Below are 57671 nucleotides of genomic sequence, written 5' to 3' on the forward strand. Positions count from 1 at the left end.
TATAACGAGGTGCCGCCTGCCAATATCACGCAGCGTCTCGACAAGGCGCCGGTCGGTCGCGAGTTGCGGCTGGTCTTCTCGGGGCCCGATTACACAACGGGCGATCCGAAGGACATGACGGTGCTGGTCAAGGTGCCCGAGGGCGCGACGGGTCAGGACCGGCTCGACAAGCTCGGCCTGAGCTTCACTGAGACGGACGGCAAGATGGTCGCGGACGAGCCGATGTTCGGCACGGAGCTGCAGACCAAACTGCAGGGCTTCGACTTCTACGGCGACAATCCCGTCACCCTGTCCAACGTGAAGGTGCCGAACGATCAGCTTCCGAAAGAGCTGATGTTCATCCCCGCCTTCGCCCTTCTCGCGCTCATCGCTTTCCTGCAAAATCGGCGCAAGGAAGACGATGACGCAGCCTTTGCTGAAGGAGAACCGGCATGACCAATACCATTCTCTGCGCGATCGACATGAACCGCCCCAAGACCGAGCGCAAAGTGCTCGAATGGGCGGCGCGGCTGGCCAAGATGGAAGGCGCACAGCTCGACGTGATCACCGTGGTGCCCGATTACGGCTCGGCGGTGGTCGGGGCCTTCTTCTCGGACGATCACACCGCGAAAGCGAAGGAGCATGCGCGCGAGCTGCTGCATGACTTCGTCGCCGAGGTGGTCGGGCCCGAGGTGAACGCCAAGGTGCGCCACATCGTGGGCGTCGGCACCGCCTATCACGAGATCCTTTCGCTGGCCGAAAAGGACGGCGCGGACATGATCGTGCTCGGGGCGCACCGCCCCGATCTCAGCGATTACCTGCTCGGGCCGAACGCCGCGCGGGTCGTGCGGCACTCGAATTGCTGCGTCTTCGTCGTGCGCTGAGCACGCGACCGACGCCAAAAGCTAAGGGCGCGCCCGGACGATGGGCGCGCCCTTTTTCTATCGGAGCCCGGATCAGGCGGCCCCGGAACAGGCTGCCCTAGATCAGGCGGCAGTATGCAACTGGCGCGGGGCCGACTGAGCTGCGATCACACAGGCTTCGGCCATTTCGCGACGCCGCTGCGTGGAGTATTCCGCAGGCATCCGCAGCGCCGCGTATTGGCGCCCATCCTCGTCGTTGCGATAGGTCGGGCCCATCCGGCTCACATCGTAGCCAAGCTGGCGCAGCGCGCGCATCAGGGCGAGCGAGGAGAGGCAGATCAACTCGTCCGCACCGCGTTCCCTGGCGCGCTCCACCAGCCCGTCGACGATGAGCCGCAGACAGGTCGAGCGTTCCGCCTGCGTGGTGAGCGCGTCGGAAATCACCAGCCGCGTGCATTCCCAGACCCTCTCGCTCGCGATTTCGGTCGGCAGGATTTCCGGCGGGATATGCGGCAACTTCCCCAGATGCGCGTCGCGCAGCATGTAGGTATTGCCGCCCCAGATCGCCGCGGTCGACATGACCCTTGCCCCGCCCACCACCTGCCCGTCTTTCAGCACGAGCGAGTAATGCGCCAAGGGCGTATCGTATTGGTCCATTTCTACTTCGTCATTATGCGGCACGTCCCAACCGAGCGTGTCGACGAAGACCTCCTTGCGCAGGCGCAGGAAGTCGTAAAAAGCGGTGCCGAAGCGGTGAAGTTGCGAAAATTCGAAAGTGCAGTTTTGCATTGGAGCCTCCTTCTGGATAGCTCCATCGAAACCACGAATTTGTGAAAAATTCACTCTTTTAGGTTGTATAAACCTAGATCAGTCGCCTTGAAGTCGCGATTGCGAGCATTTCAATCGCATTTCGCGCCCCCAGTTTTCGGCTCGCAGAAGACAGCCGCGCTTTCACGCCGCTTTCGGAAATTGCGAGTTCCGCGGCGATCTGTTTGATCAAGAGCCCGTCGGCGCGGAAGCGGATCGCCTCGATTTCGGCATCCGTGAGCGAGCGTTGCGAGGCGTCGACATGCAAGGCCTTGAGCATATCGAAAGCTTCATGAAGCTCGGCATCGGTGAAATCGCGATCCGACCGGAACAGGACCGCGTGGCTGCGGCGCCCGGCATCGCTCGGCGTGTTGTAAGAGATCGTGGCGGCGTAGGTCAGCCCCATCCGTCGAGCCATGCCGACGACGTCTCGGGGATCGTCCTTCAGGTCGACCCAGCGCACATACCCGACATTGTGGTAGACCCAGTGCATCGAAGGGTCCTGCACGACCAGACCGTGCTGGGTGTACATGTCGACCCAGTCACTGTTCAGACGGTTGAGTTCGGCTTCGGGAAATGCATATCCAACCCTGAGCGCGAGGTAAAACCCGGCCGGGGCGATTTCATTCAATCGCTTTTCGCAATCCCTCAGTTCCATATTCTGATGGTCAATTCACTTGCACTCACTGCGGTCGCAGCCTACCGTCGCACGCGTCGCTGCAGCCTTGTACCAACAACCTAAAGACGAATTCCCGTGATGGAAACAGCAAACCGCAAGGAAATCGCCAGCCTGCTAGAGGACCTCGGGCAAACCTGCGACACTGGTTTCGCATTTGCCCTGCATATCCGCTTCACTCGCCCGAACATCCTTTATCGCACATATCCCGAGCCATGGATCGACGAATATAGCGAAAAGGGCATGATGATGGACGACCCTGTCGTCCTGTGGGGCTTGCAGCATGTGGGTATCGTGCGGTGGGACGATCTCGATGACCCCAAGGGGGTTCTGAAAGGTGCGAAATCCCACGGACTTTATAATGGCCTGACCTGCGCAGTGCTGGAGAACGGCTCGCGCTCGATTTCGGGGTTCACACGATCCAGCGCCCCCTTCTCCGAGGACGAAGCGCAAGACCTGCTTGAGAAGACCCGGCGCCTGCACAACCTGACGGCGGGCCTGTCGGACCTCTGAGAAAAGGCGCTTTTTCCCTTCTCTCGGCTCGATTGTCCAAGTCGAATCAAGGGATAGGCGCGAAGACGAGAAGTCGAACCGGCAGCGCCCCACTCAACCTTAGCGTGCAAACTTCATCTATCGGAAGGTCGATTTTTTTCGGCCTTCCGAATTTCGGTCGAAATGCTTTGCTTTCGCTTGATCGGCCCGAAAATCGCCCCCTACCCTTTTGAAATATCTGTAATCGGGATCGACAGGCCTGGTCCGGCCCAGAGCGATTAAGTTGACCTCAAACCGGACTGGGCAGTCGTTGCCGTTCTTCTGTGGGGGGGAGAACATGACGCATCTGCCACGTTTCGAGACGCAAGATATCTCTTGGGCGCCGCCGCGCCGGCATAAGGGGCAGTTGCGCTGTCTCGTTGCCGGAGGGGCTGGTTTTCTGGGATCGCATCTGTGCGACCGGCTGATCGAGGCCGGTCACTCGGTGATCTGCATCGACAACCTGCTGACCGGGCGGACAAAGAATATCGCCCATCTCATGGAACATCCCGATTTCACCTTCCTCAGGCATGACGTCATCGCGCCGCTGCAGATGCATGGCGAGCTCGACCGGATCTACAATCTCGCCTGCGCGGCCTCGCCGCCGAAATATCAGCTCGATCCGCTGCACACGTTCCAGACCTGCGTCGCGGGGTCGATGAACCTTCTCAGCCTGGCCGAGCGGACCGGCGCACGCATCCTGCAGGCCTCGACCTCCGAGGTCTATGGCGACCCGGACATCTCGCCCCAGCGCGAAGATTATCGCGGTCGGGTGAACACCACCGGCCCCCGCGCCTGCTACGACGAGGGCAAGCGCGCGGCGGAGACGCTTTTCCACGACCTTCAGGCCATTCGCGGCATCGACACCCGCATCGCACGGATTTTCAACACCTACGGGCCCCGTATGGACCCCGAGGATGGGCGCGTGATCTCGAATTTCGTCACGCGGGCGATCCGTGGCGCGCCGCTCCAACTCTACGGCGGTGGCACGCAGACGCGCTCGCTGTGCTATGTCGATGATCTGATCAGCGGGCTGGTCGCGCTGATGGAAAGCGAGACGGTCGGCCACGATCCGGTCAATCTGGGCAATCCGGGCGAATATACCGTCGCCGAGCTGGCCCATATCGTGCGCGACATGTGCGAGAGCCACGCGCCGCTCGTCGTCTCGGATCTGCCGCTCGACGATCCGATGCAACGCTGCCCCGACATCACCCGCGCCGAGACCCGGCTGGGCTGGCGTCCGGAGATCGCGCTGCGCAGCGGCCTCGTGCCGACCATCGCCTATTTCCGGGCGGAGATAGCGGGCGTTGAAACCGCAACCGCCCCGATAACCGCAACGGCCGCCGAATGATCCAGCGCCCCGACATACGCGCTGCGATCGAGGCCGGACACCTCGCGCCCATCCTCACACCGAGGCAGGCACTGCGCTATCGGGTGCTGTTTGCGCTGTGGATGCTCGCGACGGTCTATTTCTGGAGCTGGTGGCTGACACCGTCGCATATCCTTGCGACGGTTCCTTACCTAATACTCACGGGTGTGCTGATCTGGCTTCTGGCAATGCAGATCTACTTCTTCGTGATCTTCCTGCAGGCGGTCCGCCCCTCCTCGCCCCTTCCGGAGCCGGGTCGGTGGCGCGTCGCGATGATCACGACGAAAACTCCGTCCGAACCTTTTTCGGTCGTTCGTCGGACATTGGAGGCGATGCTCGCGCAGGACTATCCGCATGACACTTGGCTCGCCGACGAGGCGCCCTCGCCCGAGACGCGCGCATGGTGCAAGATCCACGGCGTGAAGATCTCCAGCCGCCACGGCATCGCGGACTACCATCGGCAGGAATGGCCGCGCCGGACGCGCTGCAAGGAAGGAAACCTCGCCTATTTCTACGACCATTGGGGCTATCGCGATTATGACATCGTAAGCCAGCTGGACGCCGACCACGTCCCGCAATCGGGATACCTGCGCGAGATGCTGCGCCCCTTCGCCGATGATGCGGTGGGCTATGTCAGTGCGCCGTCGATCTGTGCGTCCAATGCCAAGGAAAGCTGGGCCGCGCGCACGCGGCTTTATTTCGAAGCGGCCTTCCACGGAGTTTTTCAAGCGGGCTACACTGCAGTATTCGCGCCGATGTGCATCGGCTCTCATTACGCTGTGCGCACCTCCGCGCTGAAGGAAGCTGGCGGTCTTGGTCCCGAGCTTGCCGAGGATCACTCGACCACGCTCCTGATGAACGCGGCCGGCTGGCGGGGCGTTCACGCGATCGACGCGATTGCGATCGGCGACGGCCCGGCGACCGTGACCGATCTCATCACGCAGGAGTTCCAGTGGTCGCGCTCGCTGCTGAGCCTGCTGCTGCGCTACATGCCGGACTATGTCGGCAAGATGCCGTGGCGGCTGAAGTTCCTCTTCGTGCTCTGCCAAAGCTGGTATGTCTTCTTCGCGCTCTCGATGTCGATGATGTATGTCGCCCCGATCATCGCCATCAGCTTCGACATGCGCTTTGCCGACGTGACCTATCCCGCCTTTGTCGGACATGTGCTGCCCGCAGGCACGGTGACGCTGATATTCGCCTTCATGCTGCGGCGCGATCAGTTCTTCCGTCCGCGCGACGCCAAGATTATCGCGTGGGAGAAAGCACTGTTCGTGATGATGCAATGGCCTTGGGTGCTCTGGGGATGCGTCATGGCCGTCTATGACAGGCTGTCGGGAAAATTCGTCGATTTCCGGATCACGCCGAAAGGCGAAGCCGCCTCGACGATGCTGCCGGAGCGGATCATCGCCGTTTACGGTGGCCTGGCCCTCGGGGCCTTGCTGCCAGTTCTCTTGATCGACGACGTCATCGAGGCGCGCGGGTTTTACCTCCTCTCCATGTTCAACGCCGCGTTCTATTTCGTCTTGCTGAGTGTGATCTTCGGCGCGCGCGCGCGCCGCGTTCAGATCGATTGGCGCGGCTGGCCGCGCGATATGGCGGTTCAGATGGGCACACTGAGCGTCATCGTCTCGCTCAGCTTCGGAGCCCTTTGGCTCCGCGGCGGCGAAAGCGTCTACGCGCTCATGATCGGGCTGAAATCGGTTCAGCTCGCAAAGGTCGAATACATCGTCTCGGGGGCCGGCATGGGCGCTCCGGGACAAGCGAAGTTCCACGTCAAACCGAGCTGGAAGTGACGGGGTTTCGCACTGAAAAGGAGGAGACTGACATGGCTAATGATTTGATGACCCGTCGCGAGATGATGGCCGGTGCCGCGGCGTTGGGACTGACAGTATCGGCGCGGCCGGCGTTCGCTGCGGATGTCAGCGTGCCGCCCGGCTCCTTGCCGTTCGGGGTCTATGATCCCGATGGTGATTTTGCGGATCTTTCAGGCGTGGTGATCGAGCACCTGTTCCTGCCCTGGGAGGACGTTTTCCTTCCCTCGCTGAACGACGCCGACAGCTACGCGCTCGAACGAAACCGCGCGCTTCTGGTGACACTGGAGCCCTGGACATGGTCGCGCTCGGAGCGCAACACCGCGCAATATCTGCGCCGCGGCATCGAGCGGGGCGAATACGACGCAAACATGATCGCGGTAGCCGATGTGCTGGCGACGCTGCAAAGCCCGGTCACGCTACGCTTCGCCCATGAGATGGACGACAAATCCGGCCAGTTCATCTGGTCGGACTGGAACCCCGACGACTACATCGCGGCCTATCGCCGGATGACCGACGTCGCCCGCGACCGGGCGCCGAAGATCAACCTGATGTGGTCGCCGCTGGGCGACGAGAACATGGGCGACTATTACCCGGGTGACGATTACGCCGATATCGTGGGCCTCACGGTCTTCGGGCTGCAGGCTTGGGACCAGGCCAAGTTCGGGCGCGATCAGACCTTCGACGACATCTTCGCGCCCCGCTACGCGCGGGCTGCAACCTATGGCAAACCGGTGGCAGTGGCCGAGCTCGGCTATGTCGGAAACCAGTCCTATGTCTCGATGTGGCGCGAGCGCGTCCGTCAGGAATTGCCGGACTATCCGAGCCTCGTCGGTGTCAGCTACTTCAACCAGCGCGAGGTTTACCCGTGGCCCGAAGGCTTCGGCGCGCCGGATTGGCGAATCAAGAACCAAGTTCTGACCTGAGCCACCATAGGTAGTGGCGATTTTTCGCCTACAACACCACTGCTAGACAAGACATTGAAGCTGCGCGGGAATTTCTCTCGCGCAGCCTCTTTGCATTTCGCCACAAATCCGCCTGCTTCCCGCCACGTCACCTACCAACTTGACCCGTAGGCTGAGATCGACCAATCCTGCTGGCACGAGGACGCAATCGGCCCTCTTCCGCGCAGACGGGAGGGGTCAGACCGCAACGTGAGCAGACAGGATTACAGTTCCGATGACGTTTTTATCCGTGAAAGCGGCCCGCCTTGTCGTGGCCGGCCTGATCTTTGCAGCCCCGCTGAGCAGCGCCCATGCGCAACAAGCTGGCATGCTGGACCTCAAACCAATCCGTGTTTCCGCCAAAAGCACCGCCGGTCAGGGCGGCGCAAAATTTGACTGGCTCGCCGGTCGCACCAGCAAAGCGCAAGCCACGCCGCGCGTCGTGCAGACCCGGTTCATCGGCAAGGGCAAATGGATTTGCTCGCCCGCCGGTTTCGGCAAGAAAGCAAGCTGCTTCCAGCGCTGAACGCCGCCCCTGCGCTTTAAGTGATGGCCCTGCCGCGACCGGGCCACGTCACGCTCATTCGGCGGGGAAACCCACGGTGCAGTCGATCCCGGCGGGCAGCTTGCCCTCGGGATTGGGCAGCGCGAGGCGCACTCCGAACGTGTCCGACGCCGCATCGAAGACCTTGTCGACGACGCTCACCGTCGCGTCGTATTCGCCGCCCACGGGTGCTGCGGGATAGACCTTCAACACCTGATCCTTCTTGACGCGGTCATACATCGACGTCGGCAGGAAGACCTCGACATGCAGCGGGTCGATCTGCGCGAGCTGCGCGATCGGCGCTTGCGAATAGACATATTCGCCCGGCCCCATCATCCGCGTGATCACCAGCCCGTCGATCGGCGAGCGGATCTCACGCCGCGCCAGCTGCGCCTCCACCCTTTGCAGATCGAGCTTCGCCAAATGTTGGTCCATTTGGGCCGAGCGCAGCTCCAACTGGGCCACTTCGGCATTGGTCTGGGCCTCCTGCACCTGCGCATCGGCCATCACGTTGCGCTTACCCATCTCGGTCGCGCGGTCGGCGGCCTTTTGCAGCAGCGCCACTTTGGAACGCGCGATGTCGATCGGCCCCTCGTCCTGTGCACGCTCCTTGGCATAGGTCAGCTGCGCCTCTTCGGCCTTGGATTCCAGCTTCGCGATCGGGTCGCCCTTCTTCACGGTATCCCCGCGCGAGACGAAGACCTGATCGATCACCCCGTCCACCGCCGAGCCGATCTCGAGCACCTGCCCCGGGTCGATCAGGCAATCGAAGCGCTCCTGATCCTGCGCGAGCGCCGCGCCGGGACCGAGGGCGAGAAGGAGGGTGATGGAAGTAAGCCGCATGGGTGGTCCCTTTCAGTTGCCCCTGCCGCTGAAGGCGAGCAGGTCTTCGAGATTGTCGTCGGCGCGCAGAAGCGCCTTGCGCACGCCGGAATGGCGCGCTTCGGTCGCGCGCTGCGCGAGCCGGGTCACGGGCGCGCCGATCAACCACGGCACGCGTCCCTTCCCGTTTGAAAACATGCGGGTCAGACCGGAAAGCCGGGTGCCGTAGAAGACCCGCAGCAGATCGTCGTCGAGCGAGACGAAGGTGAGGAAACTCCCCGGATCGCCCTGCCGTCCGCAGCGCCCGAACAGCTGGCGGTCGATGCGGCGCGCGTCGTGGCGGCCGGTCGCGATGACATGCAGCCCCCCGAGGTCGCGCATCTGTTGGTCGATGCGGATATCGGTGCCGCGCCCGGCCATGTTGGTCGCGACAGTGATCCGCCCATGACCGCCCGCTTCGGCGATGATATGGGCCTCGTGCTCGGTCTCGCGCGCGTTGAGCACGCGATGCGTCAGCCCCTCTTCGGTCAGGAGCGCGCTGATCTCTTCCGAGGCGGCGATGGATTGCGTGCCGATCAGGATCGGACGGCCCGTCATATGGACGCGCTTGGCCTCGGCCAGCACGGCGCGCCATTTCTGATCGGCAGTCGCGTAATGGCGCTCACCGAGGTTCTTGCGGCGCAAGCGGCGGTTCGTCGGGATGCGCTTCGTGCGCAAACGGTAGACCGCGCGCAGCTCGCCTGACACCTCCGCCGCGGTCCCGGTCATGCCCGCCAGCGTCAGGTAGCGGCGGAAGAAGCGTTGGTAAGAAATCCGGATCAGCGTTTCTTGCCGCCCCGTGATCTCGCAGCCTTCCTTCACCTCGATCATCTGGTGCAGCCCGCGCTCCCACGAACGGTCGGACATCACGCGACCGGTATATTCGTCGACGATCTGCACGCCCGCCTCATCGACGATGTAATGCTTGTCGCGATGGTAAAGGTGCAGCGCCGAGAGCGCCTGCCGCGCCAGTTCCTCGCGGTGAATCTCGGTCGCCCAAACGCCACCGAAATGCGCGCTGAGCTGGCGCAGCCGCGCCTTGCCCAGATCGGTCAGCTCGACCTTCCATTCCTTCTCGCGCACCGTGAAATCGCGCGGCCGGGTCAGTTTGCGCCCGATCTCGACGGCGCGCTGATAGGTCTGCTCCAGCCCCGAATGATCGCCCGCGCGAGTGATGATCAGCGGCGTGCGCGCCTCGTCGACCAGCACGCTATCCGCCTCGTCCACGATCGCGTAGCACAGCCCGCGCATCAGCAGCCGCTGGCGCTTCGGATCGGTTTTCGAAAGCCCTTCCAGCGCCATATGCAGCGCGCGGGTCTCGCCCTCCAGCACCAGCCGGTCCTTGAGGTAATCGAAGGCCAACTGCTTGTTCGTGCAGTAACAAATATCGCAGGCATAGGCCGCCTGCCGTTCCTCGGGGTTCAGCCCTTCGATGATCACGCCGACACTGAGACCCAAAGCCCGATAGAGAGGCCCCATCCATTCCGCGTCGCGCGCGGCAAGGAAATCGTTCACCGTCACGATATGAACCGGCACGCCCGAGAGCGCCATGATCGCGGCAGGCAGCGTGGCGGTCAGGGTCTTGCCCTCGCCGGTATCCATCTCGGCAATCCGGCCCCGCAGCATCGCGCGCCCGCCCAGAAGCTGCACGTCGAAGGGGCTCATCTGCAGCGAGCGTTCGGACTGGATGCGCACCAGCGCGAAGGCGCGGGCCACCAGATCGGCGCGCAGCCCCTTCACCCGCAGCTTCTGCGCGACCTCGACGCGGGCCGCGTTGAAGGCATGCGCCTCCAGCTTCGCCAGCGCCTTCTCCTCCTTCGCGACATGGCGCAAAAAGCCCGCGCCTGCCACCGATTTGATCGAGAAAAATTGCGATACCCGCCCCACGGCGCTCGCCATCACCCGGTCGAGCGTGCCGAGGCGTTCATCCTCGCGCTCGGGATAGAAGGCGGTCAGCAGACCGGGGCGTTGGACGAGCACCTCAGACATCGTAGAGCCTCAGGAACAGCTGGCGCAGCGCGCGATAGGCCTGAAATCCGATCGGCAAAGTGCCATGTGAGAAGCGCACCTCGACGCGCCGCCCCAAAAGCGGCAGCGCCGCATCGGGGGCCATTTCCAGTTCGAACTCGAAGACCCGTTGCAGCGTGCGCAGCCCCTTGGTGTCGCCCGGATCGACCGGAACGGTGCCGCCGCCCTGCAGCCCCAGCGCGGGCGTCGGCAGGTCGCGGATCCCGCCGGGCACTTCGCGCACGATGGTCGCGGGATAGCTCTGCCCGCCATACTCGACCGGCATCACATCGACGCGGCCCGTCGCGTTGCGCACCAGATCGACATCGTCCTGACCGACCACGACGCGCAAGGCCGCCGTGTCTTCCTCGGTCAGAACGTAGGAGATCACCTGCCCGCGCTTGGCGAACCTTCCCTGCAGATCCTCGCCATTGGGCACCACGGCGAGCCCCGCGCGCGGCGCGCGGATCGACAATTCGTCAAGCTGCTGGGCGAGCCGGTTACGGTCCTCGCGGGTCGCGGAAATCTCCGCCGCGATCATCTCGGCCTCGACCCGGTCGGTGCGCACCGCCGCCTGACGCTGCAACTCCAGACCCGCCAGTTGCGAGTCCAGCACATCGAGCCGCGCGCTGAGCAGCGGATCTTCGAGCTTGATCATCACCTCGCCCGGCTGCACCGCGTCATAGGTCGCGACAGGCACCTCAGTCACGAAGCCGCTGGTGCCGACGCGCACCTGCGCCTGCTCGGAGGGCCATGTGACGCCGCTGACGACGGATCGATACGGCGCGGGCAGGACGAACAGGATCACGAAGAGCGCGGCAAGGATCGCGCTTGTCACAAGGACCGCACGCGGCCTGTTGGAGCGGAGTTTCGGGCTGGAAGACAGAAAGGACATGGATTTGCCTATGGGCACGAGGATCTGCGTCGTGATCGCCCAAGCCGCCAGCAGCACGCCGATGAAGAAGAAGCGGCCGGCGATATAGGTGATGATCGCGAACATGATGAAGAGGCGATAGATGAAGGCGGCGATCCCGTAGAACAGGAACCAGCGCTTCTCGGCGGGCAGCGAGGTGACGGGCTCCGCCTCCTTCATCCCGAAGAGGTATTTCTGCGCGAGATAGGCATAGTAGCGATTGGCGCGCTGCCCGAGATTGGGAATTTCCAGCCAATCGGCGAAGACGTAATAACCGTCGAAGCGCAAGAGCGGGTTGCCGTTGAACAAAAGCGTAGAGACGCCGCCGATCAGCATCACGTTATAGGCGACCGCATGGGCCGCGCCGGTCTCGGCATTGAGCCAGACGAAGAGCGCGATCGAAGCGAGGAACAACTCCACCATGATCCCGATGCCACCGACCAGCATCCGCTGATACTTGTCACGCAACGCCGAGGCCGCGGAGGCATCGACATAAGGCACCGGCACCAGAACCAGCAGCATGATCCCGATCTCATGGACTTCGCCGCCGTTCTTCTTCACCGCGTAGCCGTGGCCCAATTCGTGAAACGCCTTCACCACCGGATAGACCAGCCACAGCACGAAGAGGTTCTTCGGCGTCAGCACCCGGTCCGCGATATTGTCGGTGATCGCGCCGAAATTGATCGCGGCGAAGATGAAGCCCGCGAGCACGACCAGCACCCAGATCACCGCGAAGGTGCGGGTGAAGAAGGGCCGCACGAAGGGCATGGTACGGGTCAGGAAAGCGTCCGGGTCCCAGATCGGGATGCGGATCGCTAGCGGCGACCAGATCTTCTGCTTGATCTGCATCGACTGGTGGCGCTGATAGCGGCGGAACAGCTCGCGCCCGTCGGGCGGCACGTCGCAGATTAGCGCGTCGGCCGCGTGCAACTGCCCCATCAGCCGGATCGCCTCGTCCTGCGTGGGGGCCTTCTCGCCAAGCTGCTCGTTGGTGGTGTTCCACAGCTCGTCCATCGTGCGCTTGCCGTTCATCAGCCCGACCAGCCGCCACGCAGCCGGCGAGATGCGATGGAAGCGCCCCGTCGCGATGTCCTGAACCACGAACCAGACGCGCCCGCGATAATCGTGCCGATGGATCGCGACATGTCTACGCAGGCGCGGTTTGAGATCCTTCACCCGATACCAGGACGGAGAGAAGAGCGAGGTGGCCATGTCACGGCCACCAGGACCAGAGCGTCATGCGCACCCAGAGAACGATCCGCCGGGTCCAGATCCAGACGAGGCGGTGTTCCTCGACCTCGATCTTGGCGACCCCCTCCATGCCCGGACGCAGCGCATCGATCGGCCCGTCGGTGACGGAAGCTTCGACGAGGAACTTGTTCGCCCCCGCTTCGGCATTGGAGATCGGCGTGATCCGGTCGACCTGCACTTCGATCGGGGTGTCGGGCAGCGAGGCCAGAATGAGCGCGCCGCTCTCGCCCGCTTTCACATCCTTCACGTCGCGCTCGTCCACACGCAGCATCACGCGGTAGTCATCGAGCGGGGCGACCTGGAACAGCACGTCACCGCGCTCGATCGGCGCTCCCAGCGCCTGCGTCAGATCGCCCGAGACCACGACCCCGTCGAAGGGCGCCTTGATCACCATCCGCCCGATCTCCTGATCGAGCAGTTCGATCTGCGCATCCGCCTGTTCGATCTGACTTTGAAGGATCAGCGCCTTGGCGCGTTCGCGCTTGGCCATGGCTTGCGAATATTCGCGGGTCTGCTTGGACTTCTGGCTTTCCCATTTCAGCCGCTCGAGCCGCAGGTCGCGGTCGTCGAGCTTGGCCATCACCTCGCCCGCCTTCACGATATCGCCCGCGCGCGCATCGGCCTCGGCCAGATAGCCCTCAATGGGGGCCGAGATCGCGCGCTGGATGCGGCCTTCGACGGTCGCATCGGCGGTCACGCGATACATGCCCTTGGCGAACCAAGCGAAGGCCAGCAGAGCCACCAGCGCAATCGCGGCCAGTTTCAGCGCCGCATGATTGGGGCCGAACAGCGCCTTGAACGTATTGACGCTCGCATCCCATGTCTTTGCGGGCAGCCAGCGGTCCTCGCGCCGCTTGATCGCGAGAACGGGACCGAGCAGCACGCCCGCATATTCCGCCATCTGGATCGTGTCGCGCCCGAACGGCTCGCCCGCCGGGCGTTCCAGCACCAGCGCGCCGACCAGCTTCTTGTCCTCGGTCAGCGGCACCGTGCAGAGCGTCGCCCCACCTTCGGTTTCCGACAAGGCCGCATGGGCGCGCAGCACCCGTTCCGAGCCGTCCTCGGGCGGCGGATAGCTCAGCACCGCCTGCTGGTCGATCGCCTCGTCCATCGCGGCCTCGATGGCGCGCACGAGGTTGGACCGCTTACCGAAGCTTGCGGAATTCGACAGCGCCCGCACCCGCGCGTGACGCCCACGGGTCAGACCGATCGCGACCAGTTCGCAATTGAGAACGCCCGCAAGTTCAGAGGCCACCGCGGTCGCCGCTTCGGTGAAGCGATCGTAATGCAGGCTGGTCGCGAGCAGTTCGATCACCGAGGCGAGGCTGTCGCCCGAGCCGCCCTGCTTGCGGCGCAAAAACGCCTCGAGCCAGCCCGAGCCCCATTGCAGCTGATCGATCGCAAGGTCGGTGCGCGCCTCCGGATGCGAGCCGATCTGGATCGCCGCCGCACCGCGCAGATGGCCCTCCATGCGGATCGGCACCGCGATGGCCGCGCCGCCTTCGCTCAGCGTCTCGATCACCATGCGCTCGGCATGGATCGCGCCGTCGATGGCTGCCATGAGTTCGCGTTTCGGTTTCGCATTCTCTGGCCAGACCGCGGCAGGCTCGAACCGACTGCGCCCGATCCCGGCCAACACCACCAACCCTTGTTCCAGACCTGTCACCTGTCGGGCCATCGCGGCCAACCAAGCCTGCGATACCTGCGCGCGGTCTGTCCCTGCTTTCAGTCTGCCGAGCGTCTCGGAATCCAGAAATACCGAGCCCGTCGCCTCGCCAGACGTTGTCCCTGCATGTTGCTGCAAAATTGCTCCCTCGAGGGTGCTCCCCAGCACCCTTCCCGTGTCCGCTTATGTCCCTGAAAGTGCCGATTGAACGGCCAAACTTGCTCCCTTACGCAAAGTAAACGAGCAGTTCTGGATTCAATCAAGAAAAAACGTGGCAGTTGAACGCATTGGCCTCTGCGTCAGCCTTTTGCATTGCGCGATTGTTTACCCGTATTGCCTGAATTGCCCCGCGTCGGGGTCGTTGTTGCCGGTTCAGGCTCGGTGATCGGTGCAGCAGTCGGCGCTGCGGTGGTATCGCTGGGCGCAGTGTCCGGCGTGGCTGTGTCAGTCGCCGTCTCGGAAGCGGTATCATTCGGGGTGTCCGGCACAGGGTTGGCCGCGGGCGTGGCGTCCTCAGCCGCGAGGGTCGGGTCCATCCAGGTGGCCGCGTCGCTATCGTCAGCCAACCCGAGGATATGGCCGAACTCATGCTTGAGCGCATCGACGAGGTTCAGCCCTTCGCTGCCATCGAGCGACCAGCCATGCCCTGCCCCATCCGCATCGAGCGTGATCGCGCCCTCGGCGGTATAGCCCAGAAGCGTACCGTCGAGCGAGGCGATAGAAATCTGCACCGCTTCGAGCTTCGCGATCTCTTCGGCGGTCAGGCCCAGTTCCTGCGCGATCTCGTCGAGCGCCTGCGCACGCGCTGCGGCGAGAAGGTCTTCATCGAGCACCGCACCTTCCGGCGTTTCCGCGACCGAGACCGCATGAAGCGCCTGTGCCGCCTCGATCGTCAGCGACCAGCTTTCCAGCGTGCCGGTCTTGCGCTTTGCTCCGTCCACGATCTCCAGCGTCCAGACTCCGCCCGACATCTTGCCCTCGAGTGCCGCCAGATCGCCGACCGGGCGATAGGTCACTCCGTAAGGTGCCGTGGCGCCGGTGATGCTCTCGCCCGCCGCATCGTCGAAGCGCGTGTCGATCGCCGTGCCATCAAGCGCGGCGAACAGCTCGATCCGCGTGCCGTCCGGTGCGATCAGCGTCACGGTCAGGTCGCTCAGCCGCTCATGGGTCAGGCTCAGCGTCACGTCGAGATCGGCGATCACCACATCCGAGCCGACATAGAGGCTCTGGGTGGTCACGCCCTGATCGGCAATCGCGATGGGACCGGCGGAATTGTAGTCGTAGATCAGCGAACCGGTGTCGGGCGTGAAATAGGCCGGGTCGTTCGTCGCGAGGCGCACATCGTCGAATCTCGCCGCATCGAAGGCCATCAGACCGACCGCACCATCCGCGACCGGGGCGTAGAAGGCATGGCCCAGCACTTCATGGCCGTTGAGCGCGAGGCTGACCGTGCTGCGGGCGAGCGTGATCTCGAGCTTGTTGGACTGGCTGCCGTCTATGGCGATGGCGTAGCTCGCGGTTTCCACGAAGCCGTCGCGCTGCGTGTAATAGCCGATCGAGACGCGGTCATTGGCGGCATCGATCACGGCGTATTTGTAGCGCCCGTCGGTGTAGCTGTCGAAGACGAAGCCCGCGCGCCCATTCGTTTCAATCTGCGCCGCGATCCGCGTGACGGAAGTCTCCGCAATCACCAGATCGGACAGCGCGATAGCGGGCACACCTGCAGCGGGCTGGGCATCCAGGGCACCCGCATTGATCTGCCAAGCGGTATCGGTCGCGAAACGATCCGCGATCCCGTCCGAGAAGTCCTCGGTCTCATCGAGGGTGAATTCCGGCGGTAGCACCTGCACCGCGATATTGTCGAGCTTGGTCACCGAGTTCTGCGCGCCGATCCCGACATAGCCCGAGTTCAGCCCGTGGGTGACGCCGTATTGATCGACCCGCGCATCGAAGACATGGGTGAAGTACTCCTGCCCGTCGATCACCAGCGTCGCGGTCAGCCCGTTGATCGCGAGCAGCAGGTTATAGGGCGTGTCGGGCTTGGCCTGGACCGGGGTCTGCTCCAGCACGATCCAGCCATCGGCGGTGCGGATGCCCATCTCGAACTTGTCGGTCGAGATGTTCACACCGGCGAATTTGAAGTCGGTCGGCGACTGGTAGTCGAAGATCAGGTAGGCGTTCGACTTCAGGCCCGCCGTGGGTTTGCCGCCGACGATGGTCGCCTTCATCTCGAAATAGCTGGGCAGCGCGTCGCCGATATAGAAGACCGAGACCGCATCGCCGCCGAGCGTTTCCGGGCTCACCGCGAAGGCGCCGCCCTCGACCGTCCAGACCCCGCTATCGGCGGCGAAGCCCTGCGCATCCTTGCCGCCGCCATTGCCGTTGAAATCGGCCGAGCGCAGCACGTCACGGCGACCGCCCGGAATATTGCCCGGCTGCGGATCGTTCGGCGCGCCGGTCTGATCCTGCCACGCATCGTCCTTCTGCATCACCAGACCCAGCTCGCCCCACGGCTCGCCGTTGCGGTCGGCGTTGTAGTCACCGGTATCGGCGGCGCGGGTCGGATCGGCGCCGTCGGAGGCCGAGAGATCGTAGAGATACTCCTGGATCTGCGGGGCCAGCGCGCGGGAGATCGTGAAGGCCCCGAAGGGTGCGAAGGGCACGATGTAGCTGTTGAACTCGCCCACCCAGTCGATCAGGCGGTCGCCACCGGTATTGCCGATCATGATGTCGCGACCGGCACCGCCATAGACGATGTCCTCATAACTCGAGGACGTGTCGGGCGTATCGTTCGCCCCCAGGGCCGAGCCATCCGCGTCGCGGGTATGGTCGTCATCGACATCGATCAGATCGTCGCCCCATCCGCCATAGACATGGTCGCGCCCGGTGCCGCCGACGAGCCAGTCATTGCCCAGATCGCCGAAGATCACGTCGTTGCCGTCGCTATAGACCGGGCTGCCATCCTGCTCGAGCGTGCCGACCTGCGGCGCACCCGGATCGGCCGGATCGAAGCTCGCGAAGAAGGTCAGACCGTCGGTTGCCTCGGAGAGCGAGACGTAATGGCCAGCGGCGTCGATCACGATCACATCGCGCGGGTTGTATTCGTCATAGGCCGCGAACTCGCCCGCGTAGAAGGCGTTGTAGCCCAGCGCATTGCCCTGCGTGGCCGTGGGATCGGCGGACCAGAACGGCACCGTGTAATCCGAGCGCACCAGCACGCCCGCCACACCCGGCGCCAGCGCGTCGTTCGGATAGGCGAGATACCAGGCCTCGGCCAGCGCCTCGGCGCCCGAGACCAGATCGTCGCCCGCGCCGCCATGCAGGAAGTCGTCGCCCAGACCGCCATAGATGATGTCGTCGGCATAGGCCGGGTCCTGCAGCGGATCGTCGGTCTGGCCATCGGCGGTCAGGAAGAAGGGCGTCAGATTCACGGTCTTCTTCAGCGCGCCTTGGACGTTGATATCGGCCTGCTGGATCTTGCCCGGGGTCGAGATCGTCTGCGGGCTGACCGGCGCGACACCGTAGAGCGGCTCGCCATAGCCACGATCGTTGCGCGAGGTCCAGATGCGGCCATCGTCGCCCAGCACGCCGTCCTGATCGGTGCCGCCCGAGATCCAGTCATGGCCCCAGCCGCCGATCAGATCATCGTCCTGACCTTCGCCATAGAGCACGTCATTGCCGCGCATGCCGTAGATCGCGTCGTCGCCGCCCTCGCCGTGGATCTCATCCGCGCCGCCATTGTCGGCCAGCGCATCCGCGCCCCAGACATCCGGGCCGCCGGTGTGATAATCGAGCAGCTCGACCGCGCGCACCACCAACCAGGCGTCGGAATGATCCGCGCCGCCGATGGAAGTGCCCGAGGCCCGCGCCGGATCGAGCGTGTCGTAGTTGAAGCCGAGGAAGCCGATCGCACCCACCAGACGCAGGATGCGGCCATTGTCGCCAAGGATCACATCGGCGTCGCGGGCATGGGCATTGGCGCCGCTCTGACCGTAATCGTTGCGGCTCAGCGTCACCGGATCGCCCTGCCCGCCGAAGAGCATATCCGCGCCGTCGGGACGGAAGGTCTCGTCGACATTCGCCGTTGCCAGCAGATCGAGGCTGAAGCCCTCACCGGTCGCGCGCGCATCATGGATGTAGAGATCCGAGGAGCCGCCGATGACGTCGTCCTGCCCCAGCCCGCCGAAGACGATGTCGTCGCCACCATTGGCCTCGATATAGTCGTCGCCGTCGCGCGCCGCGTCGATGCTGCGGGTCGGGTTCACGCTGAGCGTGCCGTCGGAGAGGCGCGTGGCGTAGCCGTCATCGGTTGCGTCATAGGCGGTGGTGAGCGCAAGGCCGCGGAACGTGGCCGAGCCGTCGCCCTGGATCGCATCGTCGCCAAGCTGACCGAAGATCACATCGTCATCCGCGCCGCCTGCGAGGTAATCCGCGCCATAGAGGTCGGTCCGGGTCGCTTCGTTCGCGTCGGTGTGATCGAAGAGGGAGATCAGCCGCTCTTCCACGCCGGTCGGGTTGGTCTGTGCCGTGTTCCCTGCGTTCGAGCCGGTGCCGTCATCGGCAGCGTCATAGATCGTCAGCGTGCCATCGGCGAGCATCCGGAAGCGCAGGCTCTCGGCCGCATCAGTGCGGATCACGATGCCATTGTCGCCAAGGATCACGTCGTTATCGGTCGCATTCGGGTCGAGCGCCTGCGCGTCCAGATCGAACCAGGCGCTGATCACCGGGCGATCCTCGAACAGTACCGCACCATTGCCGTCGATACGGTCCGCGCCATCATCGCCGCCCGGACGGTTATGCCCCCCGATCAGATCATCGTCGCCGTTGCCGCCATAGATCACATCGGCGCCCTGCTGGCCCAGCACGATATCCGCGCCATCCTCGGCGAAGATCATGTCGCGCCCGCCGCCGTCGTTCTCGCTGCGCAGGATCGAGTAGAAGTCGAACTGCGTGGTCAGCTCGGTCAGGTTCAGCGGCAGCAGGTCGGCATCCACGCCACCGCCCGGCTGCGCCACGATCCGACCGTGATCGCCGAAGACCAGATCGTTGCCCGCGCCTGCGAAGATCGTGTCATCCGCCGTGCCGCCGATGATGAAGTCGCGGCCCGCGCCGGTGGCGATCAGATCGTTGCCGCCGATCATCGCACCGGTCGCCGCATAGCGGTCCTCGGTGGTCGCGATCTCGTCGATATCGGAGGCGTCATAGTCGAGGCCCACCCAGTCGATGAAGCCGGTATCGCCGATCACGATATTGCCCGCGTCATGCAACGTGGTCGCTGTGTCGGTCGCGGCATAGACCTCGTCGATCTTCACGTTGATCGCATCGCCGCCCGCCCCGCCGAGCACGATATCGTAGCCGATGCCCGCAAGGATCACGTCATCGCCGCCAACCTCGGGCGCGGTGGTCTCGATTCGGCCCAGCGTGATCGCTTGGGTGCCGAAGCGCGGCGCGTTGTCCGTCGCGGCCACGATCCGGCCGTTGTCGCCCAGCACGATATTGTCGCCCTGGCTCGCGTTCACGTAATCGCCCGAGATGACGGTCTCGCCATCGCCCCAATCGACGCTCAGAGCCCCGCCGTCGACGCCCGCGATGACGATATCGTCGCCGCCGCCGGTCACGATCCAGTCGGCCCCGCCGATCGCCTCGGCGGTCGAGGCGATCTCGTCGATGTCGGAGGCATCGCCATCCGCCTTGACCCAGTCGATATAGCCATTGTCGCCAAGGACGATATTGCCCGCATCGCGCAGGGTCGTATCGCCCAAGGCGACGTCATAGACCTCGCCCTCGGCCACGCGGATCACGTCACCCGCCGTGCCGCCCAGCACGATATCGAAGCCGATGCCCGCAAGGATCACGTCATCGCCGCCGATCTCGGGCGTGGTGGTCTCGATCCGGCCGAGCGTGATCGGCTGCGTGCCGAAGCGCGGCGCATCATCCGTGGCGGCCACGATCCGACCGTTGTCGCCCAGCACGATATTGTCGCCCTGGCCCGCATCGACATAGTCGCCCGCGATCTGCTGCCCTTCGGCAAGGATCGTCGCGGCGATGGTTTCGCGGTCGCGCGAGCGGGTGCCGTCGATCAGCGCGTCGAGGATCGTCTCGCCATCTTCACCGGCGAGCACGATATCGTCGCCTAGACCCGTCACGATCCGGTCGGAGCCGCCATAGGTCTCGGCGGTGGTGGCGATCTCGTCGATATCGGTGCGGTCGCCGTCAGCCGAGACGTAGTCGATGAAGCCGCTGTCGCCGATTACGATATCCATGCCGCTATCGGTCGCGCCGTCGGTGGTGATCGTGTCGCCGTTGACGCCGCCCAGCACGATATCGTCGCCGCCAAGCGTGGTGATCGTGTCCGCACCGCCGATGGTGGGGTCGATCGTGTAGATCAGCGTCGGCGCGACATCCGTGCCGTCATTGACGTGATCCGGGCCGCCCGAGCCGAGCTTGAGCGCATAGCCCGTGCCATCCGCGGTGAGGTAGTCGATCCGACCGCGATCGCCGAAGACGATGTCATTCGCGAGACCCGAGGTGATGCGGTCGTCGCCCTGCCCGCCGAAGATGATCAGCGGCAGCGTGCTGAGGGCTGCATCGACGATGTCGTCATCGGCGAATTCCAGATAGTCGCGGGCGTAGCCCCAGTCGGGCGCGTAATTCGCATCATGCGGGCCTTGGGTGTTGAGCACGAAGGCCCCGTCCTCACCCGCCTGCAGGTCGACGGTCACGTCGTCATTGCCCAGACCAGTGTTGAGAACCGTCAGCTCGCGGCCGCCTTCGATATCGCGCGCATGGGTGCCGTCGATGGCGATCGCATCCGCGCCGAAGCCGGTCCAGTAGGTGATGCCGCCGAGGAAGTTGCCCGCCGCATCCGCGCCATAGGTGATCGGCGCGGGCGCGATGCCGACGACGAAGATCTCGTTGACGCTCGACAGCTCGGTATCGTCGCCCCAGGCGGCGGCGGCTTCCAGCGCGGCATCGCGGTCATCGGTGATCTCAGCGCGGAGATCGGTGGTGCCGTCGCCCTGCACCGTCGCCTCATCCGAGATCATCAGCTTGTGGCGGCCGGTGCCCGCTTCGATGTTGAGCATGCCTTCGATGTTCAGCAGATGGCCGGTCAGGAAGGTCGTATCGGTGTCGAGCCCGAAGCCCGCCTCGGAGGAGACATAGATCCGCTCGTCGCCCGCGCCGAGGGTCAGCGTGGTATGGGCCGTGGTGCCGCGCACGTTGATCACGTCATTGCCCGCGCCCATCCCGATCTCGAGATATTCGACACGGTAGTAATCGACACCGTCCATCCGGGTCTCAAGCTTGGCCAGATCGGTCTGGATGCCCAGCGGGCCGAGCAGATAGTCGAGCGCCGGATCGCCGCCATTGACCACGACCGAGATCCGCTCGCCCGAGCGCGAGGTGATCACCAGCACCGTGCCCTCGACATGGGCGATGATGTTCGGGCCCTGGGCATCCATGATCTGAGCCGCCAGCGCCGCAGCCACATCCGCCGCCGTGTCGCCGGCCAGCGCGGTATAGGCGAAGCTCGACAGTGCGAAGTCGCCCAGGAACGCATCGTCGAAGAGCGGCGTCGCCAGATCGGTCAGATCGATCGTGAAGGTGTCGCCCGCGCTCGGCTCGGCGATATCGATGCGCGCCTCCAGCACATCGCCCGCCAGACCGCGCGTATCGACAGCCTCGACCGTGGTCTGGGCCAGCGCGCCCTGGAAGGTCAGGTAGATCGTGTCGCCGAAGCGGTCGACCGCGAAGTTCTTGGTGTAGGGCAGGAACGGACGGCTGTTATTCGGGTTCAGGATCGGCTCTATGATCGCGGCGATCTCTTCGGCCGTCGCGTCATAGGCGATCGGGTCGGAGATGCGCAGATCCATGTTGCCCAGCACATCCGGCACCATGAAGGCCAGCGTGAAGGTGCCGCCCTCGGCTGCGATGGTGATCGCCTGCATCTGGTTCAGGCCCGGATCGGTGGTGCCCTTGATGACTTCGGTGACCTCGATATTGGCGGAGGTGTTCGCATCGCTGGTGATGCCGCTCGCATCGACGATCAGGTCGGGCAGATCGACGCCGCCGGTCGGGCCGCCGAAGATGACGGTGTAGATATAGCCGCTATCGGTCGCCTCGACGCTCACCTCGGCATCGGTGCCGTAATCGGCAAAGACCGTGTCGATCGCGGCCTTCATCGCTGCCGCATCCGCGTCGAAGGCCACCGTGACCGGCGTGCCATCCGGCAGCGCCAGCGTGAAGCTGCCGCCGGTGCCGCGGGTCTCGATCTGGATACGCTCGGCCACCGAGGGCATATCGAGCCCGGCCACGCGCGCGCCGTCCAGCACGAGGACATTGTCGTTCAGATCGGCGCTGTCATCGAGGAACAGACGGTCGTTCTCGCCCGCGCCCATATCGACGATCAGCAGACCGGTGATCTGGTCGACCACGCCCTGATCGGAGCCGACATAGACCTGATCGTCACCGTTGCCGGTGCGGATGATCGTGTGACCGGCAGTGGTCTTCACATAGATCACGTCATTGCCGTCGGCGCTGTCGATGATGGTCTTGCCGCGATGGGTGCTCTCGACCGTGAAGGTATCCACGTTGCGGCCCAGACGGATGTCGACCACTTCGAGGCCGGTATAGCTGACGCCGCCCGCGATCAGCTCGCCGCCGATATAGGTGTCGCCGCCCATGCCCAGACCCGAGAGATGGTTCTCGGTCAGCACGCCGCTGTCGATGGCCGGGCTCTCGTTGTTGAAGACGGTGAGCGTGTCGATCTGCTCGGCCTCGTCCACGCGCAGGTTCGGATTGACCGGCGCATAGGTGATCAGCGCACCCGGATCGGTGTCGAACCCTTCCGGCGGCGTGCTTTCCAGCACCATCTGGCTGCCCGAGACGACCGGCGCATAGACCGAGGAGATCCGCGCCGCCAACCCTTGGGTGACCGAGGCGAAGCTGCCATCGGAGGTGACCGAAGCCGGGGTGGCCGCACCGTCGATCGTCAGAGCCCAGGTCGCGCCACTCACCGGCGGCTGGATGAGGTGGAACGCGGCCGCGGTCCAGTGGATATTCGCGTCGTTATAGAGGCTCTGCACCGGCGCGCCGCCGATGGTCGAGGTCAGGCCCGCATAGGTGGTCACCGCGATGTCGAAGGCGGCTGCATCTGCGCGCTTCACATGCAGGCGGGTCTCGCCCAGCAGGTTCACCGTCGCCACCGCTTCATATTCGGCTGAAGCGTCGATCAGCGCGGCCAGTTCGCGCAGCACGATCGAGCGGTAGGCGTGCTCGGTATCCGGCGTGTAGCTGAAGTCGGTGCCGTCGAGCGTCACGGTCACGGTCTCGAAGGCGGTCACATCGCCTGCCAGATCGACCGAAGCGGTCAGCCAGTCGATCAGCGACAGGTCGCTCTGATCGGGGGTGCCGAAGAACCAGACATAGCCCGCCTCGACCGCATCCTGCGCACCGACCATCAGCGTGAGCGTCATGCCCGCATCGTTGACGAGCGAGAGGATGTCTTCCGAGACGCTCGCGACATCGACACGGCCGCTCAGCGTGCCATCGGGGTCGATGGTCGCGATGTCGTAGATCGTGGCGGTGTCGTTGATGCGCGGATCGAAGCCCGGACGCTCGCCGTAATCGCCGTTCACATGGGTCAGCTCTTCGGGATCGATGGTGATCACGGTGCCGCCACCGGTCACCGTCCCGGTCACGCCATCAGCGAGCGGAATGTTCGTCTCGCCCGGCAGCAGCACCGGCACGCGCAGCGACACGTCGGTATCGCTCTCGCCGCCAATGATCGAGACCGGGCCGCGGATCGAGTTCACGCGGTCGTTGAAGGCGCCGAAGACCTGCGCGTCGCCACCATCCACGATCGTATCGTCGATCGCGATAACGGTGACCTGCTGCGGGGTCATCCAGTTGGTGTTATCGAACTCGACGAACTGACGCGCCGCGATCTCGCCCGCCTTCTGACCGCTGACCGAGGCCGAGGCTGCGTAATCCGCCGCCGGATCGGCCAGTTCGCGGATCGAGATCACGCGACCGTCGACGATCACCTCATAGGCGCGCGGATCGCCATTCGCGGTGGCCGCATCATTCGCGAGATTGATCTGGGCGCCCAGGGCCGCCGCGATATTCGACAGCGACTGACCGGCGCTCACGGTATGCGAGAAGCTCTGGTCGTCGAAGTTGACCGTCCAGACCTCACCCGCCGCAGGCACGCCCATCATCTCGAATTCGAGGACATTGGCGAAGTTGAAGTCCTGCACGGTGCGGGTGTCGATGCTGCCCTGGCTGTCGCCCGCGATGCCGACCTCGACGAAGAAGCGGGTGAAGCTCGCGCTGGCATCGACCGAGATTTCAATCGCACCATCGGCGGTCAGCGTGGCGTTATAGCCGGAGGCGCCATTGATCGCGTCGATCAGGCCTGCCGCCACCGCATCCAGATCGTCGCCCGCCTGCACGGTGTAGCTGACCGTCTGGGCACCCGCGCGGAGGTCCACATCGTTGAACAGGGTGACCTGCCAGGTCTCACCCGCGACCGCCTCGCCTGCCAGCGACAGGGCTGCAAGCGGCGCTGCGACCTGAACCTGCACGAGTTCGTTCTCGCCGAAGTTCGCATCGGCGTTGAACGCCTCTTGCGAATTGTAGGTGCGGGTCGGCAGCGGGGTTACATCGACGCGGACCGTGTTGTCGCCGCTCAGCGCACCGGTCAGCACAACCGAGAAGCTGTCCACGACCTGCACATCGCCCGGCGCACGCTCGGCCAGATCGGTCGAGCCGCCGGTCTGGATGATCTCCACCGTCGGCGCGTCGTCATCGAGCACGGTGACGTCGAGCGGCGCGGGCGCGAGATTGTCGCCGTTGCTGCCCACGACGTAGCTGTAGGGCGTGAATTGCTGCGCGAGTTCGGCATTGGTGATGTTGGTGCCGATCTCATAGGCGAGGCTCGTGCCCTCGGGGATGACGATCGGGGTCATCGGCGCCGCGAAGGCGATGCGGGCAAGTTGCCAATGGGTCTGCGACTTCACCGCATCCGCGCTGACATAGGCGCCGCCGGTCCGGGTGTTCGCCGCGTCGGGGCTCGTCTTGCGCAGCACTTCGATCGAGAAGGCCTCGATGCCGCCCGCGCCCGGGGTGCGGAAGATGAAGATCTCGCCCAGATCGTAGCTCGGCGGCGTCAGGCTCGCATCGCTCGCGATTGCGATCGAGGCGTCTTCGCTGTCGAGCGGCAGCAGCGAGAAGGCCGTGGCCGAGCTCAGCGTGATCGCGCCATTGGCATCGACCACCGCCGTGATCCCGAGATTGGCCGCGTTGATCTGCGCCGCGAGTTCTTCGGAGATGCCCGCGATCCCGCCCAGCTCGTCGCCCGATTGCGAGGTGTAGCTGATCAGCTGACCATCGACGAGAATGGTCCAGGTCTTCGCCCCCGCATTGGAGTAGATCGCACCTTCGACCGAGGGCAGCAGCGTCGCTTGCAGATAGCCCGCCGAGGCCGAGTAATCGGCGCCCGCGAACTGCGCGACCAGCTTGTTGACGATGTCGCTCATGGTGTCGCCGAACTCGGCGGTCGCCTGCACCTGCAGCCCGTCGAGCTTGATGATCCAGGTCGCGCCATCGACCAGAGTGCCATCTGCGGCCAGCGTGCCGTCGGCCAGCGACGCGCCGAGGCGGAAGGCCACGATGTCATAGGCGCGCTTGCTGGTGGCCGCATCGACGCTCAGCTCATCGCTCGAGAACTCGAACGCGTCGCCCGAGATCGAGACATAGATGTCGTCGGTGGGCGTGAAGAGATAGCCGGACGCGAGATCTCTGGTTTCAATGAGCAGCTTGAAGGAGACGCCCGCAGCAGCCGCGATGCTGCGCGTGGCACCCGTGCCCGTCATCGTTGCAGCCTGCTCGGCGTCGGCGTTTACCAGCGTCGCGAAGGCATCTGCGATATCCGTGGCCGTCGCGGTCTGATCGAGGCGTGCATCGACGACGATCGTGCCCTCGATCACGGTCGAGAGATCCGCCACCACTTCGCCGATCCCGACGCCGACCACATAGTCGATGCCGCCCAGCGTGAACGTGTAGATTTCGAACACATCCGTATTCGGGCGCAGGATCGTCAGATCGGCAGCGGTATAGAGCACCTCGGCGCTGCGCGGCTGGCTGATATCGCGGTTGATATTCGCCGCGACCCCGCCGGCCACATCCGCATAGGTCGCACCAAGGAAGGCATCGCGCGTGTCTTCGAAGATCGTGGGCTGGATACGGGCGTAATGCACGCCCTCGTCGGCGCTGTCGTTCACCGCGGTGATCGTCACGAATTTCGCGGCATTCCAGTTGGAGCCGTCGAAGTTCACGACATTCGAGGACAGCGTCACATTGCCATCGACCGCGAAGTTCACTTGCACCGGGCCGGTCGGCGCGCGGCTCAGCATCACGGCGAAGCGGTCATTCGCGGCAAGCGCTGCGGCCTCGGCCACGATCGTGTCGCCCGCGAGATCGATGGCCGAGGAGTCGTCGACCGGGAAGATCAGCAGCTCGGCCACTTCATCGTCGATCACATCAACCAGCATGTTCGGCACGGCGAGATTGTCGAAGCCGGTATCGTCGGCGCGGCTGTCGCCTTGGGTCACGGTATGGCGCAGCTGGACGATGCCGCGACCCTCGGCCACCAGATCGTTGATCGCGGTGACGGTCACGTATTGCGGCGTATCCCAGTTGGCCGCCGTGAAGTGCAGCACCGTGCCTGAGGCCGAGCCGTTGACCAGCACGCCCTCGGCGCCCGCGGCGACATCGCCCTCGGTGCCGAGCGTCGGCGAGATCGTGATGTAGACGTCTTCGTCCGGCGCACGCGACAGCGCAATCGCGTAACGGGTGACGGACATGGTCGGATCGGCCGTCGCTGCCTCGAAGACGCGCAGCACGCTGGAGCCCGCCTCACCATCGGCGTTGAAGAAGACCAGATCGGGCGCGTCATTGTCCTTGATCTGCGAGACCGGATCCTGCGCCCAGATCGCCTGATAGCGCGGATCGGTGCTGTCGACCGTGGTCTGGATCAGGCCGCTGTGACCGTTGAGACCGTTCGACACGACGGTGATCGCGCCGCCCTCGGTGACGCCGTCGAGATCGGAGCCGCCAAGGTTCACGCTATCCGAGCCCAGTCCGCCCACGATCTCCAGCAGCACGCCCTCGGAGGTGCTCTCGATGAAGAAGGTGTCGTTGCCCTGCAGCGCATCGACCACCAGCTTCTCCATCCCCGTGTAGGAGATGAAGAGCCCGCCGCCATAGACGCCGTCTTTGGTGATGACGTAATCGTCGCCCATCTCGGTGCCGATCACGGTCATCGTGTCGAAACCGTCGCCGCCATCGATGCGGACCGGCGCGTTCACCGCGTATTGGATGAAGTCGGCACCCTGCCCGCCATTGATGTTGGTGAAGGGCGCGGCCGGGTCGTTCGGGTCGACGCGGACGAAGGAGCGGACCTGGAACGTGTCGTCGTCGGCCTCGCCATAGAGGAACAGCTCGGCCTTGTTGGAATAGACGGTGAAGCTGTCCTCGCCGTCGCCGCCACGGATCGTGGTGTCGAAGCTGACGCCGTTCGACAGGAAGCCGACGGTGACCTGCGTGGTCTCGTAATAGTCGATGCCGCTCAGGCCGTTATAGGGGTTCTGCTCGTCGCGGAAGGAGGCGAAGAGCTGGCCGATCTGGAACGTGTCGTCGCCCGCATCGCCGAAGGCCTGAACGCCCGCGAGCGTGTCGTCGAAGACGAAGAGGTCATTGCCCGCGCGCCCGAAGACCCGCAGATCAGCGTCGATGGCGGAGTTGTATTCCACCCGCTCGACCACGGTGTTGAGGATCGTGCCGTCCTCGGTGATCGGCAGCGCCGCGACCACGCCCACATCGAGGTCCTGGTTGGCGCGGAACAGGAACAGGTCGCGCCCGTCCGTGCCGCGGATTTCGGCGCGGTCGATGCCGTCGAAGGCGGTGCCGGTGTCGAGGATGCGGATCGTGGAGTTGCCCGCGCTGGCCAGACCGATGTCATAGAGATCGCTGCCCGCCTGACCGTCGATATCCAGCTCGAACCCGTCGATGCCGTTGAGGAAGGTCTGGGTGCCGTCAGCGTAGTAGTTGACCTGCACCAGATCGTTGCCTGCGCCGAGGTTGAGGAAGGTGCGGCCCGAGATCTTCTCGATGGTGATCGCATCCGAAGTGGCATCGCCGGTCGCGGTCTCGTCGCCGGTATTCAGCGTGGTGATGCCCGCATGGGTGTCGGAGACGTGGAAGCCGTTATTGCCGTTGCTGAGCGACAGCTCCAGCTCCTCGAAGCCCGCATAGACCACGCCCAGCGTCATGCCGAGGCCGACGATCTCCGTGCCGCTGAGATAGCCGCCCTGATCGGGCAGCGTATCGCCCGCGTCGGACACGATCAGCGTGTCGCCATGGTTCACGATGGTGCCGTCGACCGTGTAGGTGACCGGATCGTTCGCGCCCGCATCGATCGTCAGGTAGCCGAAGAGGATCGCGTTCAGCGTGCCGTCATTGGCCAGCGGCGTGTCGGGGTCGTCATCGGTGACGGTGACCGCATCGTCGCCCGCGCCGGTGTCGATCGTGGTCGGGCCGTTGATCGCGAAGACCTTGATGATATCGGCGCCGTCGCGGGTCTCGAGCGTGGTCACGTCGCGCTTGCCGGTCGACTTGAGGGTGACGTCGTTCACACCGTCGCCCAGATCGACATTGACGTTTTCGAGCGCGATGTAGCGGATGCCCGCAGTCGCAGCGGTGAAGCCATCCACGAAGATGAAGCCCTCGACCGCCGTGCGATCTTCCAGCCCGATCACCCCGGTGGTCGCGCCGGTATTGCCGCTGTCGTCGATGTTGAGCGTGTCATTGCCGCGATCGGCGAGGATCGGGCCGCTATAGGTGTCATAGGCGTCGATCTGGATCAGCGCGGCGATGCCCGAGAGCGTGCCGCCCAGCGGGGCCGTGCCCGGCTCGGACGAGGCGGCGGAGCCGATGTTGATCACGTCGTCGCCGATGCCGCTGTTGATGTAGATCGGCAGATCGGTCGCGGTGACCGCGATCACGTCGGCGCCTTCGCGGGTATCGACTTCGATCACGTCGAGATTGGTGTGATCGATGCTGACGGCAGCCGCGCCCAGCACCTTGTTCGCCGCATTGGTGTAGCGCGAGGCGGCCATCAGGCCCACCGACATCGCGACATAGTCGTCGCCCTGCGAGCCCAGATAGACCAGCTTGTCCGCGTCGGTCGTGCTGCTGTCGGTGATATGAACGGTGAAGCCCGAACCGAGCGGAGCCGCGATGATGTAATGCTCCAGATCGCCGCTCGCATCCGAGCCCGCATTGTCGAGCGTCACTGTGCCGTTGAAGGCGCTGACGCCGATGGCCAGACCGCCCACCGTGACCGAGCCGCTCAGGTCGTTGACGACGAAGGTGTTGTTGACGCCGTCCCCGCCGGTCAGATCGACCGCCTCGAAGATGCCGTTCAGACGCTCGACCGTGGTTTCGCCCGCGCCGAGACCCAAAGTGCTCCACAGATCGGCGTCGCCCGGCACCATCGCGCTGTCGGTCGTGCCGTCCGCATAGGCCGTCGAGCCGTCCGCCTGGAAGACTTTGCCGACGAGGAACAGGTTCTCGTAGAGGCCCATATCCTCGCCCGCGAAGACCTCGATCAGTGTATCGGTCTCGTTCGCCTCGTCGGTGTCGCGGAAGACATCGAGCCCTTCGCCGCCCGTCACGGTATCCGAACCTGCGCCGCCATCGATCACGTCGTTGAAGATCGAGCCGATGATCCGATCGTTGCCACCCTCGCCTTCCAGCGTCAGCGCGATCAGGTCGTTGGTCAACGGCGTCGCATTGGCCGGGTCGCCTGCCGCCACGGTCGGGCCCGCGGTGATCTTGTCATTGCCGCCCGCCGCCGAGATGCGCAGCGTGTCGCCCTTGGCGCGGATCGTGTCGTCGAAGGTGACGGTCACGGTGCCGGTCGACCAGGCGGCGACAAGGATGAATTCCTGATCGGCCACCGCGCCCGCCTTCAGCGTGAAGGTGTCGACGCCGCCGGTGCCGTTGAAGATCACCGTATCGGCCACGCCGTCGCTCGCGCCGTCGATCTCGGCCACGTCCCTCGCGGGATCGGCGGTTTCCACGACCAGATCGTCGTCGATGCGCATGGTATTCAGATCGGTCTGGCCGAGCGGATTGACCGTCAGCGTATCGGTGCCGCCGAGCAGATGGATGATCAGCCCCTCGACCCCGTCGGCCTCGAAGCCGCTGCCATCGGCGTCGAGCGCCTGCAGGATGCCGGAGTCAGAGGGCTTCTGACCGATCGTGACCGTGTCGGGGTTGGCGGTGCCGTAGAGCAGGATCGTGTCGGTGCCGCCGCCACCGTTGATCACCTCGACGCCGTCGGAGGCGAGGCTGCGGAAGATGCGGTCATTGTCGCCGCCGCCATTGATCGTGTTCGCGCCGCCGCGACCGTCGATCTCGTCGTTGCCGCCCTCGCCGTTGATCACATCCGCCGCCGCGCCACCGATCAGGCGGTCCGCGCCGGTGCCGCCGTAGATCGTGGCGACGCCCGTGCCGTTCTGCAGCACCACGTCATCGCCGCCGAGCGCGTAGATGGTGATCGGCACCAGCGCATCCGAGACGATCCGGTCATTCGCGCCCGAGCCGTAGATGATCGAGCCAACCGCGACGCCGCTGCCGATGCTGATCTGATCGCCCAGATCGCCCGCAGTGCCGCCCTCGGAGGCCGAGTTGATCGTGACCTGACCGTCGCCCTCGTAGGCCACGGTATCGACACCCGCGCCGCCCACGAAGAGGATCGGCACGGCGACGCCGTCGCGCACGACCAGCAGGTCGTCGCCGGTGCCGCCATAACCGCGGATTTCGTGGACGTGCTCGAAGACCTGCTCGCGGCCCGAATAGATCACGCGGATCGTCTGCGCGCCATTCACGACCGGGGTGACGGCCTCGATGATATAGGTCTCGCCCTCTGTCGCTTCGCCGATGCCGCGCTTGGTATTCGCGTCGCCCATGTTCAGCACGAGGATCGTGGAGGTGTCATCCCAATCCTTGTAGGTGCCCGAATTGGTGTCGCCGTTCAGATCGCCCGCGAGATAGATCGGGGTCGGGAATTCGACATAGCCCACGGTGAAGGACATGCTCACCGAGACCTTCACGAAGAGCACCTTCACGCTCGCGCTGGCCGAGATCACGATCGGCACGCGGCCGGTGCCGGTCGCGGTGGCCGAGAAGCTGATCGAAACCGTGGCCCAGCTGATGTTGAAGGCGCGCAGCGAGACCGAAGCCGAGCCCGAGACGCCGAGCTTGTAGACATCCGCCGCATCGTCGAAGAGGTAATAGACCCGGATCGAGAAGTTGCCCGTCAGGCCGAAGCTATTCGAGCCCAGCACGAGGCGACCGCTCAGCGAGAGGTCGAAATAGCCCTTCGAGTTGAACCAGCCGTTCACGCTCATCGTGGCGAGACCGAAGAAGTCCATGCTCGCGTTGAAGTCCACGCGCCAGGCGTTGTCCGTGACCTCGATCCGGAAGCCCGCTTCGAACTTGAGAACCTTCAGGAACTCGACCTTGCCGCTGAGATCGAGCACGAAGGAGTTGCGCTCCAGCACACGGCCCGAGATCGTCACGTCGCGATTGACGGTGTTCAGCATCAGTTTCCCGCTGGCTTCGATGTCGATCACCAGCGCGATATTGGCGTTGATGCTGACATCCAGAAGCAGCGCGAGACCGTCGAGTTCACCTGTGCCGGAGTTGAAGAACAGCACCGCGCCGCCCGCCGCCGAGACGTTGAGGCCCGCAAGACCGAAGGTCACGTCGAACTCGATGCGGAACTCGCTCGCATTGAGGCCGATATAGACGCGACCCGAGGCGGTCGCGAGGTTGATGAAGTTGACCGAGCCCACGATCTCGAGGCTGAAGCCCGAGGCCACGGTGACCGAGATCGTGCTCTCCTGCCCGCTGGCATTGATGGTCGGGATCTCCAGAGTGCGCGCGCTGGAGAAAGTGTTGAGCTGGAAGGTCGCGTCGCCAGTCACGGTGATGACGGTTGCGAGGTCGATGTTGAGATCGATCTCGGCATAGATCACCAGCCCGCCATCCGCGATCACGAGACCGCCGGTCAGACCGAACTCTGCCACGCCCACGAGCTTCGCCTGCACATCCAGCGTCGCGACCAGTTCGAAATCGGGCGCGGTGCCGATGCGGAAGCTGAAGACGCCCGTCAGTTCGATCACATCCGAGACGACCAGCGTGCCGGTAACCTTCAGGAACAGCCCGTTCTCGACCGAAATCGTGCCGTAATAGAAGGTGCCGTCGGTCGTCGCGGTCGCATCGCCGTTGGCGACGAGATCGTCATATTCGCCCTGCGTCACGATCGTGTAGCGATCCTGCGTCGTTGCGTAGGTGTTGAATTCGAGCATGATCGAGAGCGACCCGCCGAGGCTGACGCCGGGAAGCTCCAGCCCGCCGACCAGCGACAGTTGCGCCCGCCCGACCACGCCCGGATCACTCGCGCCGATATTCGCCTCGAGATAGAGCATCCCCTCGACCGCGCCGAAATTCGCGATCCGGCCGGAAACCGTCCCCTGGATCGTCAGCGAGTCGCCGGTGCCCGTGACGGACAGGAAGCCGTTGAGCGTCACCGAGTCGAAGAGCGTCACCGAGCCGCTGATCTGGACCACGAAATAGGGGCCCGCATCCTTGGTCATGTCCCGTTCGTTCTGTCCGAGGATCGGCGGACGCTCGAAGATCTCGAAAGTCGTCGGAACATTCGGCGGCAGGAACGGCACGAGCGCGTCGGGCACATCGAAGGTCTGGGTGATGCCGGTGGTGTTGAAGAGCACCATGACCTCGGCCTCGAAGCGGAAGACGTCTTCCGCGATATTGCCGAAGCTGCCGGCATTGTTCGCCGCGTCCGTATTCTCGCCGCCCGCATCGCCCACGCTCACCTCGAGCGACAGGCTGCCCGCGACGCCGGGGTGGTTCGAAACCCCACCGAAATCGATGATCAGAAGACCGACCGCCTGGCCCGAGATCACGTTGAACACATTGGCGCTGGCGGCGACGAAGACTTCGATCCCGTCTTGCGAAATCTTCAGGTAGAAGGCACCGGTCAGCTCGGCATAGACGTTGACGCTCGTGTCGACATCCGGGTCGTTCGCGTTCTGATCGGTCAGCTTGATCGCGCCGCCGATATAGAAGACGACCGAGTTGCGCGTCAGCTCGTAGGTCTGCTCTTCGGAATGCAGCGTCGCGGTGCCGTCGAGGCTCTCGATGAAGTACTTCTTCGCACCGTCCGTGATGCGCCAGCGCGACTGGGTGTTCAGCTCGCGCACCAGCTCGATCTTGGCTTCCGAGCTGAGCGTGACACCGAATTCCGCGAAGGTGGCGCGGACTTCCGTGCTAACCGCCTGCTTCTCGTAGAAGCCCTCATTGGCCTGGCTCGGCAACGCGCCGAGATCGGCCACGGCCACCGTGTCGTCGTCGCCGCCCGAGATGCGCTCGAGCTGATCGCCAAGGATACCTTCGAGCGACAGGGTCTCGACCTTGTCCTCGCCCGACATGTTGATCATCAGGGTCGCGTTGCCCTTGATCCAGACGCCGTATTCGTTGAGCGCCTCGAAGTTCGGCTGGATCGTGGCCACGCCCCAGAACTGCGGCAGGCCGCTCGACAGACCGCCGGTCTCCAGCACGAAGCGCGCCGCCGCCGAGCCGATATTGCCGAGCTTGTAAACCGTGATCGTGCCCGAGGCTTCGAGCGCGAAGCGGAAGACCTTGGAGCCGTCGGCCTTGATGTAATCGCCGAAGGTCAGTTCGGCCTGCGCGCGCAGTTCCACGAGCGGCTCGTCGACGATGCCCGCCGAATTCAGGGTGATCGACCCGGAGACGCGGATGAAGAAGACGCGGGTGGTGGCCGGGTCGGCATCGGCGCCGGGCTGGCCGCCCTCCTGCATCTGGTCGATAACGCGGAAGCTCTGCTGGCTCGCGCCGCCTTCGTTGCCCTGCAGGTCGGACCAGCTGCCCTCGTTGAAGGAAACCGTGACCGTGCCGAGGCCGAATTCGCGCGAGACATAGTAGCGGAAGGTGCCGTCACCCATGTCGGTCGGGGTGAGGTCGAGCAGATCGAGATTGGCCCCGCCTGCCCCGCCAAGGGTGAACTCGTCGCCGTCGATCGTGGCCGCGTCGATCGCGTAGAGCGCGTTGAGGCTCGGATCGCCCAGCGTGTCGAAGGTGATGTCGATATAGGAAGCGGTGTCGGTGGGCTTGATCGAGAGCGTCGTCGGATCGATCGCCTCGGAGGCAGCGGCCCCGTAGGTCCATGCGCCCGCCGCATAGGTCAGGGTCAGCACCGCGCCGTCGGCGGCGTCGGCGGAGTCGAAGGTCACAGCGAACTCGCCTGGGGGACCACGGGCTTGGACCCCGGTGATCGTGATCGAGTTGCCGTCGATATCGGTCAGCGTGAAGTCGGAGGCCGCGAGGCTGCTATCGATCAGCGTCTGGCTCGTGCCGAGCGACAGCGCCACATAGGTCGCCGTCGGCGCGCTGGCGCCCAGACCGATCTGGCCGGTCGTGACCACCAGATCTTCGCTATTGGTCGCGGTGATCGCCTTGATCGTGCCGCCATCGGTGCCGATCCAGTCGAAGCTGCCCGAGATGAACTCGACCGAGACATTGTCATCGAGGTTCGAGCCCGCGAAGTCGCCCAGATACCAGATGCGGAAGATCGGATTGCCGTTCGCATCGTCGCCCATGTAGGTCGGCGCCTGGCTGTCATCGACTTCGATCGTGTAGCCAGTCGCGCTCAGGATCACCTCGGCACCGGCATCGGTGATGCTCTCGAGATCGACGCCGGTGGCATAGCTCGGCAACTCGAAGGTGACGTCGATGAAGCCGCGCTCGTTCAAGGGCGCCTGCCCCACCGAGGCGCCTTCGACCGGGTCGGTCAGGCTCGCGCCAAGCTGGACGAGGCGGAAGCTCTGAGTCTTCGCGTCATTGTCATAGGCGCCCGAGCCGAAGCTGGCTGCGGCGTAATCGACCTGCACAGTGCCGGCGGTGAACTTGCCGGTGAGGAAGTAGCGCACGGTCAGCCCGTCGCCCACTATCAGAGCCGAGGATACGGTGACGCCATTCGCGCCGGTGCCCGAGAAGCTGATCTCGTCGCCCAGAGTGCCGAAGTCGATCTCGTCGCCATAGGTCGGCGTGTAGCGCACATCGACGAAGGCCACCGAAAGCGTGCTCGCATCGAAGGAAACCGGGCCGGTCGCATCGTCGGCCGTGCCATCGGCGCGCAGAACAGTCGGCTGATCCTCGAACGTCGCGATGCGCGAGATCGTCGTGTCTGCGGCAGCCGCGCCGGTGGTGAAGTAGCGGAAGATATAGTCGCCCGAGGTCGCCTGCGGGTTCAGCCAGACCGGGGCCAGCGTGTCGTCGAAGGTGATCGAGCCGCTGCCGCCGAAGGTGAATTCCGGTGCGAGATCGGTGATCGAGCCCACATCGAGCGCGCCGCCCACCGGGCGCTCGAAATGCAGATCGACATAGCCGCGGCCGTTCACATCGCCCAGACCGGTGCTGCCCTCATTCGCCGGATCGACCAGATCGCCCTGCGGGCCAGAGACGGTGAAGGACAGCGTCTGGACGCGGTTCTTGGCGGCATCGCCGAAGCTGTTCGCGGCCAGCGTCACGTCATGGCTGCCGATCCCGAGCGAGCCGTCTGCGAAGACGCGGATCGTGCCGCCCATATCCATCAGCTCGGTGATGGTCAGGCCGGTCACAGTCACGTCGCCGATCGCCAGTTGATCGGTGATGTCCTCGCCGTATGCCCCACTCAGCGCGATGTCGAAATAGGTGCGGGCGCCCGGCAGGTTGGCGGCGCTGTTGGCGTCGGAGTAGGTCGAGCCGCTCTTGACTACGATGCTCGGGGCGCTCAGCGCCGCGGTCGAGAAGAAGGAGATCGACGTGATATCCAGCGTCAGCGTGATCGTCTGCGGGTAGAGTTCGCCAGTGAGCGAGGCGGGCTCCGCCGGGTTGCCCTCATCGATGAAGGTCTGCAGCGAGTAGATGAAGGAGATCTTCGTCGGATCATTCGCATCGTTTTGCAGCAGAGCTGGCGCGCCCTCGCCCAGCTCGACACGGAAGGTGCCGCCGGTCAGGCGTGAAGTCTCTACCGTATCGGTCTGCACGGTGAACTCGGCCGCGAGATCGAGCACCGAGGCCGGGTCGAGCGTGTAGCCCGCCGGGATATTGGTGAAGGTGATCTCGATCGAGCCCTCGGTGATCTCGAGATTGGCCACCACGCCCAGACCGTCCTCACCGCTCTTGATCGCCGGGTCGGTGGTCGGGTTCGCGCTGTCGGAATAGCGGTAGGACCAGCCCTGCTCGACCGCCGCGATGGCCACATCGCCATAGGTCTGGCCGCTGTCGAAGCTGCCGGTCAGCCAGTAGCGATAGATCGGGGCCGCGTCGGTGCCGCCCACGCGGACCGGGGCCACACCATTGTCGATCTTCACCGTGCCGAGGCCCGCACCGCTCAGCGTGAACTCTGCCCCGCCATCGGTGATCGAGGCCGCGTCATAGACGAAATCGCTGTCGGGCACGTTCGGGAACTCGATGTCGATATAGTTGCGACCGTTGAGGAGGTTCACGTCGATCGCAGCGCCCGCACCCGGATCGACCATGATCGCGGTCGCGCCTTCGACGGTGATCACCTTGTCCCCGGTCGCGCCCGTATTACCCGCCGCATCGGCCCATGCCCCGGTGAAGGTGAGCGTGTAGGTGCCCGGCGCGAAGTCGAAATTCGCGGTGGTGATGGCATAGGCGAATTGCGTGATGCCCTCTTTCTTCAGGAGCGCATAGAGTTCGGCGGGGGGCGTCGGAAGATCGCTGACTTTATCCGCGCTGTCGGAGGCGACGATCCGGCCCTCGGCATCGAGACCGAGCGTCTTCAGGCTCGCCGTGCCGTCCTCGTTCATGAACATCGCAACCGGAACCGGCGTATCCGAGAGTCCGACGACCGTATTCACCGTGGAGCCATCCGCAGCCCCGGTGCGCGTCAGGGTGAACTCGTCATTCGTATCGAGGATCGAGCCGTAATCGAGCGACCCGCTGCCCGCCGGATCGAAGGTCACGATGATGCGCTGATCGGCATTGGCGAGGTTCACGTCGACCGTGTAGCCGTCACCGTCCAACTGATAGGGCGCGCTGAGCGAGGCTTCGGGCTCGACCACCGAGAACACGGCATCCGGCGTCGCGGTGTTGTTCTTGCCGGCCTGGGTGTCGTTGTTCGCCCAGGTATCGGCGGTGAAACGCACGGTGTAATCGCCGACGGCGAGCTGGTTGTTCGTGAGGTCGGGATCGGAAGTGTCGATGAAGTAACGCACTTTGCCGCCGCCGATCGCGATGGCGCCAAGGAGGTCGATCTCGTCGCCACTATCGTTGAACAGCTTGAACGGCGCCACCGCATTGGTCGCGATCGCGGCCAGCGTCTCGGCGGTGATCTCGCCGCCGATCTCGGCAATGAACTTGATATCGACCCACGGCCCCGCGACCGCCGGATCGCCGCTTTGGGTCGTGTTGTCCTCATCCGCATAGACGGTCTGGTTGGTCGCGGTCTCGGTGTAGGACCAGGACTGGAACAGGAAGGTGTAGGTCACCGAGTTCACATCGCCCGTGCCGGTCAGCCAGAAGCGGAACGTGTCGTCACTGACCTGTGCAGGCGCCTGCGTGTTGTCGAGGGTGAAATCGCCACCGTTGATCTCGATCTCGGGCGTCAGGTCGAAGACCGAAGCCGCATCCACCGTCGCACCGTTCACCGTCGGGAAGGTGATGTCGATATAGGCGCGCTCGTTGAAGTTGCCGACGCCGGTCACGCCGCCATCGCTGGGCCCGTCGAGGCGCTGCGTCGGCGTCGCGGCCTGTTCTTCGACCACGGCGAATTGCGTGGCCTCGCCGAGGATGTCCTTGAAGCCGAATTGCAGCGAGCCCTTGATCGTCAGCAGATCGACCTGATCGGGGATCTTCACCAGCAGCAGGATCGTCGCCTCGCCCGAGGCGATCTTCGACAGGTTCGCGTAGAGCCGCGCCGAGAGCGACAGGTTATCGGCCGCGAAGTTCAACTGGCCGATCACGAGGATCTTGCCATCGGTCGAGATCTTGATCGTGACCTGACCGTTGAAAACCGCCTGCGAGGTGTAGATCGAATAAAGCTTGGCCGAGCCGGTGATGATCATCGGCGAAGTGAAGGCCGCCGCAAACCCGCCGCCCGCCGCCGAGCCGTTCTGGATCGCGATATACTGGTTCACGACCTGCTGCTGCACCGAGTTCAGCCAGTCGTCGATCGACACGTTCAGCGGCAGCGCGAAATCGGGGCCGTTGAGCTCGTCGGGATCGGTGATGTCGGGCAGCGACTTGAAGAAGTCCACGCCGCCGGTGAAGTCGTTGATCGCGAGCCCCGAATTCGGCTCGAGCAGGATACCGCCCGGCACCGAGCCCGAGACCAGCACGCCGAGCGGTCCCAGCTCCGACAGGGCGAAGCGGATCGTGAAGCCGCCCAGACCCGAGAAGGAGAAGCCCGCCTCGACGCCGATGAAGAAGACGCGGTCCTTCACCGGGCTCGTGAGGTCGAAGGTGGAAAGCACCTGATTGCCATCGCCGATCCGGATGATGCCGCCGATCAGCGCGCCCTCGATCTCGCCGCCGAAGGCGTTGCCGCCGATTTTCACGCCGATCGAGTCGATGCCGATGATCGGGAACTTGCCTTCCAGCAGCAGGCCCACATCGATGCGGATGCCCTCGACCGTGCCCTCGAAGGTCAGCCCGTCATAGCCCTGCAGCCCGGTGATCGACGCCGAGAGCGTCAGGACGAAATCGCTCGGGTCGGCCTGAATGTCGGGCCATTGCACGCCGATCTCGGTGATCTTGATCGGCAGCCAGCTCGGCCATTTGAAGTTCGCCCCGGAGGCCCCGCCCACGCCGATGAAGACGCCGAAGCCCTGTTTGGTAACGAACGTGCCGTCGCCGAGGAAGGCGAACTGGCGCGCCTCGCCCGAGAGGTTCAGCGAGCCGATCTTCAGTTCCGCGCCGATCGACACGAAGCTGATCAGCTCCTCGTCATCCGCAGCCCCGGTATCGAGCGACAGGCCCACACCCTTCAGCTTGAGGACCGAGCCGATATTGATCTCGAACGTGTCGAGCTCGAAGATGAAGCCGTCGACCACGCCATCGGTGAAGGTCAGGCCGGCCTTCAGCGCGAGCGTGTCGTTCACATCCTCGCCCGAGACGCGGTCGGTGACCTTGGCGTTGATCGCCTTGCCCGGCGCGAAGGTCGCCCCGCCAGAGCCGACATAGATCGTGCCGTCGAACGTCACCTCTTGGCCGAAGATCAGCGAGAAATCGGTGACGCCGATGCGCAGATCGTCGAATTCGAGGATCGAGCCGAACTTGATCTTGCCGGTCGCGCCGTCGGTGCGCTGGACCGCGCCCGTGCCGGTGCCCGAACCCGCACCGGTGCCCGAATAGATGATCTCGCCGCGCCCGATGCGGAAGCCATTGTCGTAGATCGTGAGGCCGCGCACGCCCTCAAAGGTCGTGATCTGGCCCGCGATGCCGAATTTCGGGAAGGTGACCTTGATCGTGTCGATCTTGATGATCTCCTGACCCGCGCCTTCCGGCGTGCCCGCGACCGGAGTTTCGGGCGCCGTCCAGGAAGGATCGTATTCGACCTTGATGCGGTCGGCCTCGAACAGGACCACATCGGGGATCGATCCGACCAGCTTGTCGGCGGTGATCGACCATTTGCCGGTGAGCGAGACGACCGGGCCGTCCGGCTCGCCGGTGACGACGCCCATCACGTCGATGCCGATATCGAACTTCACCAGCAGGTTGGTCAGGGTGATCTGGGTGCCGCCACTATTGGTCTGCGTGCCGTCGGCATTCTGCGTCGCGGTGCCACCGAAGGCGAGCGAGGCGCTTTCCGCCCCGACCGAGATCGTCAGGACCAGCAGACCGTCCTTGAAGCCGAGCTTCGCAAGACCGACCTTCGGCGCGAGGATCGAGACCGGACCGACCTTGATCGGGGTCGCGGCCTCGGCCGCCGGCAGCTCCTGCACCTTGAAGATCTGCACATAGGCGGTGGTCTTCACAGGTGACGCGACCGAGCCGTTCTCGCCGCCGAACCAGTAGACGACATCGTCGGCGGTGCTGTTCAGGTCAGTGCCGCGATCGGTGTATTTCCAGGTGCCGGTGATGAACTCGACCTGCACATCGCCCACGTTGAAGGCCGGGTTCGCCTGCGAGGTCGAGGTCGAAGTCGGCGTGCCGACAACGCCCGTGCCGGTAGCGGTCGCGGCGGGCGGCTCGGCAAAGACGTAATAGCGATAGGTGGTCTTGCCGATCTTCTCGACCGTGTAGGTGCCGTTGGTGTTCGTCAGCAGATTGACGTTCGACGCGCCGCCCGTGCGCACGAAGCGGATCTCGTCGCCATTGATCGAGCTTGCGTCGAGGATCTCGCCATTGGGCAGCACGAAGGTGACGTCGATATAGCCCTTCGAGTTCAGCATCGATTTGTCGATCACCGCGCCATTGAAGGGCGAGGCGAGCTCAATCGAGGGCGCGGCGGTGATCGTGGTCAGATCCTGCGGATCGGTCGCCGGGTTCGCCGCGGGTGCATTCTGAACCGGCGTCTTGCGGATCGTGAAGCGCTCGTATTCAGCGGCGCTTTGCGCACCGGCCGCATCGCGCCAGGAATTGGCGAGGAACTGCACCTCATAGGTGGTGTTCGCGGACAGGCTCACAGGCGTGGTGATCTGGTAGCGATAGGTCGGGCGCGCCGTGCCTTCGACCAGCACCCCTGCCCCATCGACCGTGATCGCCGCCGTCGTGTCGCCATAGCGCGCGGTGATCGTGAATTCCGGGTCGATATCGGTGATCGAGTCCGGGTCGATGCCCAGCGGATAGGCCGGGTAGGCATCCGCATCCAGACGGTTGGTATTGTAGAAGGTGACGTCGATATAGGTGAAGCCGTCGAGATTGATGATCTGGCCATTGAGCGGCGAGGCGATATCGGCGGTCAGCGGTCGCAGGTTCGTCGTCGGTGTCACCGAGACGGTCTCGCCAAAGAGCGTGTAGCCCGTCACCCGCATATCGGTCAGTTGGAAGCCGGTCGCGCCGCCGAAGCTGAACTGGGCCGCGCCCTCGATGCCGAAGCTGTCGGCACCCGGCGGCGTCACCGTGATCGAGGTCTCGGGCGCATCGACCGAGATCCGGCCATCGGGCGTCTTGTTGAACAGAACGTCGTTGGAGCTGATCACCAGCAGATCGCCGGTCTCGGCCACGCCGAAGCTGATCTCGACAGAACCCTTCACGCGCTCCATCTGCGGGGCTACGAAGGTGATCGCGACCGGGATGGCCGAGGTGCCGCCTTCGAGCAGCGGGAAGCCCGACACGGTGGTCGAGAAAGCGGTGCCCGAGGTGTTGAGCCACACTTCGACAGTGCCCGAGATATTGAGCCCCGGGATGCCCAGCGCCTGCACCTCGCCCTTCGCATAGACCGCGAATTTGCGGTTGGCGGAGGTGCCGAATTCGAAGATTGCGATCGTGGTGTTCGAGATCAGCAGGCCGATATCGTCGTTCGGATCATTCGGGTCGCCCGCATCGCCAAGGAAGATCGAGATGTTACGCCCAATCTTGCCGCTGGTCGCACCCGCCGGCAGCTCGGCCGGGAGAATGTCGCTGAGGCTGCCTTCGATGGTGAAGTAGGGCTCGTAGCTCAGCTTCACCTCGGCCAGCGCGATCTGGTTCACATTGGCCTGACCCTGGAAGTCGAGAATGTAGGTCGCGTCGCCCACATCGACCTCTTCGTAGATATCGGTACGCGAGGTGGTGTTGATGCGGATGATCGCGCTCGCCGAGACCTCGAAGCCTGCCCCCGAGCCTTGCGCGCTCGCCTCGATCTGCGCGGCGATGCCGTTCTGCGACAGCGTGGCCGAGCCCGAATAGATCAGGATCACGCCCTTCGCGTCTTGAATCGTGAAGCCGTCGCCATTCGAGTCCGTATAGCCGCCCGTGACCCCGGTGAAGGCGATGGTCATGCGCTTCGTCTGGTTCGGCGCAATCCCGGTCGTCAGCTGCGAGAACATCAGCGTGCCGCTCAGGCTGATCTCGGGTGCGTTGCCCACGTCGATCGTGCCGTCATTGTCGTTATCGGTCGCGTTGAAATCGACATAGAAGGCGGCGTTCTCGACTTCGACCCGCAGGAACTGGCCGCGCGGCAGATCGAGGATATCGCCATTCGCGAACTCGACATAGACCGCCTGGATTGAGGTGTTGATCTCGAGCGTCGCCGTCGTGCCATTGCCGATCTGGTAGGCATTGATGCCGTCGTCGAACGCGATATCGGGAAGCGTGACCGAGAAGCTGCCCGCCATGCCCTGCGGCATCAGATAGAGCAGCGCGTCGCCGGTGAATTCATAACCGCCGAATGTCAGGGTGATGTCGGTCAGCGAGATTTTCGAGTAGACCGCGCCCGTCGCGCTGGTGGTCTTTTCGAAGGACAGATCGCCGGAGAAGGCAAAGTCGGCATCGTCTGCGCTGGTGGGCGTATCGCCCGAGAGGTTCACGAGAAGCTCGATCCCCGTTCCCACCGGATCTCCATAAGCCGAGACCGAAAGGAAAGTGCCCGCATAGCCAAGGTCGTAGAACGCCTGAAGCGGGGTCATATCTGCAAAGGTCGTGGCACCGGGGTCGAGGCCCGTCACCTCCGTAAAGTCGAAGCCCGTGAGGATCGTCTGGGCGCCCGCTCCCGCGGTGCCCGACTTGCCTTGGTTGAGCTTGAGCTCGACGCCGCTCGCGCTGATCGCGACGCCCGGAATTCCGGCGAGCGCGACCTCTTCGATCGACGCATAGAGCGCGGTGTATTTCTCGCCGCCCACCACCGCGACGCCATTGGCATCGACCTGGCTCAGCATGGCGAGACGGAAGGAGAAGTTGGTCAGCACCAGACCCTGCGCACCCGAGGTATCGGCCATCGGCTGCACGACCGGGGTGTCGCCCGAGGTGTCGACCTCGAAATACGGCCCGCCGGTGCCGACGAAGGCGCTGATGCCATCGCCCGAGATTTCGGTCGCGGCGAAGGTCTTCTGGTTCGGCGCGGTGCCCACGGTCAGGGTCGCGCCCTTCTGGAAGGCCACTTGCCCGGCGAGGAAGACGTAATCCTCGAAGCCCAGCACGACGAAGCCGGAGGCCGCGAGGATCGCGCCATTGGCATCCAGCGTCACGGTATCGGTGTCGCTCACTTTCACGTCGAAGCCGCCACCGTCGAAGCTCGCAAGGTTCAGCGCTTCCTTGGCCTGCGTGCTCAGGAGTTTGCCCTGGTTCAGCTCGACCTCGAGCCCGTAGCCCGAGAGGGTGACCCCGTCGATGCCCACCAGCTCGACCGTGCCACCGGCTTTCAGCGCCATGTAAGAGGCTGCCGCCGGATCGGTCGCGGCCAGCGCCACGCCATTCGCGTCGACCGTCTTGAACATTGCGAGCGCGAGATAGGCGTCCGTGATCTTCAGGCCGACCGCATCGCCCTGATCGCCGAAGGCCTTGGTCAGGTCATAGCCGGTGCCGACGAAGATGTTCACATGCTGCGCGCCGACCGTCACCGCCTTGAGATCGCGGCTCGTGCTCGTGCCGGCGACGAGAGCCGAATAAATCTCGCTCGACTGGGTGAAGGCGAACTCGCCCTGAATGAACACATAGGCATCGAAGCCGATGGTCAGCGAGCCCGACACTTCCAGCGTCGCCACGGTCAGCTCGTCGAAGGTGATCGTCTCGGCGCCGACCGTGATGTCCCAGGTGCCGCCCACGCCGCCATAGGTGAAGTCGAGCGTGTTGTAGGGCGTCGTCTCGTTGCCGCCGCGGTTCATGATCAGCGTGAGCGAGCCATCGACCGCAACATTGTCGACGCCGATCAGCGAGGCCCCGCCCGTCGCCTTCACGACCATCCAGCTCTTGAGCGGGGTCGCGGTCGGGTTCGCCGGATCGAGCGGCATTTCCTTGACGATATGCAGGCCCATGCGCTGCAGCGAGAGCGCCACGCCCGTCGCGTCGGAGGTCGCATCGACCTCGCCATTGGTGATCGTCGGCGTGCCGACCCCGGCGAAGACCACGGCATCCGAGATACCGATCGACAGAACCGAAGCCTCGAAGGAGGTGGTCGAGCCGACCATGCGGGCTGCGACCTTGTCGGTCTTGGTCAGCATGATCTGGCCTTCGATATGGACGAAGTTCTCGATGACGATGGTGGCACCCGCGAAGAGCGAGAAGCCCGACTGGTTCATGTCGAGGACCGTGTCAGTGGTGGCAGGCGTGATGCCGTTGCCATTCGTCGCAGCGAGCAGATCCTGGCCGCTGAGCATGGTCAGGCCGTCGCTCCATTCGGTCGAGAGAAGATTGATCGACTGCCCCCAATCGAGCACGTCGATCACGCCGGTCGCATCATTGGCCTTGTTCATCTCGAGCGACAGCGTGTCGAGCGTGATGTCCACCAGATCGACCCCGGTCAGCGAGGCCGAGGCGATATCGGCCTTGAGCGCGGTGAAGGCGCGGGTATCGGTGAGCGGGTTGGCCGCCTTGATCGAGGCGAGCAGGATATCGGCGCTCGCGATAGTGATACCGGGGCCATCGGGAATACCGATGAAGAACTTCGCCTCGTAATCCGCCGGGGCGTCGCCGCCATTCGCGGCCTCGTCGGCGGGATCGATGCTCAGGCTGATCCGGGTCAGCACCGCATCATTCATATCGGTGGCGATGTCGAAGGTGCCGTCGTGGTTCACATCCACATCGACGATATCCTGCGACAGCGTGAACTTCGCGCCGACATCGACGAAGCCGAAGGCATTCAGCGTCAGGTAGCCCACGACCTGCGTGCGGTCTGCGCTGGCGTCGAAGGTGACCACTTCGTCATTCGGGCCATAGGTGAAGGAGACCGGAGCCGCCGGATCGTTCGCGGGGTCGCCCTGCGCGGGCGTGCCGTCCAGATCGATCGAGTTCCAATTGAAGAAGGTCGTGGTGTCGTTCCCGGCGGGCTTCGTCGCGTAGTAGTCGAGCGAGAAGGCATTGACCGTCAGCTCCATCCCCTCGGGCAGACCGGCGAGCGTGCCGCCCTGGATATTGCCCAGCACCGCCGTCGCCGAGGGCGTGGTGGTCAAGGGCAGCGTGCTGTTGGCGGGCGGGGTCGCCTTGATCAGCGCAAGCGCGATATCGGCCGACGCGACCGAGAGGCCCACGCCACCCGGTTGGCCGACGAAGAGGTTCTCGACATGCAGGCCGATCAGCATGAGGCTTGCGTTTTCGAGCCCCGCATTGCCGCTGTCCAGCTCCGCCTCGATCTGGTTGCGCATCACGATGTCGAAGGTGGCCGAGCCAGTGACGAAGCCGAAGATGTCCAGATCCAGACCGCCCGAGATCACCAGATCCGTGCCGGCTTCGGGAGCGACCGCATCGACGCCCAGATCCTGAATGATCGGCGCCCAGTCGAGCTGATCGCTATTGATCGCGTCGCGCCCGTTCAGCGTGAAGTCGAGCGAGTTCACCGTCAGATCCAGCCCCTGCGGCAGACCGCGCGGCGAGATCGTGTCGGCATGGGCGGACATCGCGGTCCAGCTGCGCGCGACGGCGCTCGGGTTTGCGACCAGATCGACCACCTCGGTCACCGAGATCAGATCGAAGGCGAGCCCTTCGGCCGCGAAGCCCGTGCCCGCATTGGCGACCGCGTCGACCCGGTCGAATTGGTCATAGGTGAACTCCCCGCCCGCGCCGACGAAGACATAGGCGCCGTCGATCGAGAAGGAGAAGGCCTTGGCGCTGATCGTGCCGCCCTGCGGATCGTCGACGGTGAGATCGCGGATCACACCCGACAGACCGCCCGCCAGCAGGATCGCGCCTTCGATCTGCAGTTCGACATAGGCGCCGAATTCGATGCCGAAGCCCGCGTCGAGATTGGTGATATCGGCGAGCGCGTTGATCTGATCGACGCCGGTCGCGCCCCAGTCGAGCTTGTTACCGTCCGCATCCGCGCGGTTCATCGCGAAATAGAGGTCCTTCACCGTCGCAGTCAGCGGCAGGCCCTGCAGACCCAGCTGATCGACGCGCAGCGACAGCGCCATCCAGCTGCGGGCCACGGCGGGCGAGGTCACGGTGGCAGGGTCTTCCGACACCATCACCAGTTCGATCGAGCCACCCTGCGCCACGAAGCCCATGCCCTGATCGGGATCGATCGTGCCATCGTTCTTGAGCACACCGTCGACACCGGCGAAGAAGTTCAGATCGCTCAGGATGAAGATCAGAACTTTCGCCCCGCTCAGCGTGCCATCGGCGTCGATTGCGGTGGCGACCGCCACATCGGCGAGCAGGCTCTTGATCGAGAAGGTGCCCGTCGCGATCACGACGCCCGCGACGTTCAGTTCCGACACCGTCCCGGTCACCGACAGGATCGCGGTCGCGTCATAGCCATCCGTGCTGTCGGTGATCGTCAGGCCCAGATCGAGGCCCTTCCAGTTCATCACCGAGTTGTTGGCCGCGTTCAGCGGGTCAGTGTAGCCGAAATTGGCCTCGACCGCGACATCCGAGATTTCCAGCTTGAAGCCGGTGAGGCCGGTGACGCCGACGCTTTGCGACGTCACGAGGATCGCAGACCAGCTCTTCACGTCGCGGGTCTCGACCGTCTCCTTTGTCAGCGGATTGTCGGCGGTCTGAGTCACCGAGGCGAACTCGATGCCCACATTGTTCGCGTAGATGCCGGTGCCGTCGGTGGTGCTGACATCCGTGATCTTGCCATCGGTGCGGGTGAACACGCCGCCCTGCCCCGCGAAGAAATAGCCGCCGGTCAGCGCGAAGGTCATGATCGACGCGCCCTCGACCGTCAGACCGTTGCCGTCGCTGATCGTCTCGGTCAGGATCTGGCCCGCCATCGTGCCCGCGACGGTGACGAAGCCGTCGACGGTGAACTCGACATAGCCGCCGAAGGCGATGCTGAAGTTGGCGTCCATCTCGGTCACGTCGAACAGATCGACCGAGGCGAGATTGCCGATCTCGCTCACGCCGGTCGCGGCCCAGTCGATCCGCTCGCCATTCACCGCATCCGCGCCGTTGAAGCCGAAATAGAGGTCGAGGCCCTGAACAGTAACCGTGTTGGGCAGGCCCTGCAGGCGCACCGTGGCTACGTCGAGCGCAACGGCGGTCCAGCTGCGCGGCACTGCCGGGAGCGTCACGCTGAGCGGATCGTCCTTCACCAGCACCAGTTGCAGCGAGGCGTTCTCGGCCACGAAGCCGGTGCCCTGATCGGGGTCGATCGTGCCGTCGCCCAGAAGCGCACCGCCGACACCCGCGAAGAGGTTCAGATCGGACAGGGTGAAGATCAGGATATTCGCACCCAGCACGGTCTCGGTCGTCACGCCCGAGGGCACGATGATGTCGCTCGCGAAGCTCTTGATGCCAAACTTGCCCGAAGCCACGATCACGCCCGCCATGTTCAGTTCCGACACGGTGCCCGAGACGGAGAAGCCGTCGTCCCGGGTCAGACCGTCGGTGGCATCCGCGAGGCTCAGCAAGTCGAGCCCGGTGACTGCGCCCAGCGAGGCCCAGTTCAGGAAGGTGCCGTCGATGGCTGCGAAATTCCCGTCGACCGCGAGATCGGCCAGCGCTATCTGGAAGGCGTCGATGCCGCGCAGACCGAGGCTCGCGACGGTGACGCGCAGCGCGGTCCAACCGATGGTGACGGTCTCGTCGTCCCATTGCGTGGCCGGATCGTTGTCATTCGTCGCCGCATTATCGGGCAGCACGCCGAGGCGGGTCACCTGCGCGAATTCGAGCGCATCGCCCAGCCCCATCGAAGCATAGATGCCGGTGCCCTGATCGAGAAGCCCGGTCACCTCGTTCGTGGTCGCATCACGGTCGAACGCGCCGCCAGCACCAACGAAGATCTGCGCACCGGTGATCTTGAAGCTGGTGATATCGGCGGCAGTCAGGGTGATCACGCCATCGTCGATATCGGCCGTCGAGATCGAGCCTTCGACCGTGCCATAGACCAGCACGAACCCGTCGAGCGCGAGATCGAGCGTGCCGCCGAAGGCGATGCCGGTATCGGCGTTGATCTGAGCGATCCCGGGGTTCTCGGCCGGATCGACGATGGCCGACCAGTCCAGCTTGGTCGCGCCCGCCGAGGCCGTGTTCATGCGGAAGTAGAGACCGGTGACCCCGAGCGCGAACTCGGTGGGCAGGCCGCGCATCCCGACGTAATCGACCGAGAGCGACAGCGCGCTCCAGCTCTTGGGTGTCGCGGTGCCGAGTTTCTCTTTCACGACGATCAGTTCGAGCGTGCCGCCCGACGCGAGGAAGCCCGTGCCCTGATCGGCAATCGCGGTGGGCGCATTGGCGTCATCGAAGGCACCGCCGACACCGGCGAAGAAGTTCACATTCGTCAGGGTCAGCCGCGTGACCTGCGCATCGGTGATCGCCGCCTGGATGGTGTCGTCGATCGTCTCGGTCGAGGCCGAGAAGTTGAAGGTCGCCAGCGCGAAGACCGTCTCGGAAATCTCGACGGATAGCGTGCCGGACACCGCCAGCTGATCACCCGGGCCCAGATCGCCAAGCGCCGTGGTCACGTCGGTATCGTTCACGGTCGACCAGTCGAGACGCGGGCCGGTCAGCGCGGTGGTCGAGTTCGAGGCCAGCGCCATGCCCGACAGCTTGATCTGGACCGCGTCGATGCCCTTGGCCTCCAGCGCGCTCAGCGAGCCGATCACCCCGGTATATTTCACGCCGGTCGTCGTGTCGGTCAGCAGGCCGAGCGCGAGATTGCCACCATTCGCATAAAGACCCGCCGCATCGCCCAAGAGGTTCAGCGTCGTCGTACCGGTCGCCTCATCGGTGGTGGTCGACGCGCCGGTGCCCGCGAAGAACTCGACATCGCTCAGCGTCACGAAGGTCAGCGTGCCCGTGGTGATATCGACGAGATCGAGCGTCTCGGTGCTGCCCGCCTGCGCCGTCACGTCGATCGCCTTCAGCCCGAAACCCGCGCGCAGATAGACGAAATCGCCCACGGCCAGCGTCAGCTTGCCCGAGACCGCGAGGCTCACTGTGTCGGTCACCTCTTCGAGCCCGGTCAGGCTCGACCAGTCGAGATTGGAGAGGTTGGTGTCGCTGATCGAGTTGTAGAGCACTTTGAGGCTCGCAAGGTTCAGCGTCACGCCTTCGACATTCACGAGACCGAGGCTCGCGAGGCTCGCCGACACGCCGGTATAGCTGACCGGGATCGGGTCGGTGGTGGTCAGGATGCCGATGTAAAAATTGCCGCCCGCCGCCGAGAAGCCGATAGCGTCCGTCGTGTCGATCCCGCTTGCGCCGATCGTGGCGCCCGAGCCCGCGAAGAGGCTCAGATCGGTGAGCGTGATGTAGAGCAGATCGCCAGTGACGCCGCCGACCGAGGTGCCCGCGGTCTTCTCGACCGAGAAGCTGCCGGTCAGCAGCACGGTATCCGAGATATTCAGCTCGTCGATGGTGGCGCCGATGAAGAAACGCTCGGTATTGTCGAAGCCGGTCGTGGCATCGGTCAGCGCGAGCGGCGCGCCCAGATCGAGCCCCTTCCAGGTCATCACGGTCGGGTTCACCGCGACCATCGCATCGGCGGCGTTGACCTCGACCACAAAATCGCTGACGGCAAGCGTGAAGCCCGGAATGCCCGCGACCTCGACGGTGCCGACATAGAGCTTGATCGCGCTCCAGGCGTTCAGCACGGCGCCGGTCGTTCCATCGACATTCTTCACCGAGGCGAATTCGAACAGCACCCCTTCCGCGCCGAAGCCGGTGCCGACCAGCTTGCTGTCGCCATCGCGGGTCAGCCCGTTGACCTTGCCATTCCCATCGGTGGTGAAGCTGCCGCCGCTGCCCACGAAGATGTAGCCATCCGCCAGCGCGAAGGTCATCACCTGCGCGTCGGTCAGATCGGAGCCAAGCGGATTATCCGCCGCCGCAATGGTCTGCTTCGTCACCGTGATCGAGATATCGCCCGCCAGCAGAACGGTGCTCTTGATCGTGAAGACCGCGCGCACATCGATGGTGAAGCCCGTGAAAGTACTGTCGAAGCTGAAGCTCGGCCCGCCCACCTGGCTCCAGTCGAAGGCCATGCTCGCATAGGTCACGTCGAGCGCATCGACCGTCGCGGTCACATCGGTAATCCCGTGCAGCGTGGCGGCGGTCGAGAGTTCCAGCGCGGTGACCTTCTGGCCGAGGTTGGCCCCTGCCGAGGTCACGGTGAACATCGCCAGCGTCAGATCGAGGGTCGGGATCTCGAAGCCGGTCGCATTGGTCAGATCGTAGCTGCTGCCCGAGACCTCGGCGCCGACGCCCGCGAAGAGACGTCCGCCGATGATCGACAGCGTGAAGAAATCGCCATCCACCGTCGCGCCGTCGAAGGTCACGCCGGTCTTGGCCGAGCTTTCCAACGCGAAGGTGCCACTGACATAGACCGCGTCACTCACGATCAGCGTCGCGGTGGCTTCGACCTTGGTGAGCGCACCATTCAGCGTAAGCCCGGCATCGCTCAGCGCGCCTTGGTCCCAATTCAGCGGGGTAGCGACGCCCGAGGCCGTGTTGACCTGCACCGCGACATTGCTAACCTCGGCGGTCAGCCCGGTGATCCCGACCGGGGTCGCGTTGGCGAAGGAGAAGTCGATGCCGGTATAGGTCGTGCCGCCCGAGCTCAGCACCGCGAAGGTGCCGGTGAAGCCGGTGACCGAGAAGCCGAAGGCGTTAGTGGTGTCGACGGTGACCGGGCCGCTCGTATCGAAGACCGCTCCGGTGCCCGCGAAGAATTTGACCGCGTCGAAGCCGAAGACCATCAGATCGCCGATCGTGTCGGTCGCGCCGGTCAGGCCGCTGACGATGGTCTTCGTGAAGCTGAAGCCGCCCGCGATCAGAACCTCGCCGCCGATGGCCAGCGTCACATCGCCCGAGACTTTGGCCAGCGGTGCGGTCGCGCCCGTCGCCACGCTGTCGATCTCGGAGACGACGAGCTTGGCGCTCAGCGCATCGTTCGGGTCGGTCAGTTGCGAGGTCACCAGCTCCAGCGTGCCGTTCGAGAGCGTGGCGGTCACGTTGTCGACGTTCACGAGACCCAGCGCATCGACCGCGCCATTCGCGATCACCCACTGGCGGCCCGTTGCGGTCTCGCGGATCATCTTGACCGAGAAGCTGAGGTTCTCGACCGCGAAGCCGACCGAGCTATTGGGCTGGCCGAGGGTGAAGTAGCCGTTCGCGCCGCTACCCGCGAAGAACGAGCCGCTAGTGAGCGAGATGGTCGTCACCTCGAGACCGCCGGTGACGGCGGTGGTCGTGCCGGTGTCCACTTCGTAGAGCACACCGTCGAGCCCGGTGTCGGTGGTGTAGCCAATCGGCGAGCTGACGCCGTCACTGGTCGCGAGGCTCACGAAGTCGCCGACGGAGACTTCCATGAGACCGGCATTGCCCGCGAAGCCCGCGGTCACGAAGCCCGGCCCGTCGATCGCGAAGGCATCGGCATCGGTGCCCCCCTCGAGACGCTCGACCCCGGTGAAGGTGATGGTGAGGCCGTTCCAGCTGAGCGACCCTTCGTTGATGCCGGTGATCGTCCAGACCGTCGCGGCGTCCGGACCCTCGATCGTGTCGCTGAGGCCCGCCCCTGCCGCGATCGAGGTGATCGGTGCGCCGGGCGTGCCATAGGTCACGCCGTTGACGGTGACGGTGCCGTCGAGGTTCACGGTGTAGGTCAGGTTGCTGTCGGCGGTGCCGTCGAGCGCGCCACCCGCTTCCGAGATCGCGCCGGCCACCGGAGCGCCGAGGCTCGGGGCCGTGTCGGGAAGACCGATGCGCTCGCCGGTGCCAAGCGTCGCGCCCATTACCGCTGCGTCCGCGTCATGGTCGAGGCCGAGCGCGTGGCCGATCTCGTGGAGCAGGACGGTGTAGAGGTCGACGCCCTCGGAGGCCGCACCGTCGGTCGCCACCAGACGGTCGCCTGCGAGCAGATCGAACTCGGTGCTATCGCCGGGCGTCGCGTCGATGAACCAACCGGCCCCGGCGGCGTCAGCGTCGATCTCGATCAGCGTGCCGGTGATCCGGGCGAGTGCGCCGTCCTCGAGATCGGTGATCGAGATGGTGAGCTGCGACAAGATCGCCGCGTCGGTGCGGCTGGCCCATTGAGCGAGGGCTTCCTGGAAGATCGGGGCGACCTGTGCCTCGGTGAGATCGGCGGTGCCGGTGCCAGCCGCCGCCGGATCGAGACGAAGCGATTGTCCGCTCTCCTCCGCAAACGGGATCTGGATGCCGAGTGCCGAGGCCAGACCGGCGAACAGCGCGCGGAGGTTCTCGGCGAACCCGGCACCGGGCGTGATGACCGGCGCGGTGAAAGCGTCGGACAGTTGGAGCGCGCCATCGACCGGGTCCGAGGTTGCGAGTTGAAGTTCGGGAAGCGCGATCCGTTCACCCGTGCCGAGGCTCTCCCCCATCACGGCCAGATCGGCATCGTGGTCGTAACCGAGCGCATGGCCGATCTCGTGGGTGAGGACCGTCAGCAGATCGACGCCATCGATTGGTTCGCTCGTATCGAGACCGGTGAACCAACCGGCCCCTGCCGCGTCGGCATCGACTTCGATATGCGTGCCGGTGATCCGGGCAAGCGCGCCGTCCTCGAGATCGGTGATCGAGATGGTGAGCTGCGACAGGATCGCCGCGTCATCGGTCCGGGCCGCCCACTGAGCGAGCGCTTCCTCGAAGACCGGGGCAAGCTCTTCCTCGGTGAGATCCGCGGCGTCCGCGCCCGTCGGGGCGGTGCCAGCGAAATGGAGGTAATCGGCTTGCGAGCCCCACGGACCAGCGTTGAAAATTTCGCCAAGACCAAGGGTTTCACTGATTTTTTGGAACAGATCCTGGAGCGCAGCGAGAACCGCCCCATTGTTGGAGTTTTGCGTATTTTCGTTATTCGTCAGCGCATTAGTGGTTGCGGCCGGGGGGCCAGTAGGCTCATTTCCGGTCAGATCGGCCACGGAGCTGCTTGCGGGGTCTTGTCCCGCGCCAAAGCTTCCACGTAGCTGCGACAGCATCGAACCGAGCAGCTCGCGCAGCCCTTCGATGCCCTGATTTTCTTGAATATCGAACTGGGCAAGGAACGCTTCGAAGGGCGTTGGCTGCCCCTCTTCCTGCACGTCCTGCGGAGCGACGGCTTGCGTTGCAGCGGCAGGATTCCCCCAGTCTTCCGGCCAGTCCACACTGTTCGAACCGGTGTCCGAAGCCCCTTCATCAGCCCCCGTTTCGCCGCGCACATTCTGGTCGAAAGCCGTCTGAACAAGCACGATGAGGTCTTCGAGAAGGTCCAATGGCTGCGCATTGGCTGCCATCCGGGCCAGTTCTCCCGAAATCGGGTCCGCCGAGAGCAAAAGCCGCGGCTCTAGGGCCTCGATGCGGTAATTTTCCTCGCGGTGAAGGGTGTTATCGGCTTCGTGGAGGGCGGTGTCATTGGCCAGACCGACAGCATCCTGCACGTCGGAGCGGGTCCGACGCAGGAATTTCGTCACACTGGTCAAGCCAAATAAAGACAAGACGCGCCTGAAGCTCACCGATATCGGCAAGCTCCCTCCCCAAGTTGCGATATGAACGCGGTTCCGTCATCTGACGAAATTTTGTTCCTCTTTAGGCTGAACTCACGCAGCAATATTGCAACGAAAATAGTATCCACAGGGCGCCGAAATCATATGAAACATATATATTTCAGTGACTTATTAAGATTACTTTGCGTCAACAATGAAACTTATCCACAAGGCATTCTTGACGTAACGGGAACAATTGCGTCCAAAGCGAGGCGAATCGCCGCACCGGGCAAAGTGTCGCGCGACGGTCGGTAGAGGCCGGATTTCAGTGGAAATCTCGGCTCGGGAAAAGCCGTTTCGCCTGCTCGCGCGGATGGCGTGCGGTGGTCTGCGGACGGGGCCTCGGAGCGTCGTCCGCCTGGGGGGTGGTGAGCCCCAGAACGTCGTCGAGCGGGTGCCCCAGATCGGCCAGTCGCGGGGACAGATCCTCGATCTTTTCGGCGATCAGATGGACCACAACCCCCTCCCGTTCGAGCCGCCCCGAGACCCGTAGAAGACGCCCCCCCATCACCGCCCGGCGGAACCGCTCATAGAGCTTCGGCCAGACCACGACATTGCTCACACCGGTTTCGTCTTCCAGCGTGATGAAGATCACCCCGGAGGCCGTTCCGGGGCGCTGTCGGGTGATCACGAGGCCGCAAACGGTGACCCGATTTTGCCGCGTGCCGACCAGTTCGCAATGTGGCGTGAGACCGGAAATCGAGGGGCGCAGCAGCTCCATCGGATGGGCGCGGAGGCTCAATCTGAGCGCCACGTAATCCTCCACGACCTCCTCTCCCAGATGCATCGCGGGCAGCTCCACCGCCGGTTCGCGCCCTCCTTCCCCGTCCATCGGATCGGCAAAAAGCGGTAGCGGCGCGGGGGCGCGGATCGCCTTCACGGCCCAAAGCGCATCGCGCCGCGTGAGGCCAATTCCGGCAAATCCATCGGCCTCGGCGAGCCGTTCAAGCACATGCGGCGGCGTGCCCGCGCGCAGCCACAGGCTCTCGGGATCGGGGTAGCCATTGCCCCGTGCGGCGACGATCCACCCCGCATCCTCCTCGCGAAATCCCTTGATCTGGCGAAAGCCCAGACGCAGCGCCAGGGCCCCGTCCGCGCGGCGTTCCAGCGAGCTGTCCCAGCCCGAATGGTTCACGCAAACGGGCCGCACTTCGATCCCGTGTTCGCGCGCGTCCCGCACGATCTGGGCGGGCGCGTAGAAGCCCATCGGCTGCGAATTCAGCAGCGCGCAGGCGAAGATCGCGGGGTGGTGGCACTTCAGCCAGGAGGAGACATAGGTGAGATGCGCAAAGGCCGCCGCGTGGCTTTCCGGGAAGCCGTATTCGCCGAACCCCTCGATCTGGGAAAAGCAGCGATCGGCGAAATCGGGCGTGTAGCCGCGCGCCAGCATGCCTTCGACAAAGCGGTCGCGGAAGGTGCCGATCGTGCCCATCTTGCGGAAGGTCGCGAGCGAGCGGCGCAGGCGGTCGGCCTCCTCCGGGGTGAAGCCAGCAGCCACCACCGCGATCTGCATCGCCTGCTCCTGAAACAGCGGTACGCCGAGGGTTTTTCCCAGCACACCTTCCAGTTCTTTGGAGGGAAAATCGACCTTTTCGCGTCCCTGACGGCGGTTGATATAGGGGTGGACCATGCCGCCCTGAATGGGGCCGGGACGGACGATGGCGACCTCGATCACGAGGTCATAGAAGATGCGCGGACGCATCCGCGGCAGGAAGTTCATCTGCGCCCGGCTTTCGACCTGAAACACTCCCACCGCATCGGCGCGACACAGCATGTCATAGGTCGGCGCGTCCTCCTGCGGGACGGTCGCGAGCGACATGTCGAGCTTCTCGTGCCCCGCCAGAAGGTCGAAGCTTTTGCGGATGCAGGTGAGCATCCCGAGGCTGAGCACATCGACCTTCAGGATGCCCAAAGTGTCGATATCGTCCTTGTCCCATTCGATGCAGGTGCGCCCCTCCATCGCCGCATTCTCGATCGGACAAAGCGCGTCGAGGCGGCCTTTCGTGATGACGAAGCCGCCGACATGCTGGCTGAGATGGCGCGGAAATCCGATGATCTCGCCGATCAGTTTCAACGTCTGCGACAGCCGCCGATCGGTGGGGTCGAGGCCCAGATCGCCCATCCGCGCATGGTCCGGCCCCTTGCCGGAGATACCCCAAATTTGGCCCGCGAGGCTTGCCGTGACATCGGCGCTCAGCCCCATCACCTTGCCCACCTCGCGGATCGCAGCGCGGGTGCGGAAATGGATCACGGTCGCGCAGAGGCCAGCGCGGTCGCGGCCGTAGCGCTCATAGATCCACTGGATGACTTCTTCGCGGCGCTCATGCTCGAAATCGACGTCGATATCGGGCGGCTCGCCGCGATATTTCGAGATGAAGCGCTCGAAGACCATACCGATCTGGTCGGGGCTGACATCGGTGATGCCGAGCGCCCAGCAGATGATCGAATTGGCCGCCGAGCCGCGCCCCTGACACAGGATACCGCGGCTGCGGGCGAAGCCCACGATGTCATGGACGGTGAGGAAGTAGGCGGCGAAGCCCAGCTCGGAGACGAGACGCAGTTCCTTCTCCAGCAACCCCGCATGACGTTCCGAGATCCCCCCCGGAGAGCGCCGCGCCAGCCCCTCGCGGGCAAGCCGGTCGAGCCGGTCCTGCGCGGGCTCGTTCTGCGCGACCTCATCGGGATATTCGTAGCTGAGTTCGTCGAGATCGAAGCCGCAGCGCGCCGCGATCTCGCAGCTTCGGCGCAGGGCGGCGGGGTGGCGACGGTAGAGCCGCGCCATGTCCTCGGCCCCTTTCAGGCGGCGTTCCGCATTGGGCAGCGCGCGGGTGCCAAGCGCGTCGATCGTGCAGCCCGCGCGCAGGCAGGTCAGCACATCGGCCAGCTGCCGGCGCGACCCGCGATGCATCAGCACGTCGCCGGTCGCGACCATCGGCGTCGAGGCCCGAAGCGCGAGCGCCGCGCAGGCATCGAACCAGCGCTGATCCGAGCCGTCATAGCGCGGTGGCGCGCCAAGAAAGACCTGTCCCGGAAAGCGCCGCCGCATCTCCTGCAGCGGGCGGTAGGCGCGGGCCAGATCGGCGGGCGGCAGGGCGATCAGGATCATCCCCGCGCAGCCCTCCAGCAGGTCCGCGCGGGTCAGGTGACACTCCCCTTTCCCCGCCCGGCGCTTGCCGCGGGTCAGAAGCTGGCTCAGCCGGTGATAGGCCGCGCGGTCTGTGGGCAGCGCCACCCACTCGACCGGGCAATCGGTCAGCACCAGCCGCGCGCCGACGATCAGCTTCGGCAGTTTCGCGGTCGTCGGCCGGGCCAGATCCTGCGGCGAGCCGATAGGCTGGCGAGAGCTTTCGTCGCGCTGCAGTTCCGAGCGGATGCGCAGCGCCTCGCCGATCTCGCGCTTGAGCTCCTTGAGCGCCGAGAAGGCCCGGACCACGCCCGCGAGCGAGTTGCGGTCGGTGATCGCGATGGCCTCCAGCCCCAGCTCGGCGGCGCGCACCATCAGTTCTTCGGGGTGAGATGCGCCGGTGAGGAAGGTGAAGTTGGAGGTGGTGCAAAGCTCGGCATAGGCGAGCGGAATGGCGGGCGTGTTGGCGGTGGTCACGACCGTGGAGGGGGCGCTGCCCCCGCGCCCGTCGGGCGCCCCTCGGGATATTTCTGCCAAGGCGAAGGGGGCGATCATGCGAAGACCCCCTCGACATACCAGCCGGGATCCTGCGGCGTGTGGAACATCCAAAGCCGCAGCCCCTGCCCGGTCTCGACGCGCCAATAGTCGCGC

Annotated in this window: 16 protein-coding genes (2 of these 16 only partly in view); 7 read left to right on the forward strand and 9 right to left on the reverse strand. The window is 64.6% G+C overall.

What is annotated here, in order from left to right:
* A protein-coding gene (locus F8R15_RS00275) for a TRAP transporter permease (RefSeq protein ID WP_152842798.1) crosses the window boundary here: on the forward strand, window positions 1-435 show its 3' portion. It extends 2181 nt beyond the left edge of the window; the window shows 435 of its 2616 coding nt (coding positions 2182-2616); its start codon lies off the left edge, out of view; its stop codon occupies window positions 433-435.
* Window positions 432-863, forward strand: a complete 432-nt coding sequence (locus tag F8R15_RS00280; RefSeq protein ID WP_083074852.1) for a universal stress protein — start codon at window positions 432-434, stop codon at window positions 861-863. Before F8R15_RS00275 ends, F8R15_RS00280 begins: the two co-directional genes overlap by 4 nt.
* Before the next feature lie 102 nt (window positions 864-965).
* Here F8R15_RS00280 and F8R15_RS00285 read toward each other — a convergent pair whose 3' ends face one another.
* A complete protein-coding gene (locus F8R15_RS00285; protein ID WP_078599396.1) occupies window positions 966-1631 on the reverse strand; it encodes an acyl-homoserine-lactone synthase in 666 nt (221 codons plus the stop codon).
* Between the two features lie 73 nt (window positions 1632-1704).
* Window positions 1705-2280, reverse strand: a complete 576-nt coding sequence (locus F8R15_RS00290) for a response regulator transcription factor (RefSeq protein WP_168173940.1) — start codon at window positions 2278-2280, stop codon at window positions 1705-1707.
* Between the two features lie 126 nt (window positions 2281-2406).
* On the opposite strand from F8R15_RS00290, the gene F8R15_RS00295 reads away from it, so the two are divergent.
* From F8R15_RS00295 to F8R15_RS00315, 5 genes are all read left to right on the forward strand, one after another.
* Entirely contained in the window at window positions 2407-2838 is a 432-nt protein-coding gene (locus tag F8R15_RS00295; RefSeq protein ID WP_078539643.1) for an autoinducer binding domain-containing protein, read from the forward strand.
* A gap of 316 nt (window positions 2839-3154) precedes the next feature.
* On the forward strand, window positions 3155-4207 hold the full coding sequence (locus F8R15_RS00300) for a UDP-glucuronic acid decarboxylase family protein (RefSeq protein WP_152842799.1): 1053 nt from the start codon (window positions 3155-3157) through the stop codon (window positions 4205-4207).
* 101 nt (window positions 4208-4308) lie between these two features.
* Window positions 4309-6018, forward strand: a complete 1710-nt coding sequence (locus F8R15_RS00305; RefSeq protein ID WP_253732334.1) for a glycosyltransferase — start codon at window positions 4309-4311, stop codon at window positions 6016-6018.
* 32 nt (window positions 6019-6050) lie between these two features.
* Window positions 6051-6962: a glycoside hydrolase family 26 protein gene (locus tag F8R15_RS00310; protein WP_152842803.1), complete on the forward strand. Its 912-nt coding sequence runs from the start codon at window positions 6051-6053 to the stop codon at window positions 6960-6962.
* A 268-nt stretch (window positions 6963-7230) separates the two neighbouring features.
* Complete coding sequence (locus F8R15_RS00315) at window positions 7231-7506, forward strand: hypothetical protein (protein WP_143593777.1); 276 nt, start codon at window positions 7231-7233, stop codon at window positions 7504-7506.
* 54 nt (window positions 7507-7560) lie between these two features.
* Here the strand turns inward: F8R15_RS00315 and F8R15_RS00320 are convergent, their stop codons facing one another.
* From F8R15_RS00320 to F8R15_RS00350, 7 genes are all read right to left on the reverse strand, one after another.
* A complete protein-coding gene (locus F8R15_RS00320) occupies window positions 7561-8367 on the reverse strand; it encodes an efflux RND transporter periplasmic adaptor subunit (RefSeq protein WP_078603883.1) in 807 nt (268 codons plus the stop codon).
* 12 nt (window positions 8368-8379) lie between these two features.
* Window positions 8380-10374 (reverse strand): preprotein translocase subunit SecA, encoded by a 1995-nt coding sequence (locus F8R15_RS00325; protein WP_152842805.1) that lies wholly within the window; start codon window positions 10372-10374, stop codon window positions 8380-8382.
* Window positions 10367-12517, reverse strand: coding sequence for a hypothetical protein (locus F8R15_RS00330; RefSeq protein WP_152842807.1), 2151 nt, complete (start codon window positions 12515-12517; stop codon window positions 10367-10369). Before F8R15_RS00330 ends, F8R15_RS00325 begins: the two co-directional genes overlap by 8 nt.
* Window position 12518: 1 nt before the next feature.
* On the reverse strand, window positions 12519-14234 hold the full coding sequence (locus F8R15_RS00335; protein ID WP_152842809.1) for an efflux RND transporter periplasmic adaptor subunit: 1716 nt from the start codon (window positions 14232-14234) through the stop codon (window positions 12519-12521).
* A gap of 287 nt (window positions 14235-14521) precedes the next feature.
* Window positions 14522-53824 (reverse strand): matrixin family metalloprotease, encoded by a 39303-nt coding sequence (locus F8R15_RS00340; RefSeq protein ID WP_172976132.1) that lies wholly within the window; start codon window positions 53822-53824, stop codon window positions 14522-14524.
* Window positions 53825-54161: 337 nt separating this feature from the next.
* Window positions 54162-57575 (reverse strand): error-prone DNA polymerase, encoded by a 3414-nt coding sequence (locus F8R15_RS00345; RefSeq protein ID WP_152842819.1) that lies wholly within the window; start codon window positions 57573-57575, stop codon window positions 54162-54164.
* Window positions 57572-57671, reverse strand: partial view of a DNA polymerase Y family protein gene (locus F8R15_RS00350; RefSeq protein ID WP_152842821.1) — the end only. It continues 1376 nt past the right edge of the window; the window shows 100 of its 1476 coding nt (coding positions 1377-1476); its start codon lies off the right edge, out of view; its stop codon occupies window positions 57572-57574. Before F8R15_RS00350 ends, F8R15_RS00345 begins: the two co-directional genes overlap by 4 nt.

The organism is Thioclava sp. JE_KL1 (assembly GCF_009296265.1).
Taxonomy (GTDB): Bacteria; Pseudomonadota; Alphaproteobacteria; order Rhodobacterales; family Rhodobacteraceae; genus Thioclava.

Coding starts and splice junctions, on each gene's coding strand:
- F8R15_RS00295 (WP_078539643.1), top strand. CDS start 2,407: ATGGAAACAGCAAACCGCAAGGAAATCGCCAGCCTGCTAGAGGACCTC.
- F8R15_RS00330 (WP_152842807.1), bottom strand. CDS start 12,517: ATGGCCACCTCGCTCTTCTCTCCGTCCTGGTATCGGGTGAAGGATCTC.
- F8R15_RS00285 (WP_078599396.1), bottom strand. CDS start 1,631: ATGCAAAACTGCACTTTCGAATTTTCGCAACTTCACCGCTTCGGCACC.
- F8R15_RS00310 (WP_152842803.1), top strand. CDS start 6,051: ATGGCTAATGATTTGATGACCCGTCGCGAGATGATGGCCGGTGCCGCG.
- F8R15_RS00345 (WP_152842819.1), bottom strand. CDS start 57,575: ATGATCGCCCCCTTCGCCTTGGCAGAAATATCCCGAGGGGCGCCCGAC.
- F8R15_RS00320 (WP_078603883.1), bottom strand. CDS start 8,367: ATGCGGCTTACTTCCATCACCCTCCTTCTCGCCCTCGGTCCCGGCGCG.
- F8R15_RS00280 (WP_083074852.1), top strand. CDS start 432: ATGACCAATACCATTCTCTGCGCGATCGACATGAACCGCCCCAAGACC.
- F8R15_RS00325 (WP_152842805.1), bottom strand. CDS start 10,374: ATGTCTGAGGTGCTCGTCCAACGCCCCGGTCTGCTGACCGCCTTCTAT.
- F8R15_RS00300 (WP_152842799.1), top strand. CDS start 3,155: ATGACGCATCTGCCACGTTTCGAGACGCAAGATATCTCTTGGGCGCCG.
- F8R15_RS00305 (WP_253732334.1), top strand. CDS start 4,309: ATGCTCGCGACGGTCTATTTCTGGAGCTGGTGGCTGACACCGTCGCAT.
- F8R15_RS00335 (WP_152842809.1), bottom strand. CDS start 14,234: ATGGCCCGACAGGTGACAGGTCTGGAACAAGGGTTGGTGGTGTTGGCC.